The sequence below is a fragment of the Brevundimonas aurifodinae genome, assembly GCF_040195595.1.
Lineage (GTDB): Bacteria > Pseudomonadota > Alphaproteobacteria > Caulobacterales > Caulobacteraceae > Brevundimonas > Brevundimonas aurifodinae.
This window is the reverse complement of the sequence record NZ_JBEGDD010000003.1, coordinates 166,865-222,706: the sequence shown is the minus strand read 5'-3', so window position 1 is coordinate 222,706 and position 55,842 is coordinate 166,865. Positions and strand designations below refer to the sequence as shown.

The 55,842-nt window shown below is 66.0% G+C and carries 54 protein-coding genes and 3 tRNA genes (2 of these 57 only partly in view); 23 read left to right on the top strand and 34 right to left on the bottom strand.

What is annotated here, in order from left to right:
• Positions 1–643, top strand: partial view of a sterol desaturase family protein gene (locus ABN401_RS05260; protein WP_349683777.1) — the 3' portion only. Its footprint begins 122 nt before the window's first position; 643 of the gene's 765 nt are visible here — the last part of the coding sequence; the start codon falls outside the window, past its left edge; the stop codon is at positions 641–643.
• Here ABN401_RS05260 and ABN401_RS05255 read toward each other — a convergent pair.
• From ABN401_RS05255 to ABN401_RS05235, 6 genes are all read right to left on the bottom strand, one after another.
• A complete protein-coding gene (locus tag ABN401_RS05255; RefSeq protein WP_349683776.1) occupies positions 610–930 on the bottom strand; it encodes a YbjQ family protein in 321 nt (106 codons plus the stop codon). The two genes, ABN401_RS05260 and ABN401_RS05255, sit on opposite strands and share 34 nt — an antisense overlap.
• A gap of 17 nt (positions 931–947) precedes the next feature.
• Positions 948–1,475 (bottom strand): dihydrofolate reductase, encoded by a 528-nt coding sequence (locus ABN401_RS05250; protein WP_349683775.1) that lies wholly within the window; start codon positions 1,473–1,475, stop codon positions 948–950.
• Between the two features lie 6 nt (positions 1,476–1,481).
• Positions 1,482–2,096, bottom strand: a complete 615-nt coding sequence (locus tag ABN401_RS05245; protein WP_349683774.1) for a hypothetical protein — start codon at positions 2,094–2,096, stop codon at positions 1,482–1,484.
• Between the two features lie 5 nt (positions 2,097–2,101).
• Positions 2,102–2,332, bottom strand: coding sequence for a DUF2188 domain-containing protein (locus tag ABN401_RS16335; protein WP_432763520.1), 231 nt, complete (start codon positions 2,330–2,332; stop codon positions 2,102–2,104).
• Between the two features lie 8 nt (positions 2,333–2,340).
• Positions 2,341–3,207, bottom strand: coding sequence for a thymidylate synthase (locus ABN401_RS05240; protein WP_349683773.1), 867 nt, complete (start codon positions 3,205–3,207; stop codon positions 2,341–2,343).
• A 426-nt stretch (positions 3,208–3,633) separates the two neighbouring features.
• Positions 3,634–4,176, bottom strand: a complete 543-nt coding sequence (locus ABN401_RS05235) for a DUF924 family protein (RefSeq protein ID WP_349683772.1) — start codon at positions 4,174–4,176, stop codon at positions 3,634–3,636.
• Here ABN401_RS05235 and ilvC point away from each other — a divergent pair.
• Positions 4,175–5,209: a ketol-acid reductoisomerase gene (ilvC, locus tag ABN401_RS05230; protein ID WP_349683771.1), complete on the top strand. Its 1,035-nt coding sequence runs from the start codon at positions 4,175–4,177 to the stop codon at positions 5,207–5,209. The two genes, ABN401_RS05235 and ilvC, sit on opposite strands and share 2 nt — an antisense overlap.
• Positions 5,210–5,230: 21 nt before the next feature.
• Here ilvC and ABN401_RS05225 read toward each other — a convergent pair.
• Positions 5,231–5,307, bottom strand: a tRNA-Pro gene (locus tag ABN401_RS05225).
• A 155-nt stretch (positions 5,308–5,462) separates the two neighbouring features.
• On the opposite strand from ABN401_RS05225, the gene ABN401_RS05220 reads away from it, so the two are divergent.
• A tRNA-Gln gene (locus tag ABN401_RS05220) sits at positions 5,463–5,536 on the top strand.
• A gap of 50 nt (positions 5,537–5,586) precedes the next feature.
• Here the strand turns inward: ABN401_RS05220 and ABN401_RS05215 are convergent.
• Positions 5,587–6,189, bottom strand: a complete 603-nt coding sequence (locus ABN401_RS05215; RefSeq protein WP_349683770.1) for a sensor histidine kinase — start codon at positions 6,187–6,189, stop codon at positions 5,587–5,589.
• A 131-nt stretch (positions 6,190–6,320) separates the two neighbouring features.
• Here ABN401_RS05215 and ABN401_RS05210 point away from each other — a divergent pair, with 131 nt between their 5' ends.
• The gene (locus tag ABN401_RS05210; protein WP_349683769.1) at positions 6,321–6,776 is read left to right on the top strand and encodes a response regulator; all 456 of its coding nucleotides are present in this window, start codon (positions 6,321–6,323) and stop codon (positions 6,774–6,776) included.
• Between the two features lie 3 nt (positions 6,777–6,779).
• Here ABN401_RS05210 and ABN401_RS05205 read toward each other — a convergent pair whose 3' ends face one another.
• Positions 6,780–7,328 (bottom strand): GNAT family N-acetyltransferase, encoded by a 549-nt coding sequence (locus ABN401_RS05205; RefSeq protein ID WP_349683768.1) that lies wholly within the window; start codon positions 7,326–7,328, stop codon positions 6,780–6,782.
• Positions 7,325–9,541, bottom strand: a complete 2,217-nt coding sequence (locus tag ABN401_RS05200) for a S9 family peptidase (protein WP_349683767.1) — start codon at positions 9,539–9,541, stop codon at positions 7,325–7,327. Before ABN401_RS05200 ends, ABN401_RS05205 begins: the two co-directional genes overlap by 4 nt.
• An 86-nt stretch (positions 9,542–9,627) precedes the next feature.
• Here ABN401_RS05200 and ABN401_RS05195 point away from each other — a divergent pair, with 86 nt between their 5' ends.
• Positions 9,628–10,428 carry a trypsin-like serine peptidase gene (locus tag ABN401_RS05195; protein WP_349683766.1) on the top strand — a complete coding sequence of 267 codons (801 nt, stop codon included), beginning with the start codon at positions 9,628–9,630 and terminating at the stop codon, positions 10,426–10,428.
• Positions 10,429–10,776: 348 nt separating this feature from the next.
• On the opposite strand, the gene ABN401_RS05190 is transcribed toward ABN401_RS05195, so the two are convergent.
• Positions 10,777–12,564, bottom strand: coding sequence for an acyl-CoA dehydrogenase (locus ABN401_RS05190; RefSeq protein ID WP_349683765.1), 1,788 nt, complete (start codon positions 12,562–12,564; stop codon positions 10,777–10,779).
• Positions 12,565–12,685: 121 nt separating this feature from the next.
• On the opposite strand from ABN401_RS05190, the gene ABN401_RS05185 reads away from it, so the two are divergent.
• The 5 genes from ABN401_RS05185 to ABN401_RS05165 all read left to right on the top strand — a co-directional run bounded on the left by ABN401_RS05185 (position 12,686) and on the right by ABN401_RS05165 (position 17,517).
• The gene (locus ABN401_RS05185) at positions 12,686–13,240 is read left to right on the top strand and encodes a cytochrome b (protein WP_349683764.1); all 555 of its coding nucleotides are present in this window, start codon (positions 12,686–12,688) and stop codon (positions 13,238–13,240) included.
• Position 13,241: 1 nt separating this feature from the next.
• Positions 13,242–13,808, top strand: coding sequence for a YceI family protein (locus ABN401_RS05180; protein ID WP_349683763.1), 567 nt, complete (start codon positions 13,242–13,244; stop codon positions 13,806–13,808).
• Entirely contained in the window at positions 13,805–14,707 is a 903-nt protein-coding gene (locus ABN401_RS05175; protein ID WP_349683849.1) for an L-threonylcarbamoyladenylate synthase, read from the top strand. Before ABN401_RS05180 ends, ABN401_RS05175 begins: the two co-directional genes overlap by 4 nt.
• Before the next feature lie 213 nt (positions 14,708–14,920).
• Positions 14,921–17,323 carry an endopeptidase La gene (gene lon, locus ABN401_RS05170; RefSeq protein ID WP_349683762.1) on the top strand — a complete coding sequence of 801 codons (2,403 nt, stop codon included), beginning with the start codon at positions 14,921–14,923 and terminating at the stop codon, positions 17,321–17,323.
• A gap of 117 nt (positions 17,324–17,440) precedes the next feature.
• A tRNA-Val gene (locus tag ABN401_RS05165) sits at positions 17,441–17,517 on the top strand.
• Positions 17,518–17,541: 24 nt separating this feature from the next.
• Here the strand turns inward: ABN401_RS05165 and ABN401_RS05160 are convergent.
• From ABN401_RS05160 to ABN401_RS05110, 11 genes are all read right to left on the bottom strand, one after another.
• Positions 17,542–17,853, bottom strand: a complete 312-nt coding sequence (locus ABN401_RS05160) for a hypothetical protein (protein WP_349683761.1) — start codon at positions 17,851–17,853, stop codon at positions 17,542–17,544.
• A 160-nt stretch (positions 17,854–18,013) separates the two neighbouring features.
• Positions 18,014–19,393, bottom strand: coding sequence for a hypothetical protein (locus ABN401_RS05155; protein ID WP_349683760.1), 1,380 nt, complete (start codon positions 19,391–19,393; stop codon positions 18,014–18,016).
• A 206-nt stretch (positions 19,394–19,599) separates the two neighbouring features.
• Positions 19,600–20,853 (bottom strand): three-Cys-motif partner protein TcmP, encoded by a 1,254-nt coding sequence (locus ABN401_RS05150; protein WP_349683759.1) that lies wholly within the window; start codon positions 20,851–20,853, stop codon positions 19,600–19,602.
• Between the two features lie 19 nt (positions 20,854–20,872).
• The gene (locus tag ABN401_RS05145; RefSeq protein ID WP_349683758.1) at positions 20,873–21,649 is read right to left on the bottom strand and encodes a DUF5131 family protein; all 777 of its coding nucleotides are present in this window, start codon (positions 21,647–21,649) and stop codon (positions 20,873–20,875) included.
• A 3-nt stretch (positions 21,650–21,652) separates the two neighbouring features.
• Positions 21,653–22,699, bottom strand: coding sequence for a type II toxin-antitoxin system antitoxin DNA ADP-ribosyl glycohydrolase DarG (darG, locus tag ABN401_RS05140; protein WP_349683757.1), 1,047 nt, complete (start codon positions 22,697–22,699; stop codon positions 21,653–21,655).
• Positions 22,700–22,712: 13 nt separating this feature from the next.
• Positions 22,713–23,357, bottom strand: coding sequence for a type II toxin-antitoxin system toxin DNA ADP-ribosyl transferase DarT (gene darT, locus ABN401_RS05135; protein ID WP_349683756.1), 645 nt, complete (start codon positions 23,355–23,357; stop codon positions 22,713–22,715).
• Positions 23,358–23,434: 77 nt separating this feature from the next.
• On the bottom strand, positions 23,435–24,352 hold the full coding sequence (locus tag ABN401_RS05130; protein ID WP_349683755.1) for a hypothetical protein: 918 nt from the start codon (positions 24,350–24,352) through the stop codon (positions 23,435–23,437).
• Between the two features lie 206 nt (positions 24,353–24,558).
• A complete protein-coding gene (locus ABN401_RS05125) occupies positions 24,559–24,918 on the bottom strand; it encodes a ubiquitination-like system serine protease family protein (protein ID WP_349683754.1) in 360 nt (119 codons plus the stop codon).
• Positions 24,915–26,327: a ThiF family adenylyltransferase gene (locus ABN401_RS05120; RefSeq protein WP_349683753.1), complete on the bottom strand. Its 1,413-nt coding sequence runs from the start codon at positions 26,325–26,327 to the stop codon at positions 24,915–24,917. The genes ABN401_RS05125 and ABN401_RS05120 overlap by 4 nt, the downstream gene beginning before the upstream one ends.
• A gap of 1 nt (position 26,328) precedes the next feature.
• Positions 26,329–26,733 (bottom strand): E2/UBC family protein, encoded by a 405-nt coding sequence (locus tag ABN401_RS05115; RefSeq protein WP_349683752.1) that lies wholly within the window; start codon positions 26,731–26,733, stop codon positions 26,329–26,331.
• Complete coding sequence (locus ABN401_RS05110) at positions 26,733–27,155, bottom strand: multiubiquitin domain-containing protein (RefSeq protein ID WP_349683751.1); 423 nt, start codon at positions 27,153–27,155, stop codon at positions 26,733–26,735. The genes ABN401_RS05115 and ABN401_RS05110 overlap by 1 nt, the downstream gene beginning before the upstream one ends.
• Positions 27,156–27,294: 139 nt before the next feature.
• Here ABN401_RS05110 and ABN401_RS05105 point away from each other — a divergent pair, with 139 nt between their 5' ends.
• Genes ABN401_RS05105 through ABN401_RS05090 form a run of 4 tightly spaced genes read left to right on the top strand, consistent with a single transcriptional unit; the run spans position 27,295 to position 29,597 of the window.
• Positions 27,295–27,510 carry a ribbon-helix-helix protein, CopG family gene (locus tag ABN401_RS05105; RefSeq protein ID WP_008260911.1) on the top strand — a complete coding sequence of 72 codons (216 nt, stop codon included), beginning with the start codon at positions 27,295–27,297 and terminating at the stop codon, positions 27,508–27,510.
• A gap of 10 nt (positions 27,511–27,520) precedes the next feature.
• Positions 27,521–28,147: a hypothetical protein gene (locus ABN401_RS05100; protein WP_349683750.1), complete on the top strand. Its 627-nt coding sequence runs from the start codon at positions 27,521–27,523 to the stop codon at positions 28,145–28,147.
• Positions 28,148–28,166: 19 nt separating this feature from the next.
• Positions 28,167–28,670 (top strand): helix-turn-helix domain-containing protein, encoded by a 504-nt coding sequence (locus ABN401_RS05095; RefSeq protein ID WP_349683749.1) that lies wholly within the window; start codon positions 28,167–28,169, stop codon positions 28,668–28,670.
• Positions 28,671–28,673: 3 nt separating this feature from the next.
• Positions 28,674–29,597: an ImmA/IrrE family metallo-endopeptidase gene (locus ABN401_RS05090; protein WP_349683748.1), complete on the top strand. Its 924-nt coding sequence runs from the start codon at positions 28,674–28,676 to the stop codon at positions 29,595–29,597.
• A 13-nt stretch (positions 29,598–29,610) separates the two neighbouring features.
• Here ABN401_RS05090 and ABN401_RS05085 read toward each other — a convergent pair whose 3' ends face one another.
• From ABN401_RS05085 to ABN401_RS05060, 6 genes are all read right to left on the bottom strand, one after another.
• The gene (locus ABN401_RS05085; protein WP_349683747.1) at positions 29,611–30,858 is read right to left on the bottom strand and encodes a DUF3363 domain-containing protein; all 1,248 of its coding nucleotides are present in this window, start codon (positions 30,856–30,858) and stop codon (positions 29,611–29,613) included.
• 328 nt (positions 30,859–31,186) lie between these two features.
• On the bottom strand, positions 31,187–32,122 hold the full coding sequence (locus tag ABN401_RS05080) for a DUF2493 domain-containing protein (protein WP_349683746.1): 936 nt from the start codon (positions 32,120–32,122) through the stop codon (positions 31,187–31,189).
• A 296-nt stretch (positions 32,123–32,418) separates the two neighbouring features.
• The gene (locus ABN401_RS05075) at positions 32,419–32,634 is read right to left on the bottom strand and encodes a hypothetical protein (protein ID WP_349683745.1); all 216 of its coding nucleotides are present in this window, start codon (positions 32,632–32,634) and stop codon (positions 32,419–32,421) included.
• A 219-nt stretch (positions 32,635–32,853) separates the two neighbouring features.
• A complete protein-coding gene (locus tag ABN401_RS05070) occupies positions 32,854–33,273 on the bottom strand; it encodes a single-stranded DNA-binding protein (protein ID WP_349683744.1) in 420 nt (139 codons plus the stop codon).
• 38 nt (positions 33,274–33,311) lie between these two features.
• The gene (locus ABN401_RS05065) at positions 33,312–33,668 is read right to left on the bottom strand and encodes a single-stranded DNA-binding protein (protein WP_008263404.1); all 357 of its coding nucleotides are present in this window, start codon (positions 33,666–33,668) and stop codon (positions 33,312–33,314) included.
• Between the two features lie 124 nt (positions 33,669–33,792).
• A complete protein-coding gene (locus ABN401_RS05060; protein WP_349683743.1) occupies positions 33,793–38,079 on the bottom strand; it encodes a strawberry notch-like NTP hydrolase domain-containing protein in 4,287 nt (1,428 codons plus the stop codon).
• A gap of 240 nt (positions 38,080–38,319) precedes the next feature.
• Here ABN401_RS05060 and ABN401_RS05055 point away from each other — a divergent pair, with 240 nt between their 5' ends.
• On the top strand, positions 38,320–38,928 hold the full coding sequence (locus ABN401_RS05055; protein ID WP_349683742.1) for a TetR/AcrR family transcriptional regulator: 609 nt from the start codon (positions 38,320–38,322) through the stop codon (positions 38,926–38,928).
• A gap of 43 nt (positions 38,929–38,971) precedes the next feature.
• Positions 38,972–40,303: a hypothetical protein gene (locus ABN401_RS05050; RefSeq protein WP_349683741.1), complete on the top strand. Its 1,332-nt coding sequence runs from the start codon at positions 38,972–38,974 to the stop codon at positions 40,301–40,303.
• Positions 40,304–40,756: 453 nt separating this feature from the next.
• Here the strand turns inward: ABN401_RS05050 and ABN401_RS05045 are convergent, their stop codons facing one another.
• The 4 genes from ABN401_RS05045 to ABN401_RS05030 form a co-directional block, all read right to left on the bottom strand.
• Positions 40,757–42,817 (bottom strand): ParB N-terminal domain-containing protein, encoded by a 2,061-nt coding sequence (locus ABN401_RS05045; protein ID WP_349683740.1) that lies wholly within the window; start codon positions 42,815–42,817, stop codon positions 40,757–40,759.
• Between the two features lie 51 nt (positions 42,818–42,868).
• Positions 42,869–43,768 (bottom strand): DUF7146 domain-containing protein, encoded by a 900-nt coding sequence (locus ABN401_RS05040; protein WP_349683739.1) that lies wholly within the window; start codon positions 43,766–43,768, stop codon positions 42,869–42,871.
• A 7-nt stretch (positions 43,769–43,775) separates the two neighbouring features.
• Positions 43,776–44,390, bottom strand: a complete 615-nt coding sequence (radC, locus tag ABN401_RS05035) for a RadC family protein (RefSeq protein ID WP_349683738.1) — start codon at positions 44,388–44,390, stop codon at positions 43,776–43,778.
• A gap of 258 nt (positions 44,391–44,648) precedes the next feature.
• Positions 44,649–45,800 carry a saccharopine dehydrogenase family protein gene (locus ABN401_RS05030; RefSeq protein ID WP_349683737.1) on the bottom strand — a complete coding sequence of 384 codons (1,152 nt, stop codon included), beginning with the start codon at positions 45,798–45,800 and terminating at the stop codon, positions 44,649–44,651.
• Positions 45,801–45,920: 120 nt separating this feature from the next.
• On the opposite strand from ABN401_RS05030, the gene ABN401_RS05025 reads away from it, so the two are divergent.
• From ABN401_RS05025 to ABN401_RS05015, 3 genes are read left to right on the top strand one after another with little or no spacing between them, the layout of a single operon-like run.
• Positions 45,921–46,253, top strand: a complete 333-nt coding sequence (locus ABN401_RS05025) for an EF-hand domain-containing protein (protein WP_349683736.1) — start codon at positions 45,921–45,923, stop codon at positions 46,251–46,253.
• Positions 46,254–46,289: 36 nt separating this feature from the next.
• The gene (locus ABN401_RS05020; RefSeq protein ID WP_349683735.1) at positions 46,290–47,663 is read left to right on the top strand and encodes a spinster family MFS transporter; all 1,374 of its coding nucleotides are present in this window, start codon (positions 46,290–46,292) and stop codon (positions 47,661–47,663) included.
• A gap of 17 nt (positions 47,664–47,680) precedes the next feature.
• Entirely contained in the window at positions 47,681–48,502 is an 822-nt protein-coding gene (locus tag ABN401_RS05015; protein ID WP_349683734.1) for an SDR family oxidoreductase, read from the top strand.
• On the opposite strand, the gene ABN401_RS16330 is transcribed toward ABN401_RS05015, so the two are convergent.
• Positions 48,479–48,898 (bottom strand): winged helix-turn-helix transcriptional regulator, encoded by a 420-nt coding sequence (locus ABN401_RS16330; protein WP_432763519.1) that lies wholly within the window; start codon positions 48,896–48,898, stop codon positions 48,479–48,481. The genes ABN401_RS05015 and ABN401_RS16330 overlap by 24 nt on opposite strands.
• 76 nt (positions 48,899–48,974) lie before the next feature.
• Between ABN401_RS16330 and ABN401_RS05010 the strand changes: the two genes are divergently transcribed.
• Positions 48,975–49,586 (top strand): NADPH-dependent F420 reductase, encoded by a 612-nt coding sequence (locus ABN401_RS05010; RefSeq protein ID WP_432763518.1) that lies wholly within the window; start codon positions 48,975–48,977, stop codon positions 49,584–49,586.
• Positions 49,587–49,607: 21 nt separating this feature from the next.
• On the opposite strand, the gene ABN401_RS05005 is transcribed toward ABN401_RS05010, so the two are convergent.
• Positions 49,608–53,021: an indolepyruvate ferredoxin oxidoreductase family protein gene (locus ABN401_RS05005; protein WP_349683732.1), complete on the bottom strand. Its 3,414-nt coding sequence runs from the start codon at positions 53,019–53,021 to the stop codon at positions 49,608–49,610.
• 165 nt (positions 53,022–53,186) lie between these two features.
• On the opposite strand from ABN401_RS05005, the gene ABN401_RS05000 reads away from it, so the two are divergent.
• From ABN401_RS05000 to ABN401_RS04990, 3 genes are all read left to right on the top strand, one after another.
• Entirely contained in the window at positions 53,187–53,978 is a 792-nt protein-coding gene (locus ABN401_RS05000) for an enoyl-CoA hydratase/isomerase family protein (RefSeq protein WP_349683731.1), read from the top strand.
• A gap of 29 nt (positions 53,979–54,007) precedes the next feature.
• The gene (locus ABN401_RS04995; RefSeq protein WP_349683730.1) at positions 54,008–54,598 is read left to right on the top strand and encodes a hypothetical protein; all 591 of its coding nucleotides are present in this window, start codon (positions 54,008–54,010) and stop codon (positions 54,596–54,598) included.
• Positions 54,599–54,852: 254 nt separating this feature from the next.
• Positions 54,853–55,842, top strand: partial view of an IS110 family RNA-guided transposase gene (locus ABN401_RS04990; protein WP_349683729.1) — the 5' portion only. Its footprint extends 33 nt past the window's final position; only the first 990 of its 1,023 coding nucleotides appear in the window; its start codon is at positions 54,853–54,855; its stop codon lies off the right edge, out of view.

Genomic DNA, 55,842 nt, shown 5'->3' with positions numbered 1-55,842 from the left:
CCTGAACCGCGAGCGGCCGTCGCGGCGCCTGATCGCGCACGAGATCAAGTTCTCGCTGCTGTCCACGCCGATCTATGCCTTCCCCACGGCCGTCGCCCTGGAGGCGTGGAAGGCGGGCGGGACGATGATCTACGTCGATCCGGCGGCCTGGCCCCTGTGGTGGCTGCCGGTCAGTTTCCTGTTGCTGCTGATCGTCCAGGACACCCACTATTACTGGACGCACCGCCTGCTGCATGATCGGCGGTTCTTCGGCTGGGCCCACGCCGCCCACCACCGCGCCCGCGACCCCAGCCCCTTCGCCAGCTTCGCCTTCGACCCGGCCGAGGCGGCGCTCACGGCCTGGCTCCTGCCGCTGCTGGCCTTCGTTATTCCGCTGAACCTCTGGATGCTGGCCGTGCTGCTGGCCGTCATGACCGCCACGGCGGTGATGAACCACTGCGGCTGGGAGATGTGGCCTCAACGCTGGGTCAGGGGTCGCGTCGGCTCGCAGCTGATCACCGCGACCCACCACAGCCGCCATCACACCCACATGAAGACGAACTTCGGCCTCTACTTCCGGTTCTGGGACCGGCTGTGCGGGACCGATGCGATGCCGGAAGCGAAGACGGTTCAGCCCGGCTCGACGACCACCGCCGTCCCATAGGCCAGGACTTCGGTCACGCCCGGCATGATCTCGTTGGATTCATATCGGATCGCCAGGACCGCGTTGCCTCCGGCGGCGCGTGCGTGTTCGAGCAGCAGATCGAAGGCCTCCTGGCGACCGGCCTCGGCCAGTTTCACATAGGCCCCGACCCGGCCGCCCAGCATCGACTGGACCCCGCCGATCGCGTCCGACACCAGGTTCCGGGATCGCACGGTGACGCCGCGCACCACCCCGATGTGGCGGGTCACACGGTGGCCGGTGATGTCGTTGGTGGTCGAGGTCAGCATGGCGGCGTCTCCTGATCTCAGATGCGGTCCAGCACGCGAAAGGTGAAGGCGTGGTCGTCCTTCTCGCCCGCATCATGCCGTTCGTTCAGCGTTTCGCGAAAGAGGCTTTCGTCGAAGGCCGGAAACCAGGCGTCCCCCTCCGGCTCGGCCTCGACCTCGGTGACATACAGCCGGCGCGCGCGGGGCAGGGCCGCCTCGAACAGGGCAGTGCCGCCGATCACGCAGATCTCGTCGATCCCGTCGTCCTCGGCCGTCTCGCGCGCGATGTCGATCGCATCGGCCAGGTTGGAGCAGACCACCGCTCCCTTGGCCTTGCCCGCCTCTTCGTAGGACAGGTCTCGCGTTAGCACGAGGTTCAGCCGGCCGGGCAGGGGCTTCAGCGGCAGGCTTTCCCACGTCGACCGCCCCATGATGCAGGGCTTGCCGAGCGTGATCGCCTTGAACCGCTGTAGGTCGGACCGAAGCCGCCACGGCAGGTCGCCGTCCCGACCGATGACGCCGTTGCGCGCCCGCGCGACGACCAGGGCGAGGTGGGGGATGGTCATGTTCGCTTACGCCGGATTGTCGACATGCCATGTGCGCATCGCCACCATCAACTGTGCCACGGGCTGACGTTCAATGTCGCGGTCGGAATGTCCTCGTGCTTTTAGACGATCGTAGTTGTCGCCCATAAACTCCGTGAATTCGCCCCAAAGTGCGGATGGCCCGGAGACATCGACCCGCCCTGCGATCTCCAGCCAGTTTCTCACGGCCGTCATGCCGGTTGGCGGGTCATCAGAATGAGCTTCGATATCGACGTTGGCGAGATCAGAGATCGCCGCCTGATATCGGTACCGCTCTGTTTCCAGGACCAGGAGTTGTTTCTCTTGCCAGTGCGCTCCTTTGAAGCGGCGGCATCCTATGTCGAGTCCCAGCTCAAGTGGCATGTTCAGCCGGAAAAGCTCTCCAACCTTTGACGCCTTCATTCGAGACAGGTCGTGGATGCCGAACTTCGAGGCCTCGATCAGTTCAATGATCTTGTCGAGACGGTTCTCGCCAGCGTTCAGACGCTCCGATGCGATCCTCGGAGTGAAGTCTGCACGAATGACCACAAAAAGGATGGGCCGCAGTATCGGAAGGTAGGCGTCATCGAACGAGCAGTTGATGAAAACACTGCGCTCGAACACCGCTTCTAGCGCTTGTCTCGCGGAGGATGGGGGTCGTTGCCGTAGCTGCGCCGGTCCTTGATCGTTCCATCGCGACCGTGGACGTATAGTTCGCCGTGTTCACGCTTCGCGAAATCGACACCGAACCGGACTGCCGCTTCCTGGGTTGAGAAGTTCTTGGCCGCTCGCGATGAGCCCGCGCTGCGGACGCTCCAACCCCCGTGAGGGTTTGGAACGACATGTTTTCCTTTGCTCATTCCAAACCTCAGACGGCGACTCTCGCAGGAATATGGGGCCAAGCTTGGTACCCGTCCAGAGAGAAGTCCCCACGCTCGAACGAGAAAAGGTCCTGCCGGTCCGCCAGGGTCATCGTCGGGAAGGCCAGCGGCTGGCGGGCCAGCTGCAGCTCGGCCTGATCGACATGGTTCAGATACAGATGCGCGTCGCCGAAGGTGTGGACGAACTCGCCCGGCTCATGCCCCGTCACCTTGGCCACCATCATCGTCAGCAGGGCATAGGAGGCGATGTTGAACGGCACGCCCAGGAACACATCGGCCGAGCGCTGATACAGCTGGCAGCTCAGCTTGCCGTCGGCCACGAAGAACTGGAACAGACAGTGGCAGGGCGGCAGGGCCATGTCCTCGATGTCGGCCGGGTTCCAGGCCGACACGATATGGCGGCGGCTGTTCGGGTCGGTCTTCAGCCCTTCGATCAGGCGCGCGATCTGGTCGATCGACTGGCCGTTGGGCGTCGCCCACGACCGCCACTGCTTGCCATAGACCGGCCCCAGCTCGCCCGCCTCGTCGGCCCATTCGTCCCAGATGGTGCAGCCGTTCTCGCGCAGCCAGGCGACGTTGGTCTCGCCGCGCAGGAACCACAGCAGCTCGACGATGATCGATCGCAGATGCAGCTTCTTGGTCGTCAGCAGCGGAAAGCCCTTCGACAGGTCGAACCGCATCTGGCGTCCGAACACCCCCAGTGTCCCCGTGCCCGTCCGGTCGTCCCGGCGCGTCCCGTTGTCCAGGATGTCCTTCAGCAGGTTCAGATACTGGAACTCGGGATGATCGGCCGGTGCCGCCACCTGGGCTCCGATCCGCTCTTCAAGCTCAGTGATTCGGACTGTCGCGTTCATCTCGAGAGTTTCCGGGATGATGGTCGAAAGGAGAACTGCAAACGCGCGATTCTCGACGGAAAGGTCCGTTCTCTTGTGGATCGGCTCGGTCAGAGCGGCGGTCAGAAGGGTTTCATCACAGCGAGCACAGCGAAGGCACGACGAACACGACGGGACCGAGCGGCCCCAACGCCGCCGATCGCCTGTTCCAGGCACCGTGCGTCAAAGGATTGGCGGCTTTGCCGCCGACCCTTTCATCTCGCTTCAGAAGGGACCGATCGGCGACAGGCCCGCGGACTCGTCTCGTCGTGCCTTCGCTGTGCTCGTTGTGATGAACCTCAACCGTTCACACGCGCACGCCTATTCAACACGTTCTCCTCCATTCTTAATGTCCAATCGTCAGTGTTGGACTCGTTGGACTCGGTACCTCCAGAGTCCAATCCGCCCTCAACCCCCAAACCCTCCCTCGTCCAGAAACGCCTGCTCCTCGGCCGACGTCTGCCGCCCCAGCGCCGCGTTCCGGTGCGGGAACCGGCCGAACCGCACGATGATGTCCCGGTGGATGTGAGCGAACTTCAGCGTCTCGGGCATGTCGGCCACCAGCGGCAGCAGGGCGTCCTGATCGGCCAGGGCCTCGGAGTGCATCAGCGGCAGGAACAGGAACTGGCGCAGGTCCGGCTCGAACGCCACCGGATAGCCGCGCGCGATGGCGTCCCGCGCGAACATCAAGGCCAGGGGATCGGTGGCGAATTGGTGCGCGGTGTCTCGAAAGCTGTTCCGCGGGTACTGATCCAGCACGATCATCAGGGCCAGTGCTCCCTCGGCCGTGCCCATCCAGTCGTCCAGATGACGCCTCGCGGCCGCGAAGTGGGCGGCGCGTATTTCCTCGCGGACGCGCCAGTCGAACTGGGGGTCCTTCTTGTACCACTTCGTTGGTCCGGCCTCTTTCCAGAAGCCCACGATCATGGATGGCGTTATGAGACCCGGCATGACGCATTCCTCAGGTGAAGCCTTGGCCCTACCCGATCCGCTGCCCGTCTTCCACGACCGCGATTGCGATCTGTTCATCATCCGCGCCAGGCGCGTCGCCGTCATCGGCTACGGCAGCCAGGGGCGCACCCACGCGCTGAACCTGCGCGACAGCGGCGTCGCCGACATCGTGGTGGGCCTGAAGCCGGGCTCGGCCACCCGGGCGAAGGCCGAGGCCGACGGCTTTCCCGTCATGACGGCCGGCGAGGCCACCACGGGTGCCGACGTCATCGCCGTCATGGTCTCGGACGAAGCCCACCGGGACCTCTGGCGCGACGAGATCGAGCCGAATATCCGGCCGGGTGCGGCGCTGATCTTCGCCCATGGCCTGTCGGTGCGTTTCGGGCTGGTCGCGCCCCGCGCCGACCTCGACGTCATCCTCGCCTCGCCGAAGGGCATCGGGCCGCGCATCCGCGACCTGTACGAGGCGGGTGAGGGTGTCTTCTGCCTGTTCGGCGTGCATCAGGACGCGACGGGCGGCGCGCACGCGCTGGGCCTGTCCTACGCCGCCGCCCTGGGTTGCGGACGCAAGGGCATCCTCGAGACCACCTTCGCCGCCGAATGCGAGAGCGATCTGTTCGGCGAGCAGGTGGTGCTGTGCGGCGGCGTGGCCGAGCTGATCGACGCGGCCTTCATGAAGCTGGTGAACGCCGGCTATCCGCCCGAGGTCGCCTGGTTCGAATGCTTCTACGAGGTCAAGCTGGTCACGGACCTGATGTATGAACGCGGCATCGCCGGAGCCTTTGCCAAGATCTCGAACACGGCGGAATACGGCGCCTATCTGACGGGCCCGCGCGTGATCGGCGACGCCTCCCGGGCAGCGATGGACGAGGTGCTGGCCGAGGTCCGTGACGGCGCGTTCGTCAGGCGACTGATGGCGGACTATGACGCGGGATCGCCTGAGCTGCTTGCCCGGCGAAGCGCGCTCGGCGAACGCACCATCGAACAGGTCGGAGCCCGCCTTTCGGCGGTCGCCGCGACAGCGAAATCCTAACGACCTGGATGGCGGGAAAGATGGTCGGAGTGGCAGGATTCGAACCTGCGACCCCTGCGTCCCGAACGCAGTGCTCTACCAGACTGAGCCACACTCCGACTTGAGGCGCGGCTTATAGCGACGGGGTCAGGGGGCCGCAAGCGGCGTTCGACGCCCCTCGAAAATAGTCCGCAGGCCGGGTGTTGCATCCCCCCCGACCATGGCGTATCTGACCGCCTCCCGGGGCCCTAGGGTCCCGGTGCACCGGTCCTGCTGGGGAATGGTGTAATGGTAACACTCCGGTTTTTGGTACCGTCATTCTAGGTTCGAGTCCTAGTTCCCCAGCCACCGCCTTCCGAGGACAAAGCGCCACCTGACCGCCCGTCGCGTCGGGCGGTCTAGTGCGGTCGCTCGCTGCGGATCGGCAGCCGGACCCGAACCCCCACGCCCGCGTTCGGCGCGGTCTCGAGCGTCATCGCTCCGCCCAGATGCGCCACCAGGCCCTCGACCAGGGCCAGGCCGTCGCCGTTGCTGAGAGATTGGGCCCCTACACCGGAATCCCGGACCACGAGGCTGACGCCGTCCGAAGCCTGGGAATAGGCCACCGCGATCGATCCGCGCCCCGAACCCGGAAAGGCATGCCGCACGGCATTGGACATCAGTTCGTGCAGGATGATGGCCAGCGGCAGGGCGTGGCTTTCGGGCAGGTCGATTCCCGACGCCCGCACGTCGATCCGCACGGCGCGGTCTTCGCAAGCCCGCCGCCAGAAGCCGGCGGCCTCGTCCAGATAAGCCCCGAAATCGACAGAGCCGTCTTCGACCGTCCGACGAGTCAGAAGCCCCATCGCCGCGACGACGTCGCTGAGCCAGGTCAGATGGCGCCGACTCTCTGGATCGGTCACGCTGCGCAGCCGAATGCCCACCAGCGCCTGCAGAAGCTGGTAACCGCCGACGAGGCGTCGTTCCAGTTCAACGATCCGGATTTCCGCGCTCGCGGTCATTCGCCCTCGGCGATCAGTCAAAAAAGCAGGCCTGACTGATACGCCACGGTGAACCATTTCACCAAGAGCGAGTTTCTTCTGTTCGGTAACCGACACAGTAAAGTTAATCGGGCCGGGGATGACAACGCGTGGTGCAGGAAATCGGTGACCTTCGGGTCATGATCGTGGAAGACCAGGCCATCCTCGCGATGGAGCTCGAACTGGTCCTGGGCGACATCGGCTGCGATGTCGTCGGCAGCGCCATGGATCGCGCCGGAGCCTTCGCGGTCGCCGAGCGCGAGCGGCCGGCGCTGGCCCTGGTTGACGTCAACCTGCTGGACGGCCTGACAGGCCCGCAGATCGCCCAGAGGCTGGTCGCCGACTACGGCACCGCCGTGGTGTTCCTGACCGCCAATCCCGAACAGATCCCCGAGGGGTTCGCCGGAGCCCTCGGTGCCGTGTGCAAACCCTTCGACGCGCAGACGATCAAGGCCGTCGTAGCCTTCGCCCGGCAGTTCATCCTGCACCGCACGGTCGGCGAGGCCCCGCGGCGTTTCCGACTGGCCCCGTGGCTGACCACGCCGCCGGCCAGCATCGCGCCGCACTGAACCTCAGGCCAGACCGCCGCCCAGGTCGAGGCCCGGCGATCGGGGCGGGTTCCCGGCCGGGTCGAGGTCCAGTTGCATCAGATGGACATCCAGCCATCGATCGAGCTTCCATCCGACCTGGGCGTAGCGCCCCACCGGGCGAAAGCCGAGCGAGTGATGCAGGGCAATCGAGGCGGCGCTGGTCTGGCTGTCGCTGATCGCCCCGATGACGTGCCGAAGTCCGATGGCCTTCACGCGGGCGATCAGCTGGGTCAGCAGAGCACGCCCGACGCCCCGGCCTCGAGCCGCGTCCTCGACGTAGATCGAGCCCTCGACGCCATAGCGATAGGCGGGTCGGGGCCGAAACGGCGAGGCATAGGCATAGCCCGCGAACGTCCCGTGGACCTCGGCCACCAGCCAGGGCAGTCCCTTGGCTCGAACCGCCTCGAACCGCGACGTCATTTCCGCGAGAGACGGCGGCTCCAGTTCGAAGGTCGCCGTGCCCGTAAGGACTTCGCGGCCATAGAGTGCCGTGATGGCGGACAGGTCGCCTTCTACGGCGTCGCGGATCACGCCCGCTCCCACCCCCGCTCGACCGCCCAGACGGCGAAGGCGTAGTCGTGGGCGACCTCCTTCAGATAGTCGAAGCGCCCGGACGCTCCACCGTGGCCGGCCTCCATGTTGATCTTGAGCAGGACCGGATTGCCCGAGGTGGTCGCGGGCCGCAGCTTGGCGACCCACTTCTGGGGCTCCCAATAGGTGACACGCGGATCGGACAGGCCGCCGGTCGCCAGGATCGCCGGATAGGCCCTGGCTGAGACCTGATCGTAGGGGCTGTAGCTCATCATGTAGTCATAGGCCTCGGGGTCCTCCAGCGGATTGCCCCACTCGGGCCATTCGGGCGGCGTGAGCGGCAGGGAGACGTCCGACATGGTGTTGATGACGTCGACGAAGGGCACCTGGCCGATGATCCCGGCCCAGAGCTCCGGCCGCATGTTGACGACCGCCCCCATCAGCAGCCCACCGGCCGACCCGCCTTGCGCCACGATGTTGCCGGCGCGGGCATAGCTGCGATCGATCAGGTGATCGGCGGCTGCGGTGAAGTCGGTGAAGGTGTTCTTCTTGGTGAACTTGCGTCCGTCCAGGAACCAGCCCCAGCCCTTGTCCGAGCCGCCCCGGATGTGTGCGATGGCATAGATCCAGCCGCGATCGACCAGCGATAGCCGCCCGGTCGAGAAGCTGGCCGGCATCGGGATGCCATACGAGCCGTAGCCGTAGAGCAGCAGCGGGGCAGAGCCGTCGACAGGCGTGGAGCGACGCCGCAGCACCGTGACCGGCACCATCTGGCCGTCCTCGGCCGGCGCGTTCAGCCGCTCGACGACGTAGTCCGCCGGGTTGTGACCGGAGGGAATCTCCTGGACCTTTCTCAGCGTGCGTTCGCGGGTGGCGAGGTCGTAGTCGTAGGTCGAGGTCGGGGTCGACGGCGAGTTGTAGCCGTAACGCATCGTGGTGCTGTCGAACTCAGAGGCCCCCGCGAGCGACAGGGCATAGGCGGGCTCATCGACCGCGATTTCGTGCTCTGCTCCGGCCCGGTCGCGGATGACGATCCTGGTGTTGGCGTCGGCCCGTTCCTGGCGCGCGACGAAGTCGCTCACCAGCGCCACACCCTCGATGAAGCGGCCCGGCGTATGGGGCACCAGATCGGTCCAGGCGCCCCTGTCCGGGGATGCCGTCGGGGCCTCGACGATCTTGAAGTCGATGGCATCGTCGGCGTTGGTGCGGATGACCCAGCGGTCGCTCCAGTGATCGACGTCGTAGCGCTGGCCGACGATGCGTTCGGCGATCAGGCGCGGCTCCGACGTTGGCGAATCGCCGGGGACATAGCGGGCTTCGGACGTCTCCTGGTTCTGGATGCCGATCAAGACGAAGCGGTCGTCGGCGCTGCGGTCCACGCCCAGGAACATGCCCTCGTCTTCCTCGGCATAGACCAGGGTGGTCTCGCCGCCCCGGGCCGGACGCCGGAAGATCTTGTCGGGGCGTCCGTTGTCGTTGCGGTTGGTCCAGAAGATCCAGCGGCTGCAGGGCGAGAAGGTGAAGTTGCCGTTCGCCGACTGGATGGGATCAGGCAGGACCTCGCCGGTCGCCAGGTCGCGGACATAGATCTGGTGAACCTCGGAGCCCTGGGCGTCCTCGGCATAGGCGAACAGGGTGTGGTCGGGGCTATGCTCGGCGGCGGAGACCTCTGAGTACGCCTTGCCCTCGGCGAGCAGATTGGCGTCCAGCAGAAGCTGGGGCGTCGGGGCGACGATGAAGGTCTTCGTCACGGTCTGTCCGTCGACCTTGAAGGTCCCCTGGCGCTCGACGCGCATGTAGCGGGGGTGCTGGTCGCCGGTGCGGTACTCGACGTAGTAGTCCCAGGGGCCATCGGGGGAGGGGACCGAGCTGTCGTCCTCCTTGATGCGGCCCTTCATCTCCTCGAACATCTGGGCCTGAAGCGGCAGGGTGGAGGCCATCATGGCCTCGCGATAGGCGTTCTCGGCCTCGAGGTTTTCGCGAACGTCCGCCTTGATCAGGCCGGGATCGCGCAGGACGGCCTGCCAGTTGTCGTCCTTCATCCACTGGTAGTCGTCGGTCCGGGTGCGGCCCAGCTGCTCGATGGTGACCGGGATCTTTTTGGCGACGGGCGGGACAGGCGACATCTGGGCTCCGGAGCGGGCGAGGGTGGGGGATGCGGCCACCGCGAGGGCCGAGGCGGCGGTGGTGGCGACGAATTGGCGGCGGTTCATGGCAGGCATCCTCTAGGCTGAACGGGCAAGGTGTGCGACCCGATAGGCCGCCGTCAAATGCCGACACCGTCTCGCCGAGCTTTCGCATGATCCAGGTCCCGCCCGCAGAGATCGCCCAACCCCTGGAAGTGGGGGCCCCGGTCCCGCCACCGGTCTGGGACCTGACGGTGGGGCTGATCGAGGCGACCGTGCAACTGGATCAGCCTTCGGGGCCGGACACGCGCACGGTCGGGACCGGTTTTCTGATCCAGGCTCCGAGGGCCGACGGCAGTCCGCGCGTCGTTCTGGTCACCGCGGCTCATGTGTTCGAGCGGATGGAGGACCCGGAGGCGCGGATCGGCTGGCGCCAGGCCCTGCCCGACGGAAGCTGGCGATTCGATCCGCAACCCCTGACCATTCGGGACGACGCGGGCCAGCCGCTCTGGGCGAGGCATTCGGAACGCGACATCGCCGTCATGGAGGTGACAGCGCCGGAGGCCTTCGCCCGCGCGGCCATTCCGGTCGGCTGGCTGGCCGACCAGAACGCCTTCGACGCCTGGCAGGTCGGGCCGGGTGACGAGCTGCTGTCACTGGGTTTCCCCAGGGGTCTGTCGGGCAACCGGGCGGGTTTTCCGATCCTGCGCGTCGGGCGGATCGCCAGCTATCCGTTGTCGCCAGTGGGCGCGTTTCCGACCTTCCTGCTGGACTTCACCGTGTTCCCGGGGAACTCGGGCGGGCCGGTGTTCTGGACGCCCAGCGCGAGGAAGAGGCCCGGCACGACGGAGCCGGAGAACGCCTTCATCGCCGGGATCCTGAGCCAGGAAGTGCGGGTCGGCAACGATCAGCTGGATATCGGCGTGGTGACCCACGCTGTGTTCGTCAGGGAAGCGATCGGCTTGCTGGACTGAGCCGAATTGGACTCGGCGAGTACCGAGTGCAACGAGTCCAAACGCTGAGCGTTGGGGTTAGAATATCAGCGTAAGGCACCAAAATATAAACAGTCCTGGTCGATACCGAGTCTAGGCTGTCTGATACTCCGTCATCCTCGGACTTGATCCGAGGATCGGACTTTCGGCTTGGGAGTGGAGCCGAGCGGAACCATTGCCTCTCAGCGCATCGGTTCTCGTGGCGGTCAATCCGATCCTCGGATCAAGTCCGAGGATGACGGAGTGGGTGGGGGCATGCCCGCGAAAGACCCCTCCGTCTGCTCGCAAGGGCTCGCAGCCACCTCCCCATCGAAGATGGGGAGGAGACGATCAGGCGGCCCCCAGGGCTTCTTTCGTCATCCGCTGCAGCAGCGCGCCGCCCTGGCCGACGGCGGCGAGGCGGCTGGAGCAATGGCCGAGCACATTGGCGGCATAGATTTCGTACAGGGCGATCTTGCCCTCCAGCCAGGCCGGCTCGCCGTCGCCGGCCGCCAGCTTCGCCTTCGCGGCCAGGGCCCCCTTGGCCAGCATCCAGCCGCCGATGACGTCGCCCATCAGCTTCAGATAGGCGTCGGCCGCGGCCAGCACGTCGGCCTGCCGCCCGGCGTCGGCCTTGGCGTCCAGCAGCCAGAGGGTCGCGTCCTGGACGGCCTCTATCCCGGCGGCGAAGCGCTCCAGGGGTTTGCCGGCGTAGAGCCCGCCCATGTCCTTCAGCGTCGCGGTCATCTCGGCGATGATCGCCCGGGCCGAGGCCCCGCCGTCCTGGGACAGTTTGCGGCCGACAAGGTCCATGGCCTGGATGCCGTTGGTGCCCTCGTAGATCGGGGCGATGCGGGCGTCGCGATAGAACTGGGCCGCGCCGGTCTCCTCGACGAAGCCCATGCCGCCATGGATCTGGACGCCTTGCGAGGCGACGTCGACGCCCATGTCGGTCGACCAGGCCTTGGCGATCGGGGTCAGGATGTCCTCACGCCGTTTCCAGTGGGTTCGGGCCTCATCGGTGTCGGCGTGGCGCGCCATGTCTGCGGCAACCCCGGTGGACAGGCAGATGGCGCGGGCGGCCTCGATCCGGGCCTTCATGACCGCCAGGGTCCGGCGCACCTCGGGGTGATCGAAGATCGGCGCGCCCGCCTCGCCGGTCCAGACCGAGCGACCCTGACGACGGTCCAGCGCATAGGCCAGGGCGTGCTGATAGGCCCGCTCGGCGATGCCGACGCCTTCGACACCCACGCCGACACGGGCCGCGTTCATCATGGTGAACATGTGGGCCAGGCCCTCGTGCGGCCGGCCGACGAGCTCGGCCGTCGCCCCCTCGTAGGACATCACGCAGGTGGGGGAGGCGTGGATGCCCAGCTTGTGCTCGATGCCGACGGGTCGGAAGCTGTTGCGATCGCCCAGCGACCCGTCCTGGTGGACGATCCGCTTGTTGGCCAGGAACAGGCTGATGCCCTTGGGTCCCGGTGGCGCGTCGGGCAGGCGGGCCAGCACCATGTGGACGATGTTGTCCGTGGCGTCGTGGTCGCCCCAGGTGATGTAGATCTTCTGGCCGGTCAGGGCATAGGTGCCGTCGCCGTTGGGCGTTGCGGTCGCGGTCAGGGCGCCCAGGTCCGAGCCGGCCTGAGGCTCGGTCAGGCACATGGCCCCGGTCCATTCGCCCGAGACCATGCGGGGCAGGTAGGCGGTCTTCTGGTGCTCGGTCCCGTGTTCCTCGATCGCCTCGATGGCGGCGAGCGACAGCATGGGGCAGAGGCCGAACGCCATGTTGGCGCTGTGCACCGTCTCATAGGCGGCGAGTTCGAGCGCCTTGGGCAGGGCCTGACCGCCGGCATGGGCCGGGGCCGCCAGTCCGGTCCAGCCACCCTCGGCGAACTGTCGATAGGCGTCGGCGAACCCTGGCGCCGCGGTGACGGCCCCGTTGGCATAGGTCGCGCCGGCCAGATCGCCCGGGCGGTTCAGCGGGGCCAGAACCCCCTCCGAGAACTGGCCGGCCGCCTCCAGCACCGCGCCCAGCACATCGCCGTCATAGTCGGGGAAGGCCCCCGTGGCCGCCAGGTCATCGATCCCCGCGACGGCGGTCAGGCAGAAGGCCAGGTCGCGAACAGGCGCGCGATAGGTCATGGGGCGGTCCTCCGGAACGTTTCGCCTTCTTTGCGGCCATGCCGCCACGGCAGGCAAGACTTGGACTTCGCGTCGGAGTGAGCCAAGCTGTCGCGATCGCAGCGCCCGTTTCCGGTGAACCATGGCCGAACCCCGTAATCGCTACTCGACCGTCTCGCTGCTGTTCCACTGGGGAATCGCGCTGGCCGTGCTGGCGCAGGTGCTGTTGATCGCCGCATCGGACGCCAGCGACGGCCAGCCGGCCGCGCGAGAGTTCGTGGGCGCGCACAAGGCGCTGGGCCTGACGATTCTGGTCGCCACCCTGGCCCGAATCGGCTGGCGACTGGCCAATCCCGCCATTCCCCTGCCGCCCGGCACGCCCGGTTGGCAGAAGATCGCAGCGCGGGCCAACCATGTCGCCTTCTACGTCGTCCTGATCGGCCTGCCCCTCGGCGGCTGGGCGGCGTCCAGCGCGGGCGGGCGGGACATCGACTATTTCGGGTTGTTCAACTGGCCGCTGTTGCCCCTCCCGCTCGATCGCGATCTGGCGGGCCAGTTCATGGACGCGCATCGGGCGGGCGTGAAGCTGTTGTACGTCCTCCTCGCCCTGCACGTTCTGGCGGCCCTGAAACATCAGTTCCTGGACCGGGACAACGTCCTGCACCGGATGATCCCGCTCATTCCCCGGCGACCATGACATGACGCGGGCCCTCGCCACCCTGCTGTTCGGCGTCGGTCTGATGATCGCCAGCGGCGTCCGCGCCGACGTCGGACGCTGGGAGGTGGTTCGCTCCGAATCGACCATCATCATGCGGGTCGGATCCCCGCTCGGCGCGCGGTCCGGGCGCTTCGAACGCTGGACCGGCGACATCCGGTTCGACCCCGCCGCGCCCGCCTCGGCGAGCGTCGGCATCGAGGTGGAGGCGGCCTCGCTGCGGATGGACGACGCAGCCCTGACGCGCACGGCCCTGGGTCCGGCGTTTCTGGACAGCGCCGCCCATCCGCGCATCGCCTTTCGGCTGAGATCGCTCGAGGCGGGGTCCGGAGACCGGTTCACGGCGCGGGCGGACATCACCATGAAGGGTGTCACCAGGCCCGTCAGCTTTCCGTTGACCTTGCGCACCGATGGCCGGACGGCGCAGATGACCGGCGGCTTCTCTCTGGATCGGGCGGCCTTCGGCATCGGAACGCGTGGGCCTTGGAACGGACTGATCGGACGACAGGTGAGAGTGGACGTGGTCCTGGCGACCCGTCCGGCGGGCTGAGCGCGGCCGTCCAGGCCCTGCGCGCCGGTGATCTGCTGATCCTGCCGACCGAGACGGTCTATGGCCTCGCCGCCGATGCCGGGAATGCCGCCGCCGTGGCGCGCATCTTCGAGGCGAAGGGAAGACCGCGCTTCAACCCCCTGATCTCTCACGTCTTCGATGCGGCTGCCGCCGAAGCCATCGCGGTGTTCGACGACACCGCCCGGGCCTTGGCCGACGCCTTCTGGCCCGGACCGTTGACGATCGTCGCAGCCTCACGGCCCGGCGCGGTCTGCGATCTGGCCAGGGCCGGGCTGGACAGCGTCGCGGTGCGGGTGCCGGGCCACCCTGTGGCGCGGGAGGTGCTGGCGGCGTTCGGTGGGCCGGTGGTCGCGCCCTCGGCCAATCGCTCGGGCCGTCCCAGCCCGACCATCCTCGCCGATGCGGTCGAGGAGACGGGACGCTTCGCCGCCGCCGCCCTGGACGGCGGGGCCTGCGCCGTGGGGGTTGAGAGCACCGTCGTCTCGGTGCTGGAGGGTGGCGTCGCCCTGTTGCGCCCTGGCGCGGTCACGCGCGAGCAGATCGAGGGGCTGGTCGGGGGTCTGCATGACGACGCGCAGGGTCATCGTTCCCCGGGCCGGCAAACCACTCATTATGCGCCGGACGCCCCGGTCCGCATCGAGGCGACGGCGGCGGGCGACGGCGAGATCCTGCTGGGCTTCGGACCGGGCGTGGGGGAGGCGCGCTGGAGCCTGAGCCCGGCGGGGGACCTGCGCGAAGCGGCGGCCAATCTGTTTCGCCTGCTGCGCGAGGCGGATCGCGAACGTCCGACGGGGATCGCGGTCGCCCCCGTGCCGGGGACGGGTCTGGGCGAGGCGATCAACGACCGGCTGAGGCGCGCGGCGGGGTTCGTCGGTTGATCGACCGTGGGTCGAGACCCCACCCGTGGCTGTGACAACGCGTTTCTCCCCGGCCTGGCGGCGTCGACGCCGCCACGCTTGAACCGACACGGGAACGGGCCACATACTCCCTCGAACGCCGTCGGAATCGACGGGCCTGCCCAGGGTGTCGCTGCATGTCGCGGGGCGTCAGGGCAGGCGGGCCGGAGATCGTCAATGGCCCAGGAGCGCATTATGTCCGAGAGTAAAGTCCTGCCTGTCCTGCCCCTGCGGGACATCGTCGTGTTTCCCCACATGGTCGTGCCGCTCTTCGTGGGGCGCGAGAAGTCCGTGCGGGCGCTCGACGAGATCATGAAGGGTGAGAAGCAGATCCTGCTGGCCACCCAGAAGAACAGCGTCGACGACGACCCGACGCCCGACGCCATCTATCCGATCGGCGTCCTGGCCACGGTTCTGCAGCTGCTGAAACTGCCCGACGGCACGGTCAAGGTTCTGGTTGAGGGCAAGGGCCGCGCCCGCCTGACCCGCTTCACGGAGCGCGAGGAGTTCTTCGAGGCAGAAGCCGTCGAGATCGAGGACGACCTGGGCGATCCGTCCCAGGCCGAGGCCATGCTGCGCGCCGTGGTCGAGCAGTTCGAGAACTATGTGAAGCTGAACAAGAAGGTGCCGCCCGAGGCCCTCAGCTCCATCCCCCAGATCACCGATCCGTCCAAGCTGGCGGACAGCGTCGCTGCCCATCTGTCGGTCAAGATCGCCGACAAGCAGGCGCTGCTGGAAACCATCGTCGTGCCGCAGCGGCTGGAGAAGGTCTACGGCCTGATGGAGGGCGAGATCAGCGTCCTCCAGGTCGAGAAGAAGATCCGCTCGCGCGTGAAGCGTCAGATGGAGAAGACCCAGCGCGAATATTATCTGAACGAGCAGATGAAGGCGATCCAGCGAGAACTGGGCGAAACCGACGACGCGCGCGACGAGATCATGGAGCTGGAGAAGCGCATTCGCAAGACGCGCCTGTCCAGGGAAGCTCGGACCAAGGCCGATGCCGAGGTCAAGAAGCTGCGCAACATGTCGCCCATGTCGGCGGAATCGACCGTGGTTCGGAACTACCTCGACTGGCTGCTGTCCGTGCCGTGGGGCAAGGCCAAGCAGAAGCCGATCGACCTGAACAAGGCCGAGGACATCCTCGAGGAAGACCATTACGGCCTCGAGAAGGTCAAGGAACGGATCATCGAGTACCTGGCCGTCCAGGCCCGCACCAACTCGCTGAAGGGCCCAATCCTTTGCCTGGTCGGCCCTCCGGGTGTCGGCAAGACCTCGCTGGCCAAGTCGATCGCCAAGGCGACGGGGCGTGAGTACGTCCGCATGTCGCTGGGCGGGATGCGCGACGAGGCCGAGATTCGTGGTCACCGCCGGACCTATATCGGTTCGATGCCGGGCAAGATCATCCAGTCGATGAAGAAGGTGAAGACGACCAACGCGTTCATCCTGCTGGACGAGATCGACAAGCTGGGCGCCGACTGGCGCGGCGACCCGTCCTCGGCTCTGCTGGAGGTGCTGGACCCGGCGCAGAACAATGCGTTCGGCGACCACTATCTGGAGGTCGACTACGATCTGTCGAACGTGATGTTCGTCACCACGGCCAACAGCCTGGACATGCCCCAGCCGCTCAAGGACCGGATGGAGATCATCCACGTCTCCGGCTACACCGAGGACGAGAAGGTCCAGATCGCCAAGCGACACGTCCTGCCCAAGGTCACGACCGACAACGGCCTGACGCCGGCCGAGTTGGTGGTGCCCGACGAGACCATCCGCGACCTGATCCGCTACTATACCCGCGAGGCCGGCGTGCGGTCGCTGGAGCGGGCGCTGGGCGGGCTGGCGAGAAAGGCCGTGCGGGAGATGGCCAAGGAGAAGACTCTCTCCATCACCGTCGACGCCGAGAAGCTGGCCCAGTACGCGGGCGTCAAGAAATACCGCTACGGCGAGACCGACGAGGAGGATCAGGTCGGCATCGTCACCGGCCTGGCCTGGACCCAGTTCGGCGGCGACATCCTGACCATCGAGGCGATCAAGATGCCGGGCCGCGGTCGCATGACCGTGACCGGCAATCTGAAGGACGTGATGAAGGAGTCCATCTCGGCCGCCGCCAGCTATGTCCGGGCCCGCTCGTTGGCCTTCGGCGTCAAGCCGCCGGTGTTCGAGAAGACCGACATTCACGTCCACGTCCCGGACGGCGCCACGCCCAAGGACGGCCCGTCCGCCGGTGTCGCCATGACGGTGGCCATGGTCTCGGTCCTGACCGGCGTGCCGATCAGGAAGGACATCGCCATGACCGGCGAGATCACACTGCGCGGCCGGGTCACCGCCATCGGTGGCCTGAAGGAGAAGCTGCTCGCGGCGCTCCGTTCCGGCGTCAAGACCGTGCTGATCCCGCAGGAGAACGAGAAGGACCTCGCCGACGTGCCCGACAATGTGAAGGGCGCGCTGGAGATCGTTCCGATCTCGACGGCCGATGAGGCGCTGAAGTGGGCCCTCACCGGCTCCCTGACGGCGGTCGAATGGGACGAGGTCGCCGAGCCGCTTAACCCGGCTCCGGCCACGGTCCCGCCGATCGACGGCAGCACGGTCGTCAGCCACTGACGCAAACGAGCCACCTCCCCATCCGCAGGATGGGGAGGTGGCAAGGCGCTTCTTCAGCGCCGTGACGGAGGGGTTCTTGCCGCGCGCGCGATCCTCCGCCAAACACCCCCCGTGGATGGGCGGCTAGCTCAGCTGGTCAGAGCATCTCGTTTACACCGAGAGGGTCGGCGGTTCGAACCCGTCGCCGCCTACCACTTTCTGAGATAGCAATCAGGTATTTACCGCCGTTTGGCGGCCAAGAGATGCTCCTTATTCGAACCGTTTTCGTCGAAGGGGGGCGTTAGGGGGGCAGTTTTTGCGGATTTCGCTGAAACGCCCTGCGACGCGATGAACAGCTCTTTGAGGCTATTGCCGCTTCCAGAGTCGGTGGCGTTAGCTGCCAGTGGCAGCGCTCGAGCGCGCGGAAAGCCGGTGGCCATGACCGAGTTTGGCTCAAAGCGGCAGTTCGTAATGTCTTTTCTCAGCAGGGCCTCGGCAATACGAAATCCATGCAGGCATAGGCTGTGCGCCAAGGCGGCGTAGCATTGCACGGCCTAATCTAAGGCTTATGGACAAAGCAGTGCAGGGCCGGATTTGCACTTCGATGACGACCAACACATCGCACAGATCGCTTCCGCCTTCTGGCGGCGGACGTCGACCGGCCGCCTCCGAAGCGCACGCTCTGAACGCCGCCTAAAGAGACCCATAAGGTTAAGCGGTGACGCGGCTAAGGCGCTCAAGATAGTCCTCCAAGGACACCATGGGCTCTGACGCATCCTCTATGAAAGTTAGCGAATGGAGGATCGAGGTCTCATAGTGCGATGCGCACAGAATCTCGCCTCCGTCATCGAACCAGTGGGTGGCTTCCGGAACTAGGTCAAACGGCAGCGGATGACGGGCGCAGGGGTTGTGGAACACCTCCAGCTCGGCGGTCAGGGGTTCGGCGCCCTGTGGCCACAGGGTCCGATACTCTTCACTCATGATATCGAGCCGGAACGGCTTGCCCTCGTAAGCCCCGGGACTACGGTCGAAAAACTCCCCGAACCTGACGACCCGAGCCCCTGGGGTCGGCGCGCCCCGCGTGATCATGTAGCGGTTGAGCTTGGCCACCGAACAGGCGTTTGTGAAGATGAGCGCGGACAGCTCTGAAGCGCGGTCGTCGCGAAACAGACCCGCGGGAAAGGCACCCGGGCCTTTCAGCGTCTCGGCTGTGAGCCGTTCAGGGATCGGTCGCGCGCCGGTGCGATCCAGGCGGGCGCCTTCGCCGTACAGATAACCGATCAGGCTCGAACGGCTCCACACCATCGACGCCCCGCCCTGGAAGTCCGCCAGGGCGATCGCAAAGGGTTTGCCGACGACATGATCCAGGTCCGCATACCTCCGTTGAAGCTTGCTGCCGATCGTTTTGGCAAACCGTTCGGCGGCGGCTCCGAAGAACAGCTCTTCCTTGTCGTCGGGGGCATGCAACGGCGGCGCATTGGCGTGGTCATAGGCGAAAGGCGGGTTGGCGGTCACCGCCTCGACCCAGGCCTCGCCGCCCCGCCGGTTGCGGATGTGAAAATCCGGGGACTCGACCGGTTGGGTGACCAGTAGGCCTTGTTCTCGGAAGGAGCCGAGGAGTTGCGCCTCCCAGAGCCGGGTGTGGAAGTTGGCGGTCTGACAGTCGCTGACCCAGTTGGCGTCGGGGTTGGGCAGGGACAGATAGAGCTGGTTCAGGAGCCAGGCGGCGCCAGTGTGAGTCGGGCGCAGCAAGGTCTTGAAAGCCGGACTGAGCGTCCGGCCAGAGAGGTCTCGCAGGCTGGTCCGACGTCGCACGGAAGGGGGCAAGGGCTCCGACGGATCTGTATCCCGGAGCCGCGCTCCGACCGCGGCTTTCGCGGCGTCGAATGTCGCGAAGCCATGGTCGTCTGAGACGATCGTCCAGACGTCGTCCACCCGCCGCCGCATGGCGAGAACGCCGAAGGAGCCGTCGGCGTCATCGCGCCGTACGCACCCCCAGCTGCGTTCCTCGTCGCCGATCCAGGCTCCGACGGGCGGACGCGTCCCGAACCCATGCCCGCGCGGCAGGGCGAGGGCGAATACGTCGAACATGGGGGGGCGGAGTTCGTTCATCGCCTTCATATAGGCTGGCGCGGCGGGGGCGCCCGGCCTCCCGATAGAAACGGCGTGACCGATCCCGTCTTCCTGGTCGCAACTGGGATTTATCGCTCGACGGTCCTTTCCATCGGCGCCCGGGGCTGGTCGCGCTAGCGCTGTTCCGCCAAATGCGCGGGCCGCAGCGAACCGGCGAAGGACAATCAGGAGCCCTGTGGGCGTTTCTGGAACATCGGGAAGAAGCTGGTCTGTCGCTTCAGCTTCAGCAGATCGGCGCCGGTGATGGTCCTGGCGCTGCGCCGTTCGCCACCCGACTCGGTGACGACCTCGAGGTCGGGATTGTCGATCATGGCCTGATGGATGTCGTCGGCGTGGGCCGGCGTCGCATTGTAGATGCTGCCGTAGAAGTCTCCGACGGAGATCACATCGCCATGTTCGGAAATGAACCGGGGGATATCATCGAGCAGTTGGGCGTGTGCGGCCTCGCGCCCCACCTGGTCGAAGAGATAGAGGCCAGCAGTGTCGTGGCTCGGGTCATAGGCGAGCATGTTCAGACCGGACCGTCCGAAGTGGGCCTGAGCCGAGGCGTTCTCGTGCAGGATGTTGTTATAGACCTGCCGCGCCCGGGGCACGTTCGCGAAATGGATCAGCCAGTAGCGCCAGCCGGTCGGGTTGTTGATGGAGAACGGGCTGACATAGGGGGCGCACCCCCGGAAGGCTTCAAACACGATCCGCTCCGCCGCGCCAAGCCATGCGCTGCGGCTCATGGCCTGCTCCAGGGCGTTCAGATCCGCCGGGTCCAGATGAAGATGCGCTAGCTGCCGCGCGAGCAACGCCGGTTCCGTCTTGCGCAGGAAGGAGACGAGGGCTTCGATCGCAAAGGTGTAGAAGATTTCGACCGACGGATTCGATCGCATGATGTCGACCAGGGTCGCTCGCGTAACGAGGCTGTGACCGCACTGGTCGAGATTGAGCAGCACGCTGCGATACCTGCCCTGCTCCAGGAGCGCCTTGATGTCGGGGTAAGCGCTCTCGAATGGCTGCGACAGGTATTCGACGCGGACGTGAAGCCTTGGCGCGGTCTCCCGGATTTCCGCCAGCATCGGTTCGACCCGGCCCTTCAACAGCTCGACGACATCCGCCTCGGCGTCATTGAGGACCAGAAGGCACTCGATCTCCAGCGCTCCGAGCCCATGGGTGGCGCGCTGGAGGTTGATGGCGTCGCTCGCCTTGCGGAGCTCTTCCAACACGATCAGGGGCGATCCGCTGGCCCCGCATTTGTAGGCGCCAGCGCCCGCGAACCCGTCGACGATGGCGAGCCGGAAGCGGCTCTGCATCGGTAGCTGACACCGCACGGACAGGTACTGAAACAGATACTCCCGAAGGATCTTGTGCTTGCGACGCGAGTGATCCTCGAGAACCGCCCCGTGCGCCCATGGATAGAGTTTTTCGACCATCGCCCCTTCGTCGCCTGCCTCAGGCCACAGAGTGGACGGGCATCTCGTCCCAGGTCCGGCCGCGATATTCCCGCCCGTTCGCCTTCTTCGAACGGCGCTGGTTGTCCTTGCCCCACGCCCCCCACTGTTTGAAGAAGAAGGCCGTGCCCGAGGCCTCGCATTGCTCATGGATCTGATCGATCCAATCCTCGCGGATTGGTCGGGCGAAACGTCCGCTCTCGCCTCCGACGATCGCCCAGTGGATACCGGTCAGGTCGACCTCACCCACAGGCCCGATCAGCGGCTCGAAGGAGATAAACCGGATGCGTGCGGGAACTGACCGCAGATCGGCGATCCGGCCGTCCACGTCCGCGTTCTCCACGCTGGTCCCAAGCCATACATTGGGCAGGACGTCGGGGACGCATCGGCTAACGAACTCGGCCATCCGGTCGGGGCGCTTGGTGAGGATCTGATAGTTGTGGCGCGGGGTCTCGCCCATCACCCGCCAGACCTCAAGGATAAAGGCGTCGCTGACTTTTTCGTGGAACAGGTCGCTCATCGAGTTGACAAAGATCTTGCGTGGCTTGCGCCAACGGTGGGGGATGTCGAGCGCCTCGCGGTCTTCTCGGACCACCCCGTTCCAGATAGCCCGTTTGCCGCTCCTGCGGGTCAAGCCAGCGTATTTGGCAACGCCCATCGCTTCAAGGCGTCGGGCCATCTCCATGGCGTAGCAGTGGGTGCAGCCCGCCGACATGATCGTGCAGCCAGCAACAGGATTCCAGGTGGCGTCCGTCCACTCGATTTGGGTCTCGGCCATGGATCATGCAGCTCGGTCAAGCCAGCCCTTACGGGACAAAACATCGTGGGCTAGCGCCAGCTGCTCGGGCGAGAACCGACGCTTCCGGTCATTCCAGCCATAGGTCGCCGCGACCACATCATCCAGGGTGGCGGCACCCTCATGTCGCGCGACCCAGTGCACCGTCGCCAGCAACTCGAGCCCGAAGGGGGTCTCGAACCCCTCTACGAGGTCGGCGACCGTATCGAACCGCCGACGAGTATCTTCGGCTTCCGACAGCATGGTCTCGGCGTCGGCCAACGCGCCGGGAACAATCTCCAGCAACTTGTCCGGCCGGTCCCCTCCATCGGCATAGCCCGAGATGAAATGCCCCTCCACCGTGCGCAGCAGATGGGTCAAGTTTTCCGCATAGGGCCCGTAGTGCGCCTTGCGATATTGGAGGCGAAGCCCCTCTCCTGACTCCTGCAAGAAGTAGAGCAGCTTGTGCACTTCGAGCAGGGATACAAAGGGGTCCATCAATCCTCCGATGTAGCGCTGCATGAGGACGACGAGCGCCGCGCGGCCCGGCGTCATCTTCGGCGCTTCCTGGCGTCGCACCATGGCGGAGGCTTCGGGAGCACCTTTTGGCTCGTAAACCCGAATGTCGACGTCCTGGAGCGATGCGAGCGCCGACACGATGCGCGGCTTCACGTCCTGCCAGTCGAGCCCGCCCAGACCACTGCCTAGCGGCGGGATGGCGATCGACTTTATACCTCGTCGCAGGATCTCTTCGCGAAGAGCGACGAGCCCGCTCTCGATGTCCTCAACCCGACTCTTTCCGCGCCAGTGCCGCTTGGTCGGAAAGTTGACGATGAAACGGGGATTGGTCAGCTCCCCGGTCGGGTAGATGAACATCCTCCCCGGCTGCACCTCCTCGCGGGCGCAGGCTCCCGAGTAGGCATCGAAGTTCTCTGGAAACATGTTCTTGAACTGAAGCGCGATGCCTCGGCCCATGATGCCAACACAGTTCACTGTGTTGACCAAGGCTTCGACATCCGCGTTCAGGATGTCGCCTGATGTGTAAGTGATCATTCCCGCCCCCGCCTCAGTAATACCAGGTGGGCTGGATTTCGATAGGGGGGCGGTATGCCGCCGTCTGGATCGCCGCATGGACGTTTTGAGCCGTGGCGTTGTTCACCACACCGATCCTTCGCACCAAGGTCCACGGGAAATGCTCATGCATCAGGAACTCCGACTGCTTCGCCTCCTTGACGTCCGCCGGGCGGAAGTCCCGTTCGGCGATGGCTGGCCAGTTGAGCCTGTCGAGCGCGCCGACGTCCGCATAGAACGGGGTGTAGTACGCTCCCGCGTTCGCCGGCGTAAACGCCCAACGCCGACCACTCGCCTGTGCCCACGCGACAGCCTCATGAAGGTCCGCCTCAAGATGCACGATCGGACCCTGACCTCCCCGGTACGCTAATTCGGGATGATTGGCGCAGTGTATAACGAAAAGCATGATTGAGCGAGAACAAAAGTAGAACGGAACGTACTCGCCGACGAACGTCCCATCATGGCAGCCGACGGGAAGCGCAAGCCGTCGATCCTTGATTGAGTTCATGCCGATCACCGTGCCGGCCGGCGCGGCCAGCCGGATCGCCGCATCGCTCCACAAAGCGCCTTGGCTGATCGTCGGCAGCCGATCGAGGTGCACGATGTGGTAAATCTTCGGACGGTCTGGCGGTTGGGTCATGAGCTCGGGGACATCGTCCTCACGTTGCGTGCGCCTTAGCTCTAACCCGACATGCCGCCCAGCCAAACCGCGGATTGTCAGACCTGCCGAATGAACCTTGGCAAAGGCGCTAATTTCATATGCCTCGCCATCGACCGTCCTGCGGCCGTTGCATCGATCGCGATCAATTGGGTCCGTAGCGAGCGCTGCTCTTGTGACATCCATGCCAGAAGCGCACCGGACTTTGTTGACAAGCCGACCGGCATGGCGATCTGCAGGCCCTGAACAGGTAGCCGGTTCTGGCGGCGCATAAGAGACAGCCCCTCGCAGACTGCTCCAGCCAACAGGTCCGGAATCGCGGTGAGGTCCTCCAACGCGAGAGAGCCGTCGTCCGATCCCGTGTTGCCGACCTTGATGTGCCCCATGGGGTGGCGGAGCATCGCCGCTGTTACCTGCGCGACCACCGGCGTCAGTGCGATGATCTGGTTGTCGTTGCTCGCTATGTCGTCCTGATCACAGACCCAAAGGACGTCCTGGTGCGGGCGGCTGAAGGCCGCGAGGCAAAGGGCGCTAAGGTGGGTGACCCGCATCAGGTGTTCGTGGACGGACGGTTTCCAAGGCCCCAAGGCTGACAGATCAGCGTCGGCCGCAAACGGCTGGAACAGGCTGGCGTGGGATTTGTCTATGGCAAAGACGACTAGGGCTCCCTCAATGTCCCCAGCCATGTTGAGGAACTGAGGCATCGCAGCGCGCCGGTTTCGATCATTCAACGCCTTGAAGGACAGCCGTCGCCCATCCAGCAGAAACTGCTGACGGAAAGCGCGCTGGTCCGCGAGCCACTGTTGGTTCCGGTCCATGTCCAACAAAAGGAAGGCATAGGTTGAATAGAGTGCGCATCGGTGTGCCCCGGAGAAATCGGCCAGTAGCGCCAGCGTCCTTCCGCGGTGGCCATGCGGGAAGCCTCGCCCGCTAAAGCCCGCGCTGATCATGTCCTCAAGGGTGGCCAGCAGCCCCAAGCGCGCCTCTCCAAGTTCAACCATCGAAAAGTTTCAGGCGAGCCCGACCACAAGATACCTGAATGTCGAGATTTCAGAATGATCGCAATGTCCGCAACTGGCGCTGGAGCTGACATTTCTCAGAGGACCTTCGCCGGAGCTCAAGCATCTGAATGCAGATTGCTCTGCAACCGCCGCGCGACTTCCCTCGCGTGTGCCGGCGTCCTCTAACACCACTCGATCCGACCGTTTCGCAGGAAGAAATGGCAACCGCATTCGGTGCGTCGCCAGACCGAAGGCGACAATGTCGGCGCGCCTTCGGCCGTTTCGCTCAGGGACCACATAGGCAGTTCGTCGGGTGCGAGGTTCATGTTGAGAGTGGTCGAACACCGCTTCAGGGGACAGGCCATAGAGGCGTGCAGAGGACAGGCTGATTCGCCCACCACATAGAGGGTGCGACGCTTGAGGCGGTCAGGGAGATCCTCCACACTAATGACACTGTAGCCATGAAACCGATCCCAGAGCCGGCCAGCCCAGCGCGCCGGCCAGGTCAGATAGTTTACGACCGTGCGAACCGACTTGATCATCCGCCACCTCCAACGCTGAGCTCTGGAAGGTCCATGAGGAGGGCAGTGTCGCCTCGCCCGACGTGTTTGGCGAAGATCGGGCAAGGCAGGCCGGTTTCTGGCTCCGGATAGAGCATCATCTGGCTAAGGCTGAATCCGACGGTGGCGTAGAGATCGCCGCGCTCATCGCGGAAGTCATGGAGCCGGGCCAGCATCTCATTGACGATCAAGCCGGAGAAGACGGTGTTCACGCTGATGACCGCCGGTCGATCCTCATCAACATTGTTGATATAGCCCGCTCGGCGGAGGTGGGCGTAATGCTCCGGATTGCGACGGCGCTCGCCTTCGGCCCGGACATCTTCCATCGCCACAGCGCCGCGGCTGACCAGGCTGGAGAGGTCGGGCTGGACATAGTGCAGATAGCCGCAGACCTGAGTGATCTCGCCCTGGTCATCCGCGTCTAGCGCCACGCCGACATCGAAGTAGGGCATGAGATAGAAGGCGGCGATCCGGTTCATCAGGAATCGGCCTTCGGCGGAGTCCACACAGCCGAACACTATGTCGCAATCCGCCACTGACCGCACGGCGTCCCCATCAAACAGGTTGCAGGCTAGCGGCAGAACCTCAGTACCGAGGCCGACCTCGACGATCCTGTCGTGCAGAACTTCGACCTTGGGTCGCTTGGCCAGCACATCGGCCATGGTGGTGTTGAGGATGCGATTTAGGTTGTGATTCTTGACCACATCCGGGTCGATGATCACCAGCCGTCGAACGCCTAACCGGACCAACTGTTCGATGACGATGCTGCCGGTGCCCGAGCATCCGACGACCGCAACGGATAAGTGGCCGAGGGCCCGGGTGGTCCGTTCTCCGAACGCTTGGGCGTGCCGCTTGGCGAACGGCGCGCTGGGGGTCAGCACTCCGATCCCGGTGACCTCGTCATGGCGCCAGATATTTAAGCGCTCTCCGACCACGGTGATGGTTTCGATCGGGGTGAACTGGCCTTCGGCGTCCACCAGTCGGCCGAACATCGCGCCGTCCGGCAGCATCACCACGCTCGCATGCGGCACGTCGGCGTCGATCCATCCGGCGATCGCGGGAAAGAGGAGGCTGTCGGAAGAGTCGTCCTGTTCTGAGAAGGCGTTGTATCCGCCTGGGTGGCTGTGAAACTTGACCACGCTCCATCCTCGACGGTCCGCTTCGGTCAGCTCGGGGATGATCAGGTCTGTCGGCCAAGCGACCGTGGTCGCGGTGCGCGGTTCGCAGGCGTCGTGCGGGATTAGGACGAGTTTGCGCAGCAACAGGCGGTGTCGCTTGCCGGCGCGACGCCCGCACAGGGCGATCGCCGCCGCTTCGCGTCCGTCGCCGGGAAAGAGATGCGCTTGCAGCGCGGCGGCCTGCCGGCCGGTTAAGCTCAAGGTCACATCCATGTCAGGCTCTGTCGAACTCGGCGGCGAGCCAGGCGTCCATGTAGTGAACATGGCTCGCCAGGTCGTCTTCGCCGTGAATCCAGGGGTTCTCGGGGGTGCGGTGCCGCGACCACATCTGCCAGACCCGGCCGTCGATGGTACTGCGGCTCTCGGTGCAGTTGATCGGGCGACCGTCGCGTCTGCGCACCGGCGGCGTTAGATAGGCCATATCCAGAGCTGCCGCCGGGTAGCCGGCGCTGATCTGGATGGCGATATCGACGGCCGCATGGTCATAGCCTTGAGGCAGGCGATAGGCCGTCAGGATCAACCATTGGACGCCGCCTTCCTGGATCGTGTCCCAGGCTACGCCCAGGCCGTCCAGGAAGGTTTCATCCATCTCCGGCAAGCGGAAAGCGCGGCGAGACATCAGCGGCCGCCGTCCTGCGCGGTCTTCAGCATCGTCTTGAACTTCTCGATGCCGGGGGTGCGGAAGTAGACGGTGTCGTCGAGCTCCAGCTTGACCGGCTGACCATGCACGATTTGGCGCAGCACATACTTTTCAGCCGGCGTCTTTCCCGCCAGCGCAAGCAGGGCGCGGGCGCTCAGGACCGGGTGCTGTACGACAAAATAGCCCTTGTCGATCCGAATCCGATAGGCGCGGGCCAGCGGCACACGCCGCTGTTCGCGGATGTAGACCTCAAGGTCGATCACTTCATCGACGATGACCTCGCCGTCGCATTCGGTGGTCTGGATGGTGCGCGTCTCTTCGATCGAAACATGACGAGTGTCGCTGGGCGTGCATTCGCGAGACGACGGATCGGGCGGGATGGAGGGAAGTTGGCGGTCCATGGCGTTTCCTTTCGCGTTGGGAGGACGACTATGGAAATAGTAGCCAGAAAATACATAGTCAATAGCTAAGTCGCGGCTATTTTTTGTTGACACAAATTTTGGCTGGCGTTATAAGCGCCAACTCAAAAGCGGTGAGCCCATGTTTGAAAAACGCACGATGACGCTGAACCTCAGTGTTCAGGAGATGGAAGTGGTTGAGCGATTGGCCGAGGAGAAAGGTCTGTCGAAGACCGCCCTGCTTCGTCAGGCCCTGCGGCTCTATCAGTCGATATCGAAGCGGTTGGACGACGGTGAGAAGGTGTTTGTCGAACACCCGACCACCAAGGAGAAGGCCGAGCTCATGGTCTTGAGCTGAGGCACGGCAGATGACCGAACCTCTCGGCATCTACCGACTGCAGGACCGCCGCACGCGGCTTGAGGTTCCAGCCGAACTTTGGGGATCCTTGCAGGATCGGCATGTGCAGGATTTCACGGCGCGCTGGAAACCGATCTTCGACGCCCGCCTAGCTGAACTCAGACGTCAAGGCGATGTGACTGCCGCCATTGCGGGTGAGCACAATGTTCAAGATGCGCATTGGAAGTGGGCTCAGAAGGTCAAGGAGCGCAGCGAGAGTCTGTCCTGGGCGTCCTTCGCGGTCGAGGCCGAAGGCGTCACCCAAGGGCTGATGTTCGCACGGCTGGACGGCTTCGCGCGGGAGCCGTCCCAGCGAAACAAACCGTTGGTGGACATCGATCTGTTGGCGACGGCGCCTTGGAATCGGTCTCGATTGGTCGATGAACCGCAGTTCAAGGGAATCGGACAGCTGCTGCTCGGCACGGCCATCAGTTTGAGCGTCGCGGAGGAGTTCGCGGGGCGCATTGGGCTTCACGCCCTGCCGCAGGCGGCGTCCTGGTACCGCGACGTCTGCGGCATGACCGACCTAGGTGTTGATCATACCGGGATGCATTATTTCGAGATGACCGAGCAACAGGCTCGGGCATTCATTCGCTAGAGCAGGAAAGGAGCGAACCATGGAGATGTTGATTTCTCAAGACTGGCTCCGGCGCAGGATCGACACAGATCCTGACCTGGACGTCGAGGCGGGCCCGTCGATCGGAGTTCTGGAATCGATCGGGATGTTCCTGCCAGTAGAGCTGATCGCCCAGGACGACGACAAGGTCGTCCGTTTGACGGAAGCCTTCGGCGTTCTGGTGCGCCAGCTGCGGCGTCGCCAGCAGTGGACCGTGGATCAGCTGGCCCAGAAGGCCCGCGTCGATCCTGGTGAGCTGAGGTCGATCGAGCGTGACCCCCACTACCGGCCGCGGCCGCGCGTGGTTCATCAGCTGGCGGCCGTGTTCAAGATGCCTGAGCGACCCCTGATGAAGCTATCGGGCGCCACGATCACGCGCGATCAGGGATTTGAAGCGGAGGCGATGCGGTTCGCCGCCAAGTCGGATGATCTGTCCAAGCTTACGCGGGACGAACAGAAGGTGCTGAACGACTACGTCAAATACCTGGTCGATCAGGCCACCTGATTGATGAGCGAGGGGGTTGGTGAATACGAGGCGGACGACATCCGCAAGATCGTGGCTCGGTTGCTCCGGGACTTGGGCGATCCCGAGCCGCCGCTGAAACTCCCTCAGGTGCGAGCGCTCCTAGAACTCGACATCGGCTACTACAGCACCGCGAACACGACCCTGCTCCAGGACGTGGCATCGAGGATGAAAGTGGCCGGCAAGCAGGTGCTGGAGCGCCCGATGCTGCTGGTCGAGGCGGTGACCAAGGCGAAGCTCTCCGCATTGTGGGTGCCCGACACCAAGCGCATCCTGATCGACGAAACGGTTCCCAAGCCAAAGCACCGCTGGATCGAGGGTCATGAGGTGGGCCACAGCGTCATCCCGTGGCATCGAGAGTTTTTGTTCGGTGATAACGAATACACCCTCGATCCGGCCTGCCACGCGATCGTGGAAGCTGAGGCGAACTATGCCGCATCCCAGATGCTGTTCCTCCAAACCCGTTTCTCGACTGAAGCGCGTGATGGCACCCTGGATTTCAAGGCCATCAACGGGCTGTCGAAACGGTTCGGCAACACGCTGACCACCACGCTTTGGCGGATGGTCGAGGACCGCGAACCCGATCTGCCAGTGTTCGGCATGGTGACCGCACATCCTCGCCATCTGCACATTGGGTCAGGCGATGACGGGGAGCCGATCCGCTACTTCATACGATCAGCGGCGTTTCGTGAGCGGTTCGCGAGTGTCCTGCCTGAAGCGGCCTACGCTTTGATTCAGAAGCACGCCACACATCGCGCCAGGGGCCCGGTTTTCGACGCCTCCGACGAACTCACAAATCAGAACGGCGAACGCTGTGAGTTTCGGATGGAGAGCTTCTGCAACACCCATGCGCTTCTCACCTACGGCGCATTCGTGAGGACCATTCCAACCTTGACGGGGAAAACCTAGGACGCGGGGAAATCTAGCGCTCCAAGGGGTTTGGAGTGCGGACCAGACTTTGAACTCTCGCGAGTCCCCTATCGGAACCAGTTAGTTCAACCTGCTTGCCGAGGGGTAGTGCTGTCGAGCCTGAGGCAAGCCGGGCGTAGCGTTCGGCACCCGCTTGATCCCGCACGACCACGAACGGCGAAGCTCCGACCTCGTCATGTTGCCCGGCCTGAACGACCCATCCCTTCACAGTCTCGGCCCCCAGTGGCCGAACATCTCGGGCACCCGCCATCCGTCTTTGGTTCAGCGTGCGGATCACATCCCGACGGATCTGAAGGGTCCGAAGCTTGGCCTCCATCTGGGCATCAAGCCGGTATCGACCGCCGGTCCGTTCCGCCAACCCCAACCGCTCAAGGTGCCGCAACCGGCCTCGCGACAGTGCCGCCCAGGCGTTGGTCCCGCCAACGCCATCGTCGACCAGACCCTGCGCATCCGCCGCCTGCACAAGCCGCCGATCGAACCCCGTGAACCGATCTGCCTCGGTCTCCTTCCAGATGCGCCGCTCGGCATCGGCACGCGATAGATCACCCAGCCGCTCCTGCGCCAGCTCCTGCGCCCGGGCCCGAAACCCGTAGCCGATGTAGTCGCGCGGGATCACCAGATCGCGTCCATCGGCGCGCTTCCCACGCATCACCAGATGCGCGTGGGGCTGGTCGGTGTCGAAGTGACAGGTCCCGATCCACTGCAGTCCCGGCTCGCCCAGATCCGCCGACACCCTCACCATGACCTCGCGGGTGTACCCCCTGAGATCGGCGATCCGATCCCCATGCTCCGGCGACACGATGAACCGGAAATGATGCCGGTCCGGCCCCCAGTCCCGGGTCGCTTCGACCGCATCGATGGCATCGTCGGTCCGGTCGAAGAACTCGGCCGGCTTCCCTTCAACCCCGGCTCCAGCCCGTCCCAGATAGCTCACATGCGCCGCCAGAGCCGCCGCCCGCGCCGACCCTTTGCCGGCGTGCCGCGATACCAGCGCCTTGACGATCACCTTCTGCCGGACGTCCAGACGGAAGGCCCGACCTGAACGCTTCTGCGCCGTCCTGAGCACCCCTGCACGGTCGCCGTAAGCAAAGAGCCGGGATGCGGCGAGACGCTGGAACATCGCCGTCCGCACATTGATCCGGTCGCTCTTGAGCGTGGTCGGGAGGCTGATCCGACCGGCCCTGGACTCGCCGACATCGCCCGCTTCCAACCGCGCCTGAATGCCGCTTCTGACCGACATGGCCCCGTCTCCGCAGAGGAGACGACCCCGGAATCCGCCCTAACTCACCGCAAGTCTTGGAAGCGTTTCGAGGTCGTCGTAAGATGCTGAGACCCTACAACAAAACAGATGCCCTCTCATCTTCTTTTATCTTGCCCTAAGACCTAAAATACGATCACCCGTCTATGCTCATCATACACGATCAACACCCATCAACAGTAATGCGCAGTTCGGCGATAAGATGAGATAGCCCGATTCGCCTGCCGTTGAACGGATGCCCCCACAGCGGCCAAACGCAGAAAACCCGCCCGGCCGAAGCCGAGCGGGTCTTGCCGTCTGGGGTGTGATCTCAAACCGCGCGGGCTCGAATGGAGACGTGCCGCAGCCCGGTCTCAATCGCCTTCTGACCCAGGTTCAAGGCCGGTCCGAACGGCCGCTGATCCGGTGACCGCGACCGATCCAGTGAATGGACCAGGGTGAGGCAGCAGGTGGGCTCGAGCGCGATCAGTTCGTCGTTGGCCCTAAACGGGGCCGCCTTGCCGTGGGCGTCGAAGTCGGCCCGGGCGAGGATCAGCTTCACCCCCTTCTGCTTGGACCATTTGATCGCCAGCTTCTCGGAGCCCTTCGCCCCGGTGGTGGCCAGGGCCATGTCGGGCCATTCTTTGAGCGCCCAGTTGAGCGCGTCGAACACCCGGCCCGCATCCTCGGCCGTGTCCGCTGTCGGAGCCCCTCTGAAGGCGATCACCGGACCGCCGGGATCCGCCTCGCCGGCCCTCCGTGTCTCGATCGCCCGGATGGCCGCCTTGGCCTCCATCTGGGCTGCGGTGAGGTGCGTGCCCCGCCGGCTGCCCCGCCAGGCTGTCCAGACTTCGCCGGTGGCGACCGTGTAGCTTTCGGCTGCGGCGTCCCGGATGAGCTCGGCCGCCTGGGTAGCCGCGTCTCCGGCCCTTGCCTTGGCGGTGGCCTCCTGAAGCTCGGTGTCGGCCGCTTCCGATCCGTCGAAGTCCCGGTCCAGGCTTCGCATCGTATCGCGGGCGCGGTCGGCGTCGCGTTCGATCCGCTGAGCGGCTGAGTGAAAGGCCCCGATCAGGGTCTCGGCCAGTATGGTCTGGAAGTCTTCGAGCGCGGTGTCGGCGATCACATCCAGGAGCTCGGTCATGAGCGCCCGGCCGAGTTGCGAGAGAGCATCCTCGCTCGGATGCGGACGCTGATCGCCTAGGGAGGCGGAGAGGTCGTCGAAGGCGGAGTCGGATTTGGAGAAGACGGAGTGTGCTGAAGTGTGCATCGGGATTATCCTTGAAAGTGTCCTTACGCCCCATGCGCAACGACCCCGATTTTCGGCGCATCGGGCCCCGGAAAGTCACCGGAGCGGACCGCCCTTCGCGGGCCGTGGAGGGGATAAGGCGAAGCCGTTGACTTTCAGGGTGATGTGACAAAATCGGAGGGCGTTGTGTGGGGGCATGTCGTCGTCGCCCTTCGCGACGACGACCCTGTTCGGCGCCGTCGCGCCGATACGAACGGACGGTCATCAATCTTCCTCGCCGTCGTCGGCGGCGAGCCGCCGCGTCTTGCGACCGAGGATCAGTCGGTCCAGCCGTTGGGCCGCCACCCGCTGAGAAGGGCCTCGACGGCGACCTGCACGGGACCGCTGATATCGCGTTGGCCCGCCTCCATCGCGAGGACCCGCGCCGCCATCTTCTCCGGGGTGCCCGAAAGCCTAAGGGCGCGGGCCAGGGTCAGCGCATCCCATCCGAGGATCTGACGGGCGACTTTCAGTTCGGCGGCGGGCGTAGCCATCAGGAGTCCGTACGGTCAGGCTTCATCAGCAAAGGGCCCGGGGGCGGACCCACCGAAAAAAGAGAGGCGGCGACCTCATCAAGGTCGCCGCCCATCGCCAAGCTAGATCGAAAACCCTACGCCGTCATGACGTCCGTCGGTCGGCAGGAACAAGTCTTTCAGAAAGAACCGCCCGGAGCGCAGGCGCTCCGGGCGGAGGGGAGGGGCTTGGTCTGCCGGTCAGAACGGAATATCGTCGTTGAGATCGTAGCCGCCGGCAGGCTCCTGCACCGAAGGCGCGGGTCCGGCCTCGTCGGACGAAGTCCGATCCCGCCGGTTCTTCAGGCGGATGTCGGCCGCGATCAGACGCAGGTCGTAGTGTTCGACCCCGTCCTTGCCGGTCCAGGTGTCGTTCTCGACATGGCCCTGGATCACGACGCGGCTGCCCTTGCGGGCGAACGGCTCGATGTATTTCTCGGCCGTCGCCTCATTGAAGCAGACGCAGTTGAAGCCGGTGGTCCGCTCGCCGGTGGTGCCGTCGGCGCGCCGGAACCGGGTGGTCTCCAGCACGCGGAAGCTCGCCCGCTTCTTGCCCGAGCCCTGGGCGGAGAGGATGGACGGATCGGCGGCCAGATAGCCTTCGAGGGTGAGGGATTGCATGTCAGTCTCCTGAAAATGAAAGATGGAAGGGGAGGGGGTCAGGCGGCGGCGCGGTCGTCGAGGCCGGTGTCGGCCTCGCGGTCCTCGGCCCAGTCCAGGACGGTGAGCCGGTTGATGACCAGCTCCTTGGCGGTGCGCTCCGCGCCGTCCCGCGCCTTGTAGGCCGTGTCGATGAAGGCCCCGATCACGACCGCCTCGCACCCCTGCGCCAAGCCGCGGGCGATGACCTTCTCGTTCAGGCCCTTGGACCAGCTGACGCAGTTGACGCCGACGAGCCGGTCCTTGCCGGCTGAGTCCACGCCGCGTTTCTCGATCAGCCTGAACACCGCCTTGGCGAAGTCCTCGCTGATCTGGGGGTCGGCCGCCAATCGGCCGGTGAACACCATGGTCTGCATGTCAGTCTCCTGTTGATCCGAAGCGCCGAGAGAGCTGATCTCCCTCATCCCGCTTCACCCGAGACCTCCCTTCCTCCCGACCTCCTCCTGACCGGACGGGGCCTTTGCCCCGCCCGGCCCCCGCTTAAGCCGCCGCTCCGTCGAGGACCGTCTGCACCGGATGGCGACGCAGCACCGCCTCCAGCACCTCCGGCCGGTCCACCGGCACGAAGACCCGCGGCGTGAAGGCAATGATCTCGACGAAGCAGCCCAGCGCCACCAGGGCGTCCCGGTCGGTGCGCCCGCCCACCACCTCGATGCGCCAGCGGTCCATCACGCGCGCCCGCTTGAGCCAGAGCCCGCCCTCCAGCGACAGTTGGACACTCCGATCGAGCAGAGTGGTGAGTGTTTGCGCCCCGTCCGACCAGGCTGCGCTGACGTCGGTCAAACCCAGCGCCGCCTTCAGCGTCCGGGCTTGAACGGGGTCAAGCACCCGTCCCAGCCACCGCCGCCCGTCGGGCGCGCGGACACGCCGGACGGAGCACCCCCGCGCCGGCAACCGGCCCCAGATCGGAAGCAGGAGGCCGGTGGCGAGGGACAGTTCGCGCGTTCGCCAGGGGTCGGTCGCAGCCACCTCCTCATCCCAGACCCGCCGCCAGTCGGCGACGGCCGCCGGCTTCCAGGCGGATTCCTCGAACGCCTTCTCCGGCATCGTCTGACGGTCGTCGGGCCGAACGAGCCGTACCGCGCTGACCAGGCGATCCTCGTCTGTCGCCGTGGTTAGGCCGAGCTCCGCGATCGCCGCCCGTCCCGACTTCTCATTCACGACCAGCTGGTGCGCGATGTCGTTGGCCCGCGCGAGCGCGCCGTCCGAGCTCAGGAGCTCGCGCCGAACCTTGAGCGAGAAGGTCACCAGAGCGGTCTCCGCTCCGGTCGAGACGTCGGTGCGGATCACCTCTTGATCGAGGACGTCGAGCTCTTGGGCCTCGATATCCTCCAGGCCTCGGTCCAGGTCGCCCGAGGCGGCGGCGCGTTCGAGGATGCCCGACAGGATGCGGTCGAAGTGCTCGAACAGGGCATTCTGGTCGGCAATGCGCAGGGCCAGCAACCGGTTCAGGAAGGTGTGGATCGGCGGCAGGTCGTCGGACGGCTTGAGCCCACCGTCGGCGTCGAGCAGCTTGAGGCCGGTCTTGGCCATGAAGGTCTCCAGTGTCATGGACGCCAGCTCCCCGAAGGCGAGCGCGCCATAGAAGACCAGCAGGGCCCGTCGCGCCCAGGGGCTCTCCAGATTGTCCTCGGCCCGGAACAGGCCGGCTCCGGCCGTGCGCCGCTCGCCGCGCGTCAGCGCCCCCAGGGAATCCAACCGCCGGGCAATTGTGGACGTGAACCGCTTCTCGCCCTGAATGTCGGTGGTCACCGGCCGCAACAGCGGCGCCGAGGCCTGATGGGTCCGGTGGCTGCGACCCAGCCCCTGGATGGCGGCGTCGGCCCGCCAGCCCGGCTCGACCAGGTAGTGAACCCGCCGTTGCTGGTTCCCGGCCGACAGATCGGCGTGATAGCTGCGGCCCGTACCCCCGGCATCCGAGAAGACCAGCACCCGCTTCCGGCCCGACATGAAGGCGTCGGTCTCGGCGCGCGCGGCGGAAGCGCCGCGCCGTTCGATCACCCGGCGACCGTCCCGCACCACTACCCGGCGCGACCGTCCGGTGATCTCGGCGACGGCGTCGGTGCCGAAGGCTTCCAGGAGGGCGTCAAGGACGCCCGGAACGGCGGGCAGGCATGCCATCTTCTCGATCAGGGCCTCGCGGCGGGCGAGCGCCTCTTGGCTGACGGCCGGACGACCGTCGTCCATGACCGGCACCAGGGTGACGTTGCCGTCCCCGTCCTCGATCGCCTCCATCAGATGGATCGGAAAGGCCTCGCGCAGATAGTCGAGGACGTATTCCCGAGGCGTCAGGTCGATCGACAGGTTGTTCCATTCCTCCGGCGGAATGGACGCCAGCCGGCGTTCCATCACCGCCTCGTTGGTCGAGACGATTTGGACCACGGCCGAGCGTCCTGACGCGAGATCGTCCCGGATCGAAGCAACCAGGCTCGGGGCCTTTAACCCGGCCAGCAGGTGGCCGAAGAAGCGAAGCTTCGCCCCCTCGAAGGCGGAATGGACCGCAGACGCCGCCTGACCGCTCTTCGGCTTGCCCTCCTCATCATTGACGCCCGTGGCTTTCAGGGCCTCGGCCAGATTGGCGTGGATCATCTGGAAGGCGTCGGCCCACTGATCCCAGATGGCGATGTCGTCTGGTGTGAGCGGATGGACGAGGGGTTCATACTCCACACCCTCGAACGACAGCGACCGGGCCACATAGAGACCGAGCGCCTTGAGTTCGCGCGCGAGAAGCTCCATGGCCGCGACCCCGCCTCGGTCCATCGCTTCCAGGAAGTCGGCGCGCGACATAAAGGGTGCCTCCGGGCCGCCCCACAGGCCGAGCCGGGCGGCATAGGCCAGGTTCTCGGCGGTGGTCGCCCCCGTGGCGGAGACGTAGAGCACCCGCGCGTCCGGCAGCCGGTTCTGCAGCGCGAGCCCTGCCATGCCCTGAAGAGAGGCCTTCTTCGTCCCCCGGGCGCCCTTACCGCCGCCGGCGGCGTTGGCCATCGCATGGGCCTCGTCAAAGGCGATGACGCCGTCGAAGTCGTCGCCGAGCCAGGCGACGATCTGGTCGAGACGGGATTGCCGGTCACCGCGGGCTGGCTGGCGCAAAGTGGCGTAGGTGGTGAACATGACGCCGCGCTCCAGCCGGATCGCCTCGCCTTGTTTCCAGCTCGACAGGGGCACGAGGTCGTGGGCGACGCCGCCGATCGCGGCCCAGTCCCGACGGGCGTCCTCCAGCAGGGCGTCGTTCCGCGACAGCCACAGCGCCCGGACCCGGCCCTGGGCCATGTTGTCAGCGATAGCGGCCGCGATCTGGCGGCCCTTGCCGCAGCCTGTGCCGTCCCCGAGGAAGAAGCCCCGACGGAAGCGGATCGCATCGTCCTGGTCGTCCCGGACGAGGACGACCTCGTGCGACGCCTCCCCAATACGGAAACTACCGGGAAGATGGCCGGCATGGGCTTCGCCCGCATAGATCACCGTCTCGGTCTGGGCGTCAGAGATCCGGCCCTCGTCCCGCATCATAGGCGGTATCACCGGACGATAGGTCGGGGCTGGCGGCGAGACCGACGCCATCGGTCCCGACTCGACCAGCGGCGACGGATGGGGACGGGGATCAGGCAGATCGATCCGCGCCAAGGAATGGGCCTGGTAGAGTCCGACATCCCGGCCTTCGCCGCTCCATGGTTTGACCTGATAGGCCAGCGGTGCCGCGCCTGCGAGGAAGGCGAGCCGGCCAGAGGGCAGGGCGAGGCCGCGTTCGCGTGGTCCCAGCAACGCTCCCAAAGACACCTTCAAGCGGGTCCGCGGCAGGGCACCGCCGCGCGCGGGGAGGGCGGCGACGAGCCTGGCCGCTCCCATCAGGTCGTCTGCACTCAGCGCCTGCGGGATCTCGGCCAACTCCGCCGAACGATCGACGACCAGGAGTCCGGTCTCGACGGACGTCCCATGTTTGGTGAAGGCACCGGTCGGCAAGGCGATGCGGGCGATGATCGCGCCAACACCGGCCAGACGCCGCAGCAAGGCGTCGTTCGTCAGGGCGCTCAGGGGCACGATCGCGACCAGGCGGCCATGGTCGGTCAAGGCCTTCACCGACGCCAGCAGATGGTCGGCGAGGTCCGAGAAGGGTGGATTGGTCACCACGACGTCGAAGCCGCCCGCGCCCCGGCTCAGGTCGTGGATATGGCGTGCGTCGTGGCGGGTCCGCTCGGCCGAGGGGAACAGCCCGTCCAGCAGGTCGGCGCGCCCCGCCGCGATCTCGTTGAGCGCGAGCGCGCCGCCGCAGGCCTCGGCGACAACCGCCAGCAGCCCGGATCCCGCGGAGGGCTCAAGGACGCGGTCGCCGGGCCGGACTTGGGCGGCCAAGACCACGAGGGCGGCCAGCTGTGGCGGCGTCGAGAACTGGTCGAGCGCGACCTGTTCCTCGCTGCGGCGCGTATGGGTCAAGCCGAGCGCGGAGACAGAGGCCAGGAGCGCGGCGACTTCCGCTGGCGCATCCTCCAGCCGCGCGACCTGCGGCGCGAGACGCCGGATCTGCAGCACGGTCGCCGCTTCGATCGCGTCATAGGCGTCCCGCCAGACCCAAGCGCCTTCGGCGTCCGATGCGCCGAAAGCGGTTGTCATCACCTGGGCGACCAGCCGCCGATCGAGCGGCCGTGACCGCGCCAGATAGGTCGCGAGGGCGCGGGCGGCGGCCAGCACATTGGCGACGGTATCCGCACTGGTTGGATCGGCGAACAGGCTCAGTGTGGAATGGGACTGTGATGAAGACGTACCGACTGAGGGCATGGGAGAAGGCTCCGGTCACCTGGAGCGGAGGGCGCCTCCCTCTCGGTCCTCCAGGCTCGCCTCGCCCCGCCCTTCCTCCGCCTCTCGATATTTGCCCAAAGGGCCTTTGGGCCGACAGCAGCTTCCGGCCGTGCTCGGAGCCGTCTAACGCAACGCCCCCGGCCCGTTGCGTTAGACGGCACGTCGTTGGTACGCACAGCGCGGCTTCATCCCTGCCCGGAAGCGCGTTAAGTCTGGATCATGAGGCAATCGACCGGCGGCGTTCGAGAAGCGCGAGGTCGGGAACGGCGCGAGGCGTTCCTGACGGTGGCGGCAACGGTGTTTCGCGCCAAGGGCCTGAAGGTCGCGACCATGGCGGACGTGGCCGCCGCGGTGGGTGTCGCCAAGCCCGTGCTCTACCGACGGTTTCCGTCCAAGGACGCCCTGATCGCGGCGCTGACCCAGCAGGTCTATCAAGCGGTCCAGACCGCGTTCGACGAGACGCCCCCGGACTCCGGACGTGTGCTAGAGTCTGTCTTGGCCGCCATCCGTAGCGTCGAGGATGGCTATGTCGCCTTGGTGCGCGACGGTGAGGTCTATCTTCCCGACGCCCCGGCCACGACCATGCAGCTGAAGACCAGCACCGCCCGCGCGGTCCGCCGGTCGCTCGGCCTTGTGGGCACGCCGTCCGCCGATGACCCGCTGCCGCTTCGTCTGGCGGTCGAGACCCTGACCGACTTCATCCACGCCGCCTTCGTCTGGTGGATCCAGCATGGCGAAAGCGACCAGGACAGCCGGTTTCTGGCCTGGCTGAACGGTCTCATCGATGCCTGGCCGGCGACGACGGCTGCGGCATTCCGGCCAGATTGACAAACCGTTTCTCGCTGGTAACAGTTTGATGGGGAGGCGACCCATGACCAAGTTTAGAACACCGGCTGTTGCAAGCATAATGCTGATGGTGCTTGCGGGGCCCGCCGTCGCGCAGAACGCTCCGGCGCAATACGACATCGCGCTGGCGCTGGATCCGGCCGGCAGCGCCCTGTCGGTGGTCGTCGAGGCATCGGGCCTGCCCTGCCAGGGTGACGTAGCCCGGGTCTATCTGAACCGTGGTCTGACCCTCACGGAAACGATCATCGACGGACGCCCGGTCGAACCGGTGATCGATCCCGCAGGGGCCGAGCCATTCTGGATAGCCGCGAGCCGCGCCATCGACATCCCATGTCCACGCGAAAAGGCCCGCCTGTCCTACGCCGGGCCGGGCCAGCTTCACCGTGACGGCCGTAATCAGGTGGCACCCGAACTCATCGAACTATCGCTCTACGGCGGATGGTATCCGATGACCGCGATCGACCGGCCCTTTACCTGGCGGTTGCGAACGGCCCTCCCAGAAGGCTGGACGTTCGCTTCAGTTGGAGCCGCCAGCCGGACCGAACCCGGCCGTATCGACGTGACCAGCGACCGGGCGACCGACGTCGTCCTGATCGCCTCGCCCCGCTTCACCGACGACAGCGTCGAGATCGACGGCCGCCGGTCCCGGGTTTTGATCTCGGATGACGCTCCTATCGAGGCCCGCCAAGTGGCGGCCGGACTGGCGGGCGAGGCTGCGGACATGTCGGCATGGCTGGAGCGGGTTCTGGGTCCTGTCGAAGAGGGGCGACAAGTGCGCCCGGAGTTGGTTTTCACACGCCGCGGCGGGCCGCTGTCCTATTCGCGCCTACCCCTGATCGTCACGCCACAGGCGTCGCTGCTGGCCCCCGGTGACCGGCCCCTCGGGCTCAACGTGCGCCATGAGGTGGCGCATTTCTGGTCCCGATCCGAAGGGGCGGCGAACGACTGGATTAGCGAAGGCGTGGCCGAACACCTCGCTCTGGTCCGGACAGGCGACCGCGAGGGGGACGACACCCGGCGATCGCGGCTGGACCTGTACCGTCAACAGGTCGAGGCGGCGGGCCGGGGGGTGTCCATCGCCGACACCCACACCGACGAAACCCGAGCCTATATCAACCGTTACCAGCGGCCGGCGCTGTTGCTGGATGCCGTCCAGGCGTCGGTCGGCCGTCCGGCGTTGGAGACCTTCCTTCGACGGCTGTTCGCCCTGGGTTCGTCGCTGACGACCGCGACCTTCCGGTCCCTTGCCGTCGAGACCCTGGGCGAGCCGCAGGCGACCCGGATATCGGCCTGCCTGATTTCCATGGACTGGCCCGAGGTCTGCGGCGGCATCGATGCGCCTCGTCCCGTTACCTAGCAGGAGACGCGCATTCGGCACTGAAAGGTTACTCGGGCGAAGTTTAAAAGCGCGCCGACCATCTCGATTTGGATAACCGCCGCGAGTTCGGCGAAAGCGGCGAAGTTCGGGCCCGCCGATCAGATCGCATTGGATATGGCCGATCTTGTGGACCGCCGCGCAGACGATGAGAAAACATTGGATGAGGCTTGCGATCTGAACTGCTCCGATCGTTCTCCCGAAGTCGACACGGCCGAGGAAGTTGAAGCGGGTTGTTGCACGAAGTTCAAATGAGCAGGATCAACGCGCACATAGCATGCCCGCTCTCCCCCGTCTCGCCCAGCCACAAAACGTCTGCGCCAAGGCTCGGCGGTATTGCGGGCCATCGAGACGATGCGCAAAGCAGAGAGCAGGTCAATCAACAACACCGCCCCGGCCGAAGCCGGGACGGCGCGTGGTTTCAATCGCGAAGGCTCAAGCCGCTGCGGAAGTGAGCGCGGCCTCTCCCGCCGGGGTGACGACGAATTCTCCAGCCCCATCGTCCGGCGCGTCGTCCAGTTCGTCCTCGGGATCGGCCTCGTCCTCCACGTCAGAGGCCTCCGGGTCGTCGGTCGCCGCCCATGACAGGCCGATCGGCGCCCAGGACCGCGACGCCGCCTGTTCGGCGACCCAGTCGACGAGCTCGGTCTTCTTGAGCGACGTGGCGCGCTCGTCTTCGGCCCCCATGGCGGTCAGCATGCCGAGCAGCAGGGGTTTGGAGTGCGACTGGAGGAAGGGCGCATCCGGTGTCCAGTGGAGCGTGATGTCCGCGCCGCACAGTGCGGCGAGCTCGGCCGCCTCGGCGCGGGCGCGGCGGCGGATCAGGGTCGTACGCTCTTCGCGCACGTCCAGACTGATCGCCGTCAGCTCGGCCAGCAGGGCCATCTTCTCGCCGTGGGGCAGGGCGTGGACCCAGGCGATGACGGTCTCGCCGGACGCCTCCCAGGTCGACCGGCGCTGGTCGAGTCTCTGGCGCACCTCGCCGTCCAGGGTCTCGATCACCCGGCCACCCGGCGGATTGAAGCCCGTCGCCAGGATGGCCAGGGCAGAGTCGGAGCGCGCGACATGGGTGCGCAGCACCAGCAGGGTGAACAGGCGCGCGATCAGGGCCACGAGCGCTACGCCCGGGTCGTCCGCCAGCGCACGGATCAGGCCGCGCGTGGCGACGTCGGTGCGAACAGCGTGCAGGACGTGGTTGACGCCGTCGGTCTCTGGCTCAGGGGCCTCGACCTCGGGGGGGGCATAGGCCGGCGGAGCGACGGCGCGTGTCGGTGCCTCTTCACCTCCCGAATCCTCCGCCTCGAGCTCGGGCTCCTCGGGCGAGTAGCACCGCACCTCGACGCCCGTGGGCGACGCCGGAGACATCACCATCGTCGTCACGGCCCGTCCGCGGGACCCGGTCCGATCGACTTCGATTTTGGCGCGGATCATGGCCACGAGGGCGGCGTCGGCGGCCTCGGGATCGGACGCTTCGGCCAGTGCCTGGGCCGCCGCGTCGGCGCGTTCACGCCAGACGTCGCGCTGGGCGCGATAGCGCGCCATCTCCTCGTCGTTCAGCACGCCGCCGTAGACATAGCCGAGCGGCTCAAGGTCCTCCGGCAGGTCCGGCTCCCGGCCGGCCGTGACGTGGACCGCGATGCCCTCGGCCTCGAACACGGCGGCGATGCCTCGGGCGCGTTTCAGCCAGGCCTCGGTCAACACGTCCGGATCCAGCAGCACCGGCGCCAGCTCCCCGAAGAGATCGACCTCGGTGCGCCCGCCGGCCGACGCATAGGCCGCTTCGCCGACCAGGGCGCAGCGGCGATCGTGCGGCGTGACCCGCGATGCGTCCAGGCGCTCAACGATGCGCCAGTCCTGAAACCCGTGGCCCGACAGCGCGACCTCGGCGATCTCGGCCTGCTCATCGGCGTTCGGCAACCGCGCCAGGAGCCGGGCCTGCTTCAAGGTCATTCGGCCGGATTTGAGGGCGTTAATCGCGACCGGTGGGAGGGCAGCCAGGGCCGCCAGCCGCTTGATCTCGATCTCGGCATAGCCGAGGGCGCGAGCGATTACCGGGATGGTCAGCCTGGTCTTTAGCATCCGTCCGATGGCGACGATGACGTCCGCGACATGGACGGGGGCTGCGGTGTTGGTCAGCAGTAGAGCGGCCGCCTGACGCGCCGGGTCGATCTCGACATAGACCGTGACGGGATAGTCGTCGTCGATGACGCCGGCCTCGCGCAGCAGGCCGAGCGCAAGACGCCGGCGACGGCCGTCCAGGGCCATCCAGGGCTGTTCCTTCTTGCCGCGGCCCGGGCGAACGGTCAGGCGTTGAAGCTGGCCGGCCGCCTTGATCGTGGAGGCCAGGGTCGGGATGTCGTCGTCCGGCGGTTCGTTGAAGCGCAGGTTTTCGGGCGCGATGCCGAGGTCGCCGAGGCGGATAGTGCGCTCGTCTCGGTCGACGACGACGGCGGGCGTGTCGTCGAGCGGGGTGATGACGGGAACGAGGTCGGTCATGGGGGATCTCCGGCCGTGCGACAGGGCCGATCCCCGCCGCTCCGGCGCCCCTCAGCGCCCTCGCTCCGCCTTTGCTTGCGCCATCGCGACCGCGTTCCAGTCGTCGAAGGGGGCGTCAGGCCAGACGACCTCCGCGCCGATCCCGAGATCGACCAATCGCCGATGCAGCCGCCACGCCCGGTCCTGACCGACTACGCCGCGGTCGGCAGCGATCAGAACGCGCCGCGCGCAGGACGGCGGGGTCCAGCGCGCCAGGTTGTTCGCCGCCAACAGCGCCCAGCCGGGCAGTTGGAAGCGCTCGGCCGCCGAAAGCGTGGTGAGAACGCCTTCCGCAGCCAGCATCTCTGGCGCTGCCGGCCAAAGGCGGACGGCAGCGCCGGGCGGCACATGGCCCACCGTCTTGCGCGACACCCGAAGTTCGGTCGCACGACGGCCGTTCGGACTCAGGTAGGTGAGTTCGACGCCTGTCAGTTGGTCCGCGTCGTCGCTGATCCGGGCAGCGAGGGCAGGGCGGTGGGCACTGCCTGGCCGATAGACGGACGTCGGCGCATGCGGATGATGGCGAAGGTTCGCCGACGTCGCCCCGCGGGTCACAAAGCGGGATCGAAGATAGCGCTCCGCCAAGCTGTTTACGCCGATCGGCACGCCAACCTCCCATAGGCGGACGGCAGCGGCGAGCCGAGTCAGACGATCGGGTCTGGGCGGTGCGGGACCCGCGCGGTGTCTGCCCGTCAACCGCCCGCCGCGGTCGATGAAGCCGCGCCGACGCAGATCGTCGCGCATGGCGCGCCAATCGGCGGCCCCGAAGCTGTGTATCACGAGACGCTCGTCCGAAAGCAGCAGGGAGACGGAGCGGTCATGGGCGCTGTGACCAGGGGCCGGCACATTGGCGCGATGGCCGCCCTGATAAAGGTCGCCGCCCAGGGCGGCGACGATGGCGTGCAAGGTCATGGCGCGCTCAGATCAGACCGAGGGTACGAAAGCTCGCCGTGCCTTCCCGGCCGATGATGAGGTGATCATGCACCTGGAGGCCGAACACCTTGGCCGCCTCGATGATCTGGCGCGTGACGGTGATGTCCGCCTGAGAGGGTGTGGGGTCGCCCGAGGGATGGTTATGGACCAGAATGAGCGCTGAAGCCGACAGTTCGAGCGCGCGGCGGACGACCTCGCGGGGATAGACGGGCGCGTGGTCGACGGACCCGTCTGCGACCAGTTCGTCGCGCATCAGGATGTTGCGCCGATCGAGATAGAGTGCGCGAAACTGCTCACGCGGCAAATGGGCGAGTGCCGTGCGGGTATAGGACACGAGCGCGGCCCAGGAGGACATTATCGGCCGGCCGCAAGCGTTGCTGCGCGCCACCCGGATGCTGAACTGGCGCAGCAGTTTGAGGTCCAGGATCGTCGTCGGGCCGAGCCCAGTGATCCGGCTGAGCTCCGGCAGGTCCGCGGAGACGATCTCACCCAGTCCACCGAACCGGTTGATCAGCTCGGCAGCGACAGGCTCGACCGCCGTCCCGGCAAGGCTGCGATCCAGGAGCAGACATAGCAGGCCTTGGTCGTCGATGTTCTCCAAGGTCGAGGGCTCCCGGGTCTTGGGCGTGGAGCGCGAACCCTTCCGACTGGAGCGGAGGGATGTAGCTGGCATCGGTCTCATGGCGGTCTCCTGACTTCCGCTCCCCATCGGAGCGCCGGCCGCCGCCCTCGCTTTCGTCCTTCCAGACGGTCGTTTTCACGCCGGCAGAGCCTCTGGCTGTGCCCGTTAAGTCCGTCAGACCGTCGTCATCAAACTAGCGGACCAAACGCTGGTCGGGCACCAGACGGCATGGTCGCATCAGGCGCCCAGGGTCCGACAGGTCATTCCGGCGTTGGCCGACAACGCGCGTTCCACGGTCGCGCCCAGGGCGGCACCCGGCGTCCAACAGCCGCCAGCGAGGCCATGGCCTGAGTCCAGAAGGCACAATGCCGTTTCGACGATCATTCGCGATGTCGCACCGTAGCCCGGGTCCCTGTCGCCCGTGACCGCCACGGTAAGGCGCTGCTGTTCAGCACCGAGGCCAATAAAGCGGACATCAAAATACCCCGCCGCCTGCTCCTCTGCGCTGGGACCTTCACCCGGTTTGAGGGACTCGTTGGGCGAGGCGGCAAGCGCGGCCAAGTTGGCGGCCCGAGCTTGTCCCGCGTCTCCGGGACCGCCGATCTGCATTTCATCGTAGACGAAGTCCGTTCCGTAGAGGTGGCCGAGCAGGGCGTTGGATCGGTGAACATTGCGCGTGTTGATCGCCGCCATCATGAACGGCGCGACCCAGGCGTCGAGGTCGGCGTCATACTCTACCCGATTGCCTCGGGGTTGTTCGGGTCCTTTGAAGCCAGGAACCAGAGCGAAAGGATCGCGCAGGTGCGCCAAGGCCTCGGGATTGTCTGCGGCCCTGGCCATGGTCGCATTCAGGCTGGCCAGAGTGCCCCCGGACAGTCCACCTTGTAATCGCATCACCCGACCCTTGACCCTCGGGAACGGCGCGCCGAAGCGACGGATCGCCTCGTTCTGAAGCCGCAGTACGCCCAACTCGAACGGAAGGGAGTCGAAACCGCACGAAAAAAGGATGCGAGCGCCCGTCCTTTTGGCGGTTTCGTCATGGGCGTCGATCATCCGTCGCATCCATTCCGGCTCCCCGCAGAGATCCAGATAATCCGTGCCGGCCTCGGCGCAGGCCGCCACCAGATCCGAGCCGTGCAGTTGGTAGGGGCCCACCGTGGTGATGACGGTCCGGGTTCTTCGCACCAATGCCGCCAAGGCCTCGGGGTCGTGGGCGTCGACCTCCAGCGCCGGCAAAGCGCCACCGGGGTCGATGGCGTCACGCACCTCGATCAACCGCCGACCGTCACGCCCGGCCAGCGCCCACCGCAGCCCCGAGTTCGTTCCGAGACGTTGCGCGAGGCGCGCGGCGACCAGACGGCCGGTGAACCCTGTCGCTCCGAACAGCACCAGATCGAAGGGTGAGTCTGAGGGTGTCATGGAACTTCCTCGATCTCGCGCCGGATTTCACTCGGGCGCGCGTTGAAGGTATTGGTTGGATTGTCGACCATATCGCACCCGGAGTTTTCCATGTCACGTCTCACGCTCGCCGCTACGCTCTGCGCCACCCTGCTGGCTGGTCCCGTCATGGCTCAGACCGCGCCCGCCTCGCCCTCGTCTGCTCCCCAGCCGCCCGCGCCAGCTCAAGCGTCTGCTGAAACCAGCCCCGCGGTCGCGCAAGCGCTGGCGCAATACGACACCGACGACGACGGCAAGATCAGCCTGGCCGAATGGACAGCGGCCGGTCGTCAGGAGCGTGGCTTCAGGCGTTTCGACACGAACGCTGACGGTTTCATGGTCGAGGCTGAACTTCAGGCGGCGTTGGAAATGATGGCCCAGATGCGCGCGCGCCAAGGTCAGTAAGGCACGGTTGGTCGCCCGGGCCGCCGGCCTGGCGACTTGCTTCAGGCTGCCGAGCCTGCTTCTATTGTCGACAATAACGATAAATGGGAGGCTGGCTTGGAGACGGATGCGGGCAAGGTCGGTTCGGGGTACCGGCGCTACGGGCTGGCCCTGCTCATGGTGGTCCTGACGTTCAACTTTCTGGACCGCCAGATCGTCAACATCCTCGCAGAGCAGATCAAGACCGATCTGGGCATCAGCGATGCCCAGATCGGCCTGATGACCGGCTTCGCGTTCGCAGTGCTCTACACTGTGCTGGGTCTGCCCATCGCGCGATGGGCAGAGCGCGGTGACCGGGTCGTGATCATCTCCGTGGCCTTGGCGGTCTGGAGCGGCTTCACCGTCGCGTGCGGCTTCGCGCAATCCTTCCTTCAACTGCTGTTGGCCCGAGTGGGCGTGGGCGTGGGCGAAGCCGGGTGCACGCCCCCGTCCCACTCCCTCATCAGCGACTACGCGCCGCGAGAAAAGCGGGCATCGGCTCTGGCCTTCTACTCCCTGGGCATTCCGCTTGGATCGTTGGCTGGCCTGGCCGTCGGCGGCGTTGCGGCCGATCTGTACGGTTGGCGGGTCGCATTCGTGCTGGCCGGTGCGCCCGGCCTTCTCCTCGCGCTCGTTGTTCTCTTCACCTTGCGGGAGCCGCGGCGGACCCAAACCCCTGCCGCTGTGCGGGACTCCGCGGCTCCGATTTCGGGGCGCGACGCCTGGGCGGCCCTTCGCCGGTCGCGCACCTTCTGGTGGATGTCCGGTGGGGCCGCCACGATGGGATTTCTGGGCTACGGCCATCTGGCATTCTACGGCTCATTCTACTTCCGCAATCACGCCGAGGCGCTGGCCGCACTGGTCCCAGCCGGCAGCGATCTCGGGCCCGCCGCCGTGCTGGGTCTGAGTCTTGGCGTGCTTGTGGGCCTGTGTGGTCTGGCTGGCACCTTCCTGGGCGGCCAGATCGCGGACTGGGGCGCCAAGCGTGATGTCAGAATCTACATGACCCTCCCGGCCGTGGCGGTTCTGCTTGGCGCCCCGTTCTTTTTGGCGGCGGCTTCGGTCAAGGACTTGGGTCTGTCGTTCCTGCTCCTGACGGTGCCTCTGACGTTGAACTCTCTCTGGTACGGCCCTGTCTATGCGAGCGCCCAAAGCCTGGTGCCGCCTCAATGCCGGGCGACCGCGTCCGCCGTTCTGCTCTTCATCATCAACCTCGTCGGACTGGGGCTGGGCCCTCTGGCGGTGGGGCTTCTCTCGGACGGCTTTGCCACAACCATGGGCCTGGCCGAGGGATTGCGATGGGCCCTGATCACCACGGCGGCGGCGGGCCTCGTCGCGGCGGCCTGCTTCCTCGTCGCGCGCCGCAGCATCCGTCACGAGATGGTTAGCTAGAACGGAGGCAACCGAACATGGACGTCAAGGACAAGGTCGTCGTCATCACCGGCGGAGCCGGCGGCATCGGGCGCGCGATGGCTGAGCGGTTCGCCGCATCAGGGGCTCGGCACATCGCAGTAGCGGACAGGGACGCGGCTTCGGCCCTTACAGTCGCGGACGCCGTCGGCGGGTCAGCCCATGACGTCGATGTGGCGAACGAGGCCGACATCGTCCGGCTCGTCGCCGACGTGACGCGCCACGTCGGGCCGATCGACCTGTTCTGCTCAAACGCTGGCGTGCTGCCGCCAGACATGGACTTGAGCCTCGCGGTGTCGGCCGATGACCGGGCCTGGGCCTTGGCCTGGTCGGTGAACGTGATGGCCCATGTCTATGCGGCACGCGCAGTGCTCCCGGCCATGATCGCGCGAGGAGAAGGGTATCTGCTTAACACCGTCTCCGCCGCCGGTCTGCTGACCATGATCGGCAGTGCCGCCTATGCGACGACCAAACATGCAGCCATCGGATTGGCGGAGAGCCTCGCCATCGCCCATGCCGACGACGGCATTCGCGTGTCGGTCCTGTGCCCCCAAGCGGTGGCGACACCAATGGCGGCGGGTGACGTTCATTTCGGCGCCGATATCGACGGCATCCTCACGCCCGAGGCGGTGGCAGACTGCGTCGTGGAGGGACTGACCGCAGAGCGGTTTCTGATCCTGCCACATCCCAAGGCCCTGGATTACCTGCAACGCAAGACGGCCGACTATGATGGCTGGCTCGCCGGTCTGTCGCGCTTCCGGCGGCAGTTTATCACTCAAGCCGCTCCGTCGCGTTTTTCACGCCGCCGCTCGGTCGTCTGACGTCCTGGCGGTTCTTGAGGCCTCGCCCGGAAGATCGGCTTCGCGCCTACGTTCGAGCGCGCCTGAACCCCAATGCTGCATTTCCCGAAGAAGGGGCAGAAGGGCCTCGCCCGAGGGTGTGAGGGTGTAGCGGGATGAGCGCGCGAGGTCCCGCGAGGCTTGCGTTCGCGATACCAGCCCGCTCTTGACGAGAACACGCAGGTCTTGGGCCAACATCTTGTCGGAGATGCCGGGCAGTGATCGCTTCAGTGCGCCGTAGGTGCGGTCGCCTAGCGCCATCTTCCACAGAATGGCCGGGCGCCACCGGGAGCCCAAGGTCCTTAACGTGAATGCGAACGGGCAGGCGTCTTCCAGCCGGGCTTCATTCCGGGCTTGGCTGGTATTGGGCTTTCGCATGACGCTTCCCAAAGAGTGGGTATGGGGATTGACGCGGAGAACAGCTTTGGTGGGACCGCAAACGTGGAGATCACCAATGAACATCGCAATATGCGGGGCCGGCCCGTTCGGGCGCAACCTGGGCGCGCTTCTGTCCCTCGCGGGTCACCAGATTGTTTTTGGTGTGCGTTCGCCGCCTGCTACGAGCGCCGAGCATCCGGGGATCGATGTGTTTCATTTCGCCGAATCGATCGCGCGATCAGAGGTCATCGTCCTGGCTGTGCCCGGCGTCGTCGCAGAGGTGCCACTCAGCGCATCACCGCTCGCTGGAAAAATTGTCATCGACTGCACCAACCTCCTGAACGCCGATTGGACCCCTGTCATCCTCGAGGGCGGTCAATCCAATGCCGAGCGGCTACAGGCCGATTTCCCGGCCGCCCGCGTGGTGAAGGGCTTCAACACTGTGTTCGCCGATATGCTGCAGCGGGAGGTTCTAGAAGCCAAGCCCGTGCCTGCGGCCACCTTTCTTTGTGGCGAGGACGCGAGCGCTCTCAGTGTCGTCGCCGGACTGGCCGCTGATATCGGCCTCAACCCGATCACCGTGGGCGGCCTTTCGGCCGCACGGTATTGCGAAGCTCTGGCGCACCTTCACATCCAGATCGCGACCAACGGCGGACGCGGAACCCAAGGCGGGTTTGCCTATGTCTAGATTGGAGCCCTCTCTGACGACTCATGCGGCCGCTCGATTGGCGGGGGCATCCGCTTTTGTCGCCGCAAGTTGGGCCATGCGTGAGCGGTAGGCGACTACGGCCGCGGCCTTAACTGGGCCGAATCCGCGAATGGCGTCGGCAGCGCGGGCGATCTCAAGCACTTGGGCTTCCGTGGCGGGAGTGAGGATCGCCAGTGCCGAGGTCACGGCACGGCGATACTCTTGGACCAGACCGCGCTCCATGCGGCGTTCCTCGGAATAGCCGAACGGATCGAGCGGCGTGCCGCGCAACCAACGCAGGCGCGCCAGAAGCGCAAACATCGACCCCATCCAGGGACCGAATTCGCGCTTGCGCGGACGTCCGTTCACCGGGTCGGTGTCGCTCAAAATGGGCGGGGCGAGGTGATAAGTCACGCGCTCAACCTCTTCGAACTGGGCGTCCAGCTGGGCCTTGAAGGTTCCGTCGGAATACAGCCTCGCGACCTCGTACTCGTCCTTGTAGGCCATGAGCTTGGCCAGATTGGCCGCGACCGCTTCGGTAATGGGACCCACGGCACCCAGGCGCTTCTTCTCCTCGCCCGCCACCTTGGCCGTGAAGCGGCGGTAGTCCTCCGCATAGCTGCGGTTCTGGTAGGCCGTCAGGAAGGCGATCCGTCGTTCGATGAGGGTGTCGGCAGGGAGCGGGCCCTCGGGTTCGGACGCCGCGTCCAGGATGGCGAACACGGATGGCGCGTCGTGCGCGAGCCGTCGACCCCAGGCGAAGGCCTGTTTGTTGTCGTCGATGGCGGCACCGTTCTGTTCGATCGCCGTCTCGATGGCGGTAAGCTCCAGCGGGATCCACCCCTTCTGCCAAGCCCAGCCAAGCATCAGCATATTGGCCAGGATGGCGTCGCCGAGAAGGCGAACAGCCAGGCTTGCGGCCGGGACCGTGGCGCTTTCGATCGCATTGGAGGCGAGCAACTCCTGCATTCGCTGCTCCGGCAGAACGGCGTCGCGATCCTTGATGAATAGCGCAGTCGGTTGAACCGTGGCGTTCAGCACCGTTCGGGTCCCACCGTTCGACAACCGGCTGAGTGCGGCGCGAGAGGTCGCCACCACGGCGTCGCAAGCCAGCAACACGTCCGCCGATCCGGGCGGGATCTTGGTGGCGTGCAGCAGGTCCGGCCTCGGCGCGAGGCGGATGTGGCTCATGACCGCGCCGTTCTTTTGCGCCAGGCCCGTATAGTCGAGTTCGGTGGCCGCCAAGCCTTGGATATGGGCCGCGCGGCCGAGGATGGCCCCAAGCGTCAGAACGCCCGACCCGCCGATGCCGGCGACGAGGATATTGACCGGCGAAGTCACGGCTGAAATCGTGGGCGGGGCGGGAATGTCGCTCGCCTCCAGCCGTCGCTTGGCCGTGCGTCGAGGGCGTCCGCCGTGCACGGTGACGAAGCTCGGGCAGAACCCTTTCAGACAGCTGAGGTCTTTGTTGCATGAAGACTGGTCGATTGCCCGCTTGCGGCCCCAGTCCGTCTCAAGAGGCTTGATGGCAATACAGTTGGACTGCACCGAGCAATCGCCGCAGCCCTCGCACACGGCCGGATTAATGAAGGCTCGAACGGGAGGATCCACGGCCAGGCCGCGCTTGCGTCGCCGCCGGTTCTCCGCAGCGCAGACCTGGTCGTAAACCAGCACGGTCACGCCCGGCACATCCCGCAGCTCGCGCTGGACCAGCTCGATGTCCCGCCGGGGACGGACGGACACGCCCGGCGCGAACTCGGTGCCCGACGGGTATTTGCTCGGATCGTCGGCCACCACGACGATCTTGGCCACACCCTCCGACGCCATCTGGCGCGTGATGCGGGCGGCATCGAGGGGGCCGTCGAAGCCTTGGCCACCGGTCATGGCGATCGCGTCGTTATACAGGATCTTGAAGGTGACGTTGGCCTTGGCGGCCACGGCAGCCCGCACCGCCAGCGAGCCAGAATGATGATAGGTGCCGTCGCCCAGGTTCTGGAACACATGGTTTTCATGGGTGAAGGCCTGTTGACCGATCCAGTGCGCACCCTCGCCGCCCATGTGGGTGATGAAGGCTGTGCGCCGCGCGGGGTCACTCAGGACCATGGCATGGCAACCGATGCCGCCTACGGCGCGGCTGCCTTCCGGCACGACGGTCGAGGTGTTGTGCGGGCAGCCAGAACAGAAGAAGGGCGCGCGCACCGGACCCGGCGCACCCCCGGTGGTCATCGAGGCCTGCACCGTCTCGCTGCGGCCCGCCAGCATGCTGGTGTCCACCCCGAGCCGGGCCAGCCTGGCCACGAGGATACGCGCGACAATGTCCGCATCCAGCTCGCCATAGCTCGGCACGAGCGCAGCACCGGTTTCGTCGTGCTTGCCGACCAGGCGCGGACGGACGTCGTCGTTGCGAAACAGGACCGCGATCTGATCCTCGATGATCGGGCGTTTCTCCTCCAGGATGAGCAACTCCTGTCGACCCTGGGCAAAGCGGCGGACGCCCTCGCCTTCGATCGGCCACACCAGACCCATCTTGTAGACGGCCAGCCCCAGGGTTTCGGCCGCAGCTCCGTCGATACCCAGAGCTTCCATGGCCTGGCGCAGATCGGCATAGGCCTTGCCGCTGGCGATGATGCCGAGCGGGGCGGACTGTGCCCCCATAATGAGCCGATCGAAGGGATTGGCGCGCGCGAAGGCGGCGACCGCGTCCAAACGGTCTGTGGCCGCCCGTCGCTCAGCGGCGTGAGAATCGTCCGGCCAGCGCATGTGCAGGCCACCCGCAGGCAACTCATGAGCGGGCGCTACGATCTTGATCCGATCGGGGGCGACGTCGACGGTCGCTGCGCCCTCAACCACGTCTGTCACGCATTTCAGGCCGACCCACGCGCCCGAATAGCGCGACATCGCCAGTCCAAGGACGCCCAGATCGAGCAGGTCCTGGACATCGGCCGGATAGACCACTGGAACCAAGGCGGCCATGAGCGCCAGATCGCTCTGGTGGGGGAGGGTGGAGGAGACGCAACCGTGATCGTCGCCCGCCAAAGCCAGCACGCCGCCATGGGGCGAGACCCCATAATGGTTGGCGTGCTTGATCGCGTCCAAGGAGCGGTCGACGCCGGGGCCCTTGCCGTACCACAGTCCGAAGACGCCCTGATGTTTGCTGCCCGGCAGTAGGCCGATCTGCTGAGACCCCCACACGGCCGTCGCCGCCAGATCCTCGTTCAGGCCGGGCTGAAAGTGTATTCCGGCCGCCTCCAGCTGCGGCCGGGCCCGCTCGAGCAGGAAATCGTAGGTGGCGAGCGGCGAGCCGCGATAGCCGGAGATGAAGCCGCCGGTTTTCAGCCCCGCTGCGGCGTCCCGCGCGGCTTGGATCAGAGCCAGGCGGACGAGCGCCTCCGTCCCCGTGACAAACGCCGTCGTCCGCGCTGCATCGTACGCCATTCACCCACCTGCTGGCATTGTCCACAATCGGCCCGTGGCGGTGCGACCAAGCCGCTGTATTTCCGCTCGTTAAGGCGCGACCAGTTTCACCCTCGACCTACCAGCCCATATTGTCGACAAAACTTTCGTGGGTCTATAGGCGTTGGTGGGAAAAGGAAATTCGGAATGACCGATCAGCCGCTGGTGACGCTCCATCGTGATGGGGCCGTGTTGACCCTGACGTTCCAGAATCCGCCTGACGGGCTGATGGACGCCGCGGTGTTGGCCGCCCTCGACGACGCGCTGGAGATCATCGAGGCGGCGTCCCGGGCTCCAGACGCGCCCGTCCGGGCCGTCGTTTTCACCGGCGGCGTGCCGGGGGCCTTCATCCGTCACTATGATGTGCGTGAGATCGGCAGTGTGCTGGGCGAGCGGGCGCACAGGGCCGTGCCGCGCACACACGCGATCTATGACCGTGTCCAAGCCCTGCCCGTGCCGACGATCGCGGCGATCAACGGAGCCTGTATGGGCGGGGGGCTTGAGTTCGCCCTGTGCTGCGACCTGCGCTATGCCGCCGCCGACGCGGGGCCGTTCGGCTTTCCGGAAATCACGGTCGGAATCTTCCCCGGCGCAGGCGGCACCCAGCGCGCCGCGCGGGCCATCGGGCCGGCCCGGGCCCTTGAGCTGATGCTGACCGGGCGAACCTTCGGAGCGGAGGAGGCCTATGCGCTCGGTCTGGTGCACGGGGTCTTCGCGGATCTGCCCGCCCATGCGCGCGAGGTGGCCAAGCGTCTTTCCCGCCGACCGGCTGCGACGGTCAGCGCCATCAAGGTCCTGGTCGCCGGCAACGCCGAAGTCGAGATGTCGGAGGGGTTGGCCGCGGAGAGCCGTCGGTTCATCGGGCTACTCGCGCACGATGGGGAGGTCAAGACCTTGCTTGAGCGCTTCCTCGCCCAGAGTGATCCTGTCGCGCGCTAGGGCTGGCGACGTTTGGAGAGGAGGCGACCGTGGACCGGTTCGAATACGCGACAGGCCTCATGTCCATCATCGCCGGCCTCGCCCTGGCGGATCTCGCCACGAGCGCCCATAGGCTCGTCAAGACCGGCAACCGGCTCGTGTGGGACACACTCGCGGTCGCGTCGGCCGGCTATGTGGCGTTCACCCTGATCCGCATGTGGTTCGCCTTGTGGGGTGTCCGCGCGTTCGAGGGTCTGACAGGCCTGTGGTTCTACCTCTCGCTCATTCTGGAGATGTTCGTGCTCTTCCTGGCTGCGGCCGTGGCTTTGCCCGACGAGCGGGACGTGCCGGTCGAGGGTCCGGTCGATCTCGCCGGCTACTACAACAAGCACCGGACCTATCTCTGGCTGTTGCTCGCCGTGTTTCAGCTCGCCTTCGGTGCCCATGCTCTCTTTTTTCAATGGTCGATGCACGGCGGCCCTGGCGGACCGCCTCTGTGGGCCTGGGCGCTCTTCGTCGGCGGGCCCCTGGTGATCTATCTGGCCTTGGCGACCCTACCGTCGCGGCGAGGGCAGGGCGCTCTGTTGGTAGCAGTCGCGTGCCTCGAGGTCTTCGCGAGTCTGGGCACCGGTCTGAGCTAGGGTTCCACCCCCCGTGTCAATCAAACCTCTTTAAGGCGGGAAGTCGAACCGATGAATTCTCCTCCTGAGCTTGACAGCCGATCGGCATCGTCAGCCACGTCGGATCCATTGGGGGTCGATTGCTTCTGCGGAACCCAAGCCGTCGATCCACGGTTCGCGTTTAACCTGATGGGGTGGACGGCCCCTGTGTCCGGCGTCGAGTGCGCCATAGGGTGGTCGTTGCTTACGCGGCCACAGAACAGGAACCGTCCACCATGATGACTACCACGATCGGCCTCGACCTCGCCAAGAGCGTCTTCCAGGTTCACGGCGTCAGTTCGGGGGGGCAGGTCACTGTCCGTCGGAAGCTGCGCCGCGGCGAACTGATCAGTTTCTTTCGGGATTTGCCCCCGTGCCTGATCGGCATGGAGGCTTGCGCGACCGCCCACTACTGGGCCCGCGAGCTGTCAGCCCTGGGCCATGAGGTGCGACTGATGCCGCCTAGCTATGTGAAGGCCTATCTCCGTCGCCAGAAGAACGACGCGGCTGACGCCGAGGCGATCTGCGAGGCCGTCACCCGACCGACGATGCGGTTCGTGCCGGTGAAGAGTGCGGAGCGTCAGGCAATCCTGACCCTGCACCGGACCCGAGAGCTTTTGGTACGCCAGAAGACGACGTTGATCCGCGCGATCAGAAGCCACTGCGCCGAGTTTGGTCTGGTGGTCCCTCAAGGCGCGCGCCGTGTGTTCGACCTGCTGAACTTGATGCGGGAAGCGAGTTCCTCGTCACTGCCGGAGACAGCCGTAGTGACCATGGAGATGCTCGGCACCCAGATGGAGGCGCTGGCGTTCCAGATCCGTACGCTTGAGCGACGCCTGCTCGCCTGGCATCGCGAAAACCAGACCAGCCAGCGGCTGGCCACCATTCCCGGTGTCGGCATCATCACGGCTACCGCCCTGGCTGCCAGCATCAGCGATCCAGGCCTGTTCCGGTCAGGTCGGGAGTTCGCGGCCTTCCTGGGCCTGGTCCCTCGACAGAACTCATCCGGCGGCAAAGATCGCCTGGGTCGAATAACCAAGAAGGGCGATGGCTATCTGCGCAAGCTCCTGGTGGTCGGGGCGACGTCGGTGATCCGCCGCGCGCGGACCGGGGTGACGCCATCCGCCGGTTGGGTCCAGTCGTTGCTTGAGCGTCGGCCATCCCGCGTCGTCACGGTCGCCATGGCCAACAAGACCGCGCGGATCGCCTGGGCGGTCATGACGCGC

Excerpts from the sequence above, each read along its gene's own strand:
- ABN401_RS05255 (WP_349683776.1), bottom strand. The coding sequence starts at position 930 with ATGCTGACCTCGACCACCAACGACATCACCGGCCACCGTGTGACCCGC.
- ABN401_RS05250 (WP_349683775.1), bottom strand. The coding sequence starts at position 1,475 with ATGACCATCCCCCACCTCGCCCTGGTCGTCGCGCGGGCGCGCAACGGC.
- ABN401_RS16335 (WP_432763520.1), bottom strand. The coding sequence starts at position 2,332 with ATGAGCAAAGGAAAACATGTCGTTCCAAACCCTCACGGGGGTTGGAGC.
- ABN401_RS05240 (WP_349683773.1), bottom strand. The coding sequence starts at position 3,207 with ATGAACGCGACAGTCCGAATCACTGAGCTTGAAGAGCGGATCGGAGCC.
- ilvC (WP_349683771.1), top strand. The coding sequence starts at position 4,175 with ATGACGCATTCCTCAGGTGAAGCCTTGGCCCTACCCGATCCGCTGCCC.
- ABN401_RS05235 (WP_349683772.1), bottom strand. The coding sequence starts at position 4,176 with ATGCCGGGTCTCATAACGCCATCCATGATCGTGGGCTTCTGGAAAGAG.
- ABN401_RS05215 (WP_349683770.1), bottom strand. The coding sequence starts at position 6,189 with ATGACCGCGAGCGCGGAAATCCGGATCGTTGAACTGGAACGACGCCTC.
- ABN401_RS05200 (WP_349683767.1), bottom strand. The coding sequence starts at position 9,541 with ATGAACCGCCGCCAATTCGTCGCCACCACCGCCGCCTCGGCCCTCGCG.
- ABN401_RS05195 (WP_349683766.1), top strand. The coding sequence starts at position 9,628 with ATGATCCAGGTCCCGCCCGCAGAGATCGCCCAACCCCTGGAAGTGGGG.
- ABN401_RS05190 (WP_349683765.1), bottom strand. The coding sequence starts at position 12,564 with ATGACCTATCGCGCGCCTGTTCGCGACCTGGCCTTCTGCCTGACCGCC.
- ABN401_RS05185 (WP_349683764.1), top strand. The coding sequence starts at position 12,686 with ATGGCCGAACCCCGTAATCGCTACTCGACCGTCTCGCTGCTGTTCCAC.
- ABN401_RS05180 (WP_349683763.1), top strand. The coding sequence starts at position 13,242 with ATGACGCGGGCCCTCGCCACCCTGCTGTTCGGCGTCGGTCTGATGATC.
- lon (WP_349683762.1), top strand. The coding sequence starts at position 14,921 with ATGTCCGAGAGTAAAGTCCTGCCTGTCCTGCCCCTGCGGGACATCGTC.
- ABN401_RS05155 (WP_349683760.1), bottom strand. The coding sequence starts at position 19,393 with ATGTTCGACGTATTCGCCCTCGCCCTGCCGCGCGGGCATGGGTTCGGG.
- ABN401_RS05150 (WP_349683759.1), bottom strand. The coding sequence starts at position 20,853 with ATGGTCGAAAAACTCTATCCATGGGCGCACGGGGCGGTTCTCGAGGAT.
- ABN401_RS05145 (WP_349683758.1), bottom strand. The coding sequence starts at position 21,649 with ATGGCCGAGACCCAAATCGAGTGGACGGACGCCACCTGGAATCCTGTT.
- darG (WP_349683757.1), bottom strand. The coding sequence starts at position 22,699 with ATGATCACTTACACATCAGGCGACATCCTGAACGCGGATGTCGAAGCC.
- darT (WP_349683756.1), bottom strand. The coding sequence starts at position 23,357 with ATGACCCAACCGCCAGACCGTCCGAAGATTTACCACATCGTGCACCTC.
- ABN401_RS05125 (WP_349683754.1), bottom strand. The coding sequence starts at position 24,918 with ATGATCAAGTCGGTTCGCACGGTCGTAAACTATCTGACCTGGCCGGCG.
- ABN401_RS05120 (WP_349683753.1), bottom strand. The coding sequence starts at position 26,327 with ATGGATGTGACCTTGAGCTTAACCGGCCGGCAGGCCGCCGCGCTGCAA.
- ABN401_RS05115 (WP_349683752.1), bottom strand. The coding sequence starts at position 26,733 with ATGTCTCGCCGCGCTTTCCGCTTGCCGGAGATGGATGAAACCTTCCTG.
- ABN401_RS05110 (WP_349683751.1), bottom strand. The coding sequence starts at position 27,155 with ATGGACCGCCAACTTCCCTCCATCCCGCCCGATCCGTCGTCTCGCGAA.
- ABN401_RS05105 (WP_008260911.1), top strand. The coding sequence starts at position 27,295 with ATGTTTGAAAAACGCACGATGACGCTGAACCTCAGTGTTCAGGAGATG.
- ABN401_RS05100 (WP_349683750.1), top strand. The coding sequence starts at position 27,521 with ATGACCGAACCTCTCGGCATCTACCGACTGCAGGACCGCCGCACGCGG.
- ABN401_RS05095 (WP_349683749.1), top strand. The coding sequence starts at position 28,167 with ATGGAGATGTTGATTTCTCAAGACTGGCTCCGGCGCAGGATCGACACA.
- ABN401_RS05090 (WP_349683748.1), top strand. The coding sequence starts at position 28,674 with ATGAGCGAGGGGGTTGGTGAATACGAGGCGGACGACATCCGCAAGATC.
- ABN401_RS05085 (WP_349683747.1), bottom strand. The coding sequence starts at position 30,858 with ATGTCGGTCAGAAGCGGCATTCAGGCGCGGTTGGAAGCGGGCGATGTC.
- ABN401_RS05080 (WP_349683746.1), bottom strand. The coding sequence starts at position 32,122 with ATGCACACTTCAGCACACTCCGTCTTCTCCAAATCCGACTCCGCCTTC.
- ABN401_RS05075 (WP_349683745.1), bottom strand. The coding sequence starts at position 32,634 with ATGGCTACGCCCGCCGCCGAACTGAAAGTCGCCCGTCAGATCCTCGGA.
- ABN401_RS05070 (WP_349683744.1), bottom strand. The coding sequence starts at position 33,273 with ATGCAATCCCTCACCCTCGAAGGCTATCTGGCCGCCGATCCGTCCATC.
- ABN401_RS05065 (WP_008263404.1), bottom strand. The coding sequence starts at position 33,668 with ATGCAGACCATGGTGTTCACCGGCCGATTGGCGGCCGACCCCCAGATC.
- ABN401_RS05060 (WP_349683743.1), bottom strand. The coding sequence starts at position 38,079 with ATGCCCTCAGTCGGTACGTCTTCATCACAGTCCCATTCCACACTGAGC.
- ABN401_RS05055 (WP_349683742.1), top strand. The coding sequence starts at position 38,320 with ATGAGGCAATCGACCGGCGGCGTTCGAGAAGCGCGAGGTCGGGAACGG.
- ABN401_RS05050 (WP_349683741.1), top strand. The coding sequence starts at position 38,972 with ATGACCAAGTTTAGAACACCGGCTGTTGCAAGCATAATGCTGATGGTG.
- ABN401_RS05045 (WP_349683740.1), bottom strand. The coding sequence starts at position 42,817 with ATGACCGACCTCGTTCCCGTCATCACCCCGCTCGACGACACGCCCGCC.
- ABN401_RS05040 (WP_349683739.1), bottom strand. The coding sequence starts at position 43,768 with ATGACCTTGCACGCCATCGTCGCCGCCCTGGGCGGCGACCTTTATCAG.
- ABN401_RS05025 (WP_349683736.1), top strand. The coding sequence starts at position 45,921 with ATGTCACGTCTCACGCTCGCCGCTACGCTCTGCGCCACCCTGCTGGCT.
- ABN401_RS05015 (WP_349683734.1), top strand. The coding sequence starts at position 47,681 with ATGGACGTCAAGGACAAGGTCGTCGTCATCACCGGCGGAGCCGGCGGC.
- ABN401_RS16330 (WP_432763519.1), bottom strand. The coding sequence starts at position 48,898 with ATGCGAAAGCCCAATACCAGCCAAGCCCGGAATGAAGCCCGGCTGGAA.
- ABN401_RS05010 (WP_432763518.1), top strand. The coding sequence starts at position 48,975 with ATGAACATCGCAATATGCGGGGCCGGCCCGTTCGGGCGCAACCTGGGC.
- ABN401_RS05005 (WP_349683732.1), bottom strand. The coding sequence starts at position 53,021 with ATGGCGTACGATGCAGCGCGGACGACGGCGTTTGTCACGGGGACGGAG.
- ABN401_RS05000 (WP_349683731.1), top strand. The coding sequence starts at position 53,187 with ATGACCGATCAGCCGCTGGTGACGCTCCATCGTGATGGGGCCGTGTTG.